Here is a 43,745-nt window from a genome sequence, read left to right as displayed (position 1 = left end):
GAGGTATAAGTAGAAGTTGTGGATCGGGCGTTTGAAAGGCACGCGGTGTACCTTCCCTGTAAGCAATCAGCAAAGACCCGGCGCACGAACGCCGGTGGGAAGGATACACCGCAATGGACACACTACATCAGGACGGCGAGGACCGCGAACAGGGACTCCAAAGTCTGCTCGATCTCGACGAACTGGCTCGCCAGGGAGCACGTAGGATGCTCGCCGAAGCCCTCGAAGCGGAAGTAGCCGACTACATCGAGGCGGCCCGCGGAGAGCGCGACGAGCAGGGACATGCCCTGGTGGTGAGAAACGGCCACGCCAACGAGCGAGAGGTCGTCTGCGGAGCAGGATCGGTTGAGGTCAAGGCTCCCAGGATCAATGACAGGCGGGTGGACGAGAACGGCAATCGCCAGAGATTCAAGAGCGTGATTCTCCCACCCTATATGCGCCGCTCGCCGAAGGTTACCGAGGTACTGCCCTTGCTGTACTTGCATGGGCTTTCGAGCGGGGACTTCGTGCCCGCCCTCGAAGAGTTCTTCGGCACCGAGGCGGGGCTATCCGCCACGACGGTTACCCGATTGACCGAGCAGTGGCAGACTGAGCGCGAACACTTTATGAGACGCGACCTTTCCCCCAGAGACTACGTCTACGTCTGGGTGGACGGCATCCACACCGGCGTAAGACTCGGCGGCGATGATCGGCTGTGTTGCCTGGTTGTGGTCGGCGCTCGCCCGGACGGCTCTAAAGAGCTGGTGGCGCTGGCTGATGGCTACCGCGAGTCTACCGAGAGCTGGGCCGAGTTGCTCAGAGACCTCAAGAAACGCGGGATGAGAGCGCCCGAGCTTGCGGTAGGAGACGGGGCTTTAGGTTTCTGGAACGCCATCCGCGACGTGTTCCCACAGACTCGTCATGGCCGGGACTGGGTCCATAAAACTAGAAATGTTCTCGATGCTATGCCCAAGAGCGTCCACTCACGGGCGAAGGCGGCGATCCGTGAGATCACCGAGGCCGAGGACAAAAAGCACGCCGAGGAGGCCATCAAGGAGTTCTCGATGGAGTTTTCGGCGAAGTGGCCGAAGGCGGTACAGAAGATCGTCTCCGACAAGGAAGCCCTGCTGGCCTTCTACGATTACCCGGCCGAGCATTGGAGGCATCTGCGTACATCCAACCCGATAGAGTCGGTTTTCAGTCCGGTGCGTGCGAGGACCGACATCACAAAGGGGCCGGGCTCACGGCGGGCGGGCTTGGCGATGATCTTCAAGCTGATGGAGGCAGCCGAGGGGAGGTGGCGCAGGCTAAACGGATCTCATCTGGTGGCGCTGGTTAGGGCCGGAGCGAAGTTCAGAAACGGAGAGCTGATAGAAGGAAGCGAGGAGAAGGTCGCCGCGTGACCCGACCTCGATCCACAAGATTTGCAAATATCTCNNCGGCCGCTCCTCAGGGGTCCTCCGGCGCATCAGCTCCTCGCGGAAGCGGCTCACGATGAACAGCGCGTAGTCTATTCCAACGCCCAGCCCGATCATCGGCACCACGGTCGAGAGGAGGCTGTCGATGGTGGTAGCGTAGCTTACCGCTCCGAGCACCCCGAAGGAGAGGACCACGCCGGCCACAGCCAATACGAGCGGTAGGCTAGCCGCGACCACCGCACCCGTGGCTAGCAGAAGAATCCCGAGCGCCACGGGGACGCCGATGCTCTCGGCCCGCGCCGTGCTCGCGTTCTCCTGCTCTATGAGCTCGTCGTACAAAGGCGAGTAGCCGACCAGGTAGGCGCTCACGCGTCCGTCCGCCGCTTCCCCTACGATCTGCTGCAGCCTCGGGGCGCTCTGTTGCAGGCTGGTCTGGTTGCCGGCGAGAGTCACGGAGGCTACCGCGGTTTGCCCGTCCGCACTCACCATCCCGGTGCCATCGCCGCCGGTGGGCGGAACCACCCGTTCCACCTCCGACCGCTGCCGCAGCCTGTCGAGCACGTCCGATATCTCACCCTGGTAGGCAGGATCATCTGCGGCCAGTTCTTCCGACTGGAAGACCACGACGTCCTGCTCGTCACCGAGCTCGGGGAACTGCTCGGCTAGAATCTCCTCGGCGCGGTCGGACTCGCTGCCCGGCACGTCGAAGGTCGCCGCGGTCTGGCGCTCTACGAAATGCGGGTAGACCATCACCGATCCCGCAACCAGAAGCGCCCACACCCCTATGACGGTCCATGGTCGCCGAGCGCATGCTCGTCCCCACCGACCGAGCCACGGCTCCCCGCGACCCTGAGGAGCATCTGCGGAATAGTCCTTACGCCGCACTTTCCGCTTGCCGACTCTGCTGGGCTTCATACCCGCCTCCTTTGCCCGTGGTAGTCCAATCACATGAGCAAATGTTCATTTTATCTATAACATGAACGTACACTCATTTGAAAAGGATGTCAAGCTCCGGGTTCTCGTGGCACGAGGAGCCCGAGGCTCTCTTCGGGTGTTCGGACGTAGGTTTATGTTGTTGCCGGGAGGCAGGAGGCTTTCGGTAGTATAGGCGTCAGGCCCCTGGACGGGTTAGTCGTGGCGGATGTGTTCCACCACGACGCTAAGGAAGTCGCGGACGTGGTGGTCGGCCAGAGAGTAATAGACCGTCTTCCACTCCCTGCGGTACTTGACCAGGTTGGCGTCGCGGAGGGTACGGAGCTGATGGGAGACGGCAGACTGGCCCATCTCGAGGGTCTGTTGGAGTTCGCTTACCGAGAGCTCTTTTTCTAGCAGAGCACAGAGTATGCGCATCCGGGTACGGTCACCTACGACCTTCAGGAGGTCGCTGGCCTCCTGGATCTCGTGCGAGGCGGGCGCGGTATGCGGCTCGGGTTTCGCGTCCTCGGGGTTCCCGGCGGCTTCTATGTCCGGAGAGTCGCCTGTGCGGTCCCGACCTACATTCTCCATGATGATCTATTGTACAGCGGTCAAGTCCGTGCAGTAGTGGGGACTTTGGTCCGAGTTCGCCGCGCACCAGCAAAAAACGTCGAAAAAACTGGGAGTGTTGGTATACACTAATAATATATACCATTAGGAGGTTCGGCGTGGACACAGCCCGGCTCTTCAAGAGTGGCCGCAGCCAGGCGGTAAGGTTGCCAAAGGAGTTCCGCTTCGAGGGGGAGGAGGTCTTCATCAAGAAGGTGGGGGAGGCGGTCGTGCTGCTTCCACGTGAGGACTCGTGGCGTACGCTCTACGATAGCCTGGGAGAGTTCTCGGAAGATTTTATGCAAGAGAGGGGTCAGCCGCCACAGCAGCAGGACCGTGAGCCGCTGTTCGGTTGATGCTGAGTGATGGTCTAGGTTGAATGAGCTGTATAGTAGGGTGGGCCGCCTATCATGCGACTGAGCCACCTCCTGGATACGAATATGTGCATATACTTGATACGCCAGCGCCCGGCGGGTGCTCTGCACAGGTTCGACGAGTTCGAGGTCGGCGAGATCGGGGTTTCGGTCATCACGGTCTCGGAGCTTCGCTACGGCGCCGAGAAGAGCTCGCGCCCCGAACAAAATACGCAAGCGCTGGAACGGTTCCTCCTGCCTATAGAGATTATGGACTTTAGCGCGGAGGTCACTAAAGAATACGGTCTCATCCGGTCGGCTCTGGAGAGAATGGGAACACCGATTGGACCGCTCGATACCTTGATCGCCGCGCACGCCCGGAGCCTCGACGCGACTCTCGTGACCAACAACACCCGCGAGTTTGAGCGTGTGTCCGGACTGAGGCTAGAAGACTGGACGATACCTTAGATGGATAGTCTGGGTGAGAAGAAGGCGTCCCGCTGGGCCAGAGAGCTACTCTCCGGCAAGGAGTTCGTGGTGCTCGACTCCGAGACCACGGGCCTAAAAAGTCCGGTAGGTTTCGTCGAGGTAGCAGTAGCAGACCCTGAAGGCGAGCCTCTAATAAACACCACCATCCGGCCGAAGCCGCCAATAGAGCCCGGCGCCGCAAAGGTCCACGGCTACACCAAAGAGACTCTTGCTGACTCACCAAGCTTCAAAGACATCTACCCTGACATCCTGGACGCGATCAAAGGCAGGCGAGTTGTCGTATATAACGCCCGTTACTACCGCAGGGTGTTCGACACGGAGATAGGCATGCTCGGAGCCCGAGGAATGCTCTCGGGTAGATACCTACCTGCCTGGGAGTGCGCCATGGGTTGGTATAGCCAGTATGTTGGGGAGCCCGGCAAGCGCGGCGGCTATAAAAGTCAGAAACTGCCGGGCGGAGATCACTCGGCACTCGGAGACTGTAGAGCTACACTAAAGGTGCTTGAAGCAATATCTAGCAACCAGTAATAACGGCCGGATAGAGCGCGAAAGAACGCTACGTAGTCACGTGTCTACCCTCGGGCCCTCGGCTCCAGTAAGCTGGGCCAGCTCCGCCCAAGACATGTTCTCCCATTGCGTGGCCAACCATCCAACGCCTTCCAGGAAGGCCATAGCCCGCCCGGTCTCCGGGCATACGCTATGGAGCAGCTCCCAGAAAGCGGGGGAGTGATCGGGGTGGATGGCGTGGGCGAGCTCGTGGGCGACTACCGCTTCCAGCACCCACCGGGGCATCTTGCGCAGGGCAGCGTTCAGGCGGACCGTATTCGTTTTCTGGCTGTAGCTGCCCCAGCGTGTCCGTTGGTTGGTGACGAAGAGAGACCTCTCGATCTGTGGCGGTTGCGGGAAACGGCCAGCCACCTTGGAAGCCAGGGCGAGCGCTTCCTCCTCGTTGTTTGCGCGCCTTGCTTGCTCTCGGCGTAGCAGCTTGCGGGCAAGATCTGCGACTATAGTCTCCATACGCTCCGAAGACATACTCGGCGGGGCGCTGATATAGAGTGTGGAGCCGCGAAGCCGGGCGTTGACGTTCTTCACGCGCTTTCGCTCTACCGCCAGGGTGAGCGTGACGTCATCTACGGTTATCTGCTGCGGTAGGTCAGGCATATGATCGGTCTAGGACTACGGGGTCGAAAAAGGGTTCTCCGTCCTGATGCCATCGTAGGACTGTCCGGTGTTCAGGTCCTCCGTGTAGAGGACGGTGCAACCCAAAGAGGCGGCGCTGCGCAAGATCATGCCGTCCCAGAAAGAGAGCGAGAGACGCTCGTGCAGGTCTATGGCCTCGACCACATCCCGGGCGGATGGGGAATGCATCTTCCAGTGTCCGAGGTCGGAGACTATCTCCTTGGCCTGTGCGGTGGAGAGAGGCTTTGGGATCTTGCGGGTGACATTCACGAAGAACTCCTGCAGGACCTGCACGCTGATGCACCCAGTCCGCGTCCGCCACAGCTCCTCGACCATCTTCCGGGCACGCTCATGCTTCTCCCCGGCGCTCAGGTCGTAGGCGTAGACCAGCACGTTAGTATCCACGAACACCCGCTGCTCGGTTACGGCTGAGGCACCCTCTATATTAGACACCGCGCTCATGCAGCTCCTCACGCGAGACGGATATGTCTCCGATCGTGCCGAGGTCGAATCCTTCAGAAAGCAGCGCCAGGCTCCTTTGCTCGGCCTGCCGGTAGCCGTGCTCGGACTCCACGAGCTCCTCGAGCATGTCAGAGAGCATCGCCGATACCGAGGTGCCGCGCTCGGCCGCGATGATTCGGGCCTGCCGTACCAGCCCCGAAGGCACCGAGACCGTGACGTTCTGTCTCTCCGTCTTCTCCATACGACCAACCTCCCCACGCGTTAATTGGTGCTACACCTCTGAAGTATTCCACAAATGGATATACATCACAAAAAATGTAATGCACTTAAAACAAGTTTACACGTAATTTGGTGTCTTGAAATCGTGCGGAACAGCCGCTTTTTGAATACACGATAAGATACCTTATTGTGCATTCGTAAATCTTGCAGGGTGCAATAACTAATTTACTCCTCAATATTCGTTTTGAGGATCGTTTAGGATTCGCGGACCTCATTATCTCCAGTTAGGACCAGTAGAACAAAAAGTGCACCTTGCTCCTTAAATGTAAAACCGCTAATATAAGGTCATGGATGAGATCAAGACCACTATAGGACGCGGTGGGCGTTTGAATATACCTGCGGAGCACCGGAGGTCTCTGGGACTCTCCGAGGGTGATGAGGTGCTTGTTGGCCTAGAGAGCGGCGCAATCACCATCCAGTCGCGCGAGGCTGCTATAGATCGCGTGCAGCGAATGGTGCGCGAGAAGGTCGGCGAGGGCCGTAATCTGTCTGGGGAGCTTATCACCGAGCGTAGGGAAGAAGAACGACGCGAGAGCGCTGCGGAGACCGGTAAAACCGATAATGGCTGAGGCCGCCGGTGGGTCCCGGAGCGCCGGGAACTCTGTGGTCCTGGATGCATCGGCGGTGCTCGCTCTACTCTACGGCGAGCCGGGTCAGGATGAGATCCGCGAGAGGATACGCGGCGCCGAGGTCAGGATTGGGGCGGTGAACGTCTCTGAGGTCTCAGCGAAGCTCGCTGAGGCCGGGTTTAGCCGGTCGGAGTGCCGGCAGGCCGTGGACGCCCTGGCCCCGACAGTACATCCCTTTGATGAGGAGCTGGCTCACGTGGCTGGAGAGATGAGGCCCGCGACGAAGGACCGGGGGTTGTCTCTTGGAGACAGGGCTTGCCTTGCTCTGGCAAATTCTTTAGGAGTGGCGGCGCTAACCACCGATGGCGTCTGGGATGGACTTGAGGGTGCGGAAGTGATCCGGAGGTAGCTGGATAATGTCGTTGGCAGGAGGCAGGGATCATGAGCGAGCATGACCCGGGGAGAGCACCGGTGCCAGCCTCGTACGAGCCCAGAGGGGCTGTCATCTCCATGCCGGATACGAGAGTTCCAACAGGTCCGTCCGGCGCCCAGACTGACGAACGGCTCGTGGAGCTCTGGCTGCACGGGAAATCCCAGACCACTCGGAAGGCTTACGAGGGTGATCTCGCAAAGCTATTCGACTTTACCGGCGGTAAGCCTCTCGCTTCCGTCACGCTTGCTGATCTCCAAGAGTTCTCCGACCTTCTAGACGAAGCCGTAGCGCCAGCGACCCACGCCAGGACCATCGCCGCTTTGAAGTCCCTGTTCTCGTTCGCCCACGACGTGGGCTACCTTCAGTTCGAGGTCACCAAGCCTCTAAAGGTGCCGCCTCGCAAGGATGATCTCGCAGAGAAGCTCTTATCGGTCTCCGAGGTCCACGACATGATCGCCGCCGCGAAACGGCGCTCTAAAAGAGACGGCGCCATGCTCAAGCTAATGTACGCCGCCGGTCTCAGGAGCGCCGAAGCTACTGGTCTGAAGTGGCGAGACGTCTCTGATCGGGACGAATTGGAGTTCGGCCGGGGCCAGATCACGATCTTCGGCAAGGGCGGAAAGACCCGGAACGTGCTCTTGCCCGTGAGCATCCACCGGGAAGTGTCCGCGCTCCGTCAGGGACGGGCGCCAGAAGATCCCGTGTTCCGTAGCCGCAAGAAGGGCGGACATCTAGACGGATCTCAGGTCCGGAGGATAGTAGCCAGAGCCGGCAAGGATGCGGGACTGGAGGTAGAGGTAAGCCCACACGACCTAAGACACGCCCACGCCTCACACTCCTCAGATAGCGGCGCCCCGCTCCACCTGGTCAGGGCCACACTCGGACACTCCTCAATAGCTACCACAGGCCGCTACCTGCACGCCCGCCCTACCGAGTCCTCGGCAACCTACCTCGGGTTCTCCTGAATGAGAGCGCCAGTAAGCGAGATCGAGGGCGGCTTTTGGCAGGATTTTCGGGGTACTACACCCTTACTCCACCTCTCCGAGGCGCTCACAGGGCAATCTGAGAGGAGCTATTTAGCGTTATATGTCTATTGAGGCACTGTAGAAGTGAGTATGGTATTCCCAAACGTCGAGTGAGTTGGTGCCTCTCGCCGGTTTTGTGACAGTCATGTGTAGATGGGTTAGTCTGTCTGGACCATAGGAGGAGCGTGCCAAGAGAGTCCGCTAGCCACGTGCACGTGCCCTACTTCGAGAGCGAGAGCAGCGGCTCTGGATAGGCGTGAGTCCTGAGAGCCCCGATCGAGATAGCTAGAGCCGCTTGGTGGGTTGGTAGGGCCCATGAATGACTAGGAAGACCTATCGGAGAAGACCATACTAGTGAAGGCGATCAAGCCACTCTGTACAAATGCACCGGAATGGTTTACAGGTCTTGTGACTTGTAAACCATAAAACAAGCCGTGGGGATTGTAAGCAGCCCCAATGCACACTAGACTTACCTGTATGAACGGTAAATACTTCGCACTCGTTGGCGATCTTGTAGGATCAAGGAAGCAACCTAGTCGCTCGAATCTAGCTGAACAAGTTGAGTATGTGCTACACACGGTCAACCATCACTTCAGGCCAGTCTTTATAGCCCCACTAGAGACAACAAGAGGTCTTGATGAAGTGTCGGCTCTCCTACATGAGCCAGATCGTGCGTTCGATATCGTCTACTTTGTAAATTTGTTATTGTGGCCTGCTATGTTCCGTTTCGGCCTAGGTAACGGAACTATCGACGTATGGGGCAGCAGTGGACGAGCCTCAGACATGGACGGCCCTGCTTTTCACTACGCCGCTGATGCTTTAGATCGTGGTTCTCATGAGGATATACTTTTCTCTGTTAACCTCCATCTATCTCGGACTTATACTGAGCACCTGATAGAAGCTTCAGGAATGCTATCTCAGGCTGTCATGCGCGACTGGACTCCAAAGATTGCTCGTGCAATTAGAGAGTACCGTCCACTCAATGGTGCGAGCCCGACTCAGAAGCAAGTTGCTGCCCAAATTGGTCAGAGTCAGCAAGCTCTTTCACAAGCCATAAGATCAGGACACCTCAGTGAGTTGACCATGGCACGGAACGCCATCCAGCACGCGCTAAGTTCATGCGCACATACGTATAGCGGATGACGGAAGTGGCTACAATAATTATCCCTCCACTAGTTGAGTCAACCAAATGCAAAATCTTGATTATTGTAGGTACCTACGTTCTTACGCTCGCCGTCAGTACGCACATAGTCACTAGGTTTGTTTCGCCTTCCGCTTCAGCGCAACCTGCACAAGGGGATGGCAATGAGCATTCAACTGTAGAACGGCGTCATTTAGGAAACATTATAGGGAAGTGCGAAAATATAATAATTGTCACCTTCATCTTCATTCAAGCAGAAACAGGTCTCGCACTTATATTTGCTGCGAAGGCTTTGGTCCGCCGAGAGGAAATTGCGCGAGATCCAGGATATTTTCTCGGGGGTACACTATTGAACTTCGTCTGGTCCCTAAGCGTCGCAACAATTGCGCGCACACTGATTGCCGGCCTACAGTGAGGAACTGTTTAACGCACGTTGAGAGAACCGTTTACACGGGTGGTGGAAATACTCCAAACAGGTACAGGGCGCTCGCCCACGGCAATATGGCGGCTAGCAGGCAGCGGTAAGCTCGCTGCAGTTCTTTGAACTTGCTATCCAATATTTCGGAGTTACGATGCACCTGCTCCAACACGTCATCCAGATGATCATCTGCATCGCATCCCCGGAATCTCTGCCTGAAGTTTGCCAACTCTTCACCGGCGATGGAGCCAAAGTAAATTAGCGATGCCCCTGGTCCCCGCGTGCGAGGGTACGTCCCACGATAGATGAAGATGAGGCTCGCCACTAACAACAATACAGACACAACGGCGAGAATGATGGAGATTACGGGCACCGATGCACTCGCCGGAGCGGATGTTGCAAGGAAACCTAGCATACCGGTGTCCACCCCTAGAATGATAGAAAACTTCGTGTCGGAGCGACCAACCCAATCGAAGAGCCTATCAAGCCTCCTCTCGGCGGCCTCTAGCTGTTCCTGTTTAGTTATCTGGGTCTCGCTCATACTTCTCCTCTACCGCTAAGCGCGAGAAGGAGGACGTTGCGACCGACACGGCTCTCAATCTCTTCAACCCGCGATAGGCAACACTTCTTATACTTCGCGCCGCTTCCGCATGGGCAGTAAACATTGCGGCCCAAGTTGGAGGTGCCGGCTAAAACTGGAGAAAGGGCTGAGAGCAAGCTTTCATCGTCGCCTAGTAGCTCACGTACGTAATCCCTGTAGCCTTGTATCCCGTGGCTTCGCTCTCCTCCGGGCCAGGGCTCGTCAGGATACATCTCGTGGATGAGCTGCCGCTCGAAAAATAGTAATGCCTCGTCCAAAAAAGGTAACAGGCAATCGGGGTCTTCGGTGTTCCACTTGGACTCGGGCCTCAGCCAGAGACAACACAGTCCGTCGGGTAGCATGTGCCGGTCGGGTTCGCGAGGAAACCTGCCCCCGGTCTCGTAAATCCTGGGCTCTCGGTCAGGGTAGTCTTCCGGAAACTTGACGCAAACACGGAATCTCTTCGGTACGCCCGATTCGGTACGGAGCGTCATAGTTCCTTGAAGCTGCACCCGCCCGGAGTAATCGTCTACGTGATAGTTTAACTCCGGGTAGTGCTCGTGGACGAGGGCTCTGTCGCGAGCGAGCCGGAGACCCCCATCACGCTCGTACCAGGGCCTCCTGCGGCTAATCGCGGCCGTAGTAAGAGGGCGAAGGCTTGATCTCCCTGGCATCTTTCTCCTCCCTCCCCTTCTTCTTGGCCCACGCCGCTGTAGCGGCTCCAGCGACCAAGGCCCCTGCTATCCCGGTCGTGACCCGGGCTGTTTTACTACTCTCGTAGTCTCTTTTTCTCTTCGCGAGATCCAGCGTTTCCATGGTCAACCCGTACGCTACGTAGCACCGGGCACCAGAGTCGTACGAGAAGTGCTCGCCGAGATTAGCAGGCAGGGCCTTGTAGGTATTGGAGGTGATGGCGATCCGGCCGCCTTTGATCCGTTCTTCGAGTTCCGAGGCGTTCTCTACGGGCATGCCAACGCAGATCCTGTCCCGATGTCCCCTGGTTCCCAGCTTGGAGACCAGGGTAGTTCCTAGGTCGACACCAACCGCCAGATCAAGGTCACCCGCCTCGGGTAGTAACTCCTTGATTGCGTGCTCCATAGAGGACTGCAGCCCCACGGCCGCCTCGATCGCCTCCGCTGCGACTCCTTCCTGGTCATCTTCAGGGAGGTGGAAGAGCGCCTGTATCCGGTCGCCCTGAAACTGGATCCGAAGCCCTTCATAGTCGCCCTTCACGACAGCCGCGAGCTCCCTACGGATGACGTGGAAGACCCGAAGAGCCTCCCCATGCTCCGCCTCCGTCTCGGCTTCTTCCACGTAAGCGGTGAAGCCTGATACGTCGGCGAATACGGAGGCCGCCAGCACTCTCTTGTTATTGTGGATGCTAAGCGAGTCAAGGTCGATGAGCTTCTTAGCCGACCCGTAGGAGATGTCCGTGAGCGGCAGCTTCTTCTTATCCTCCTTTACCCTGGCCAGGCTCTTCTCCCGGTTCCAACCGAGCTCCCTCGCGCCGAGAAGTTCGTCGAGGAGGTCCTGAGACACCGGCTTGATCCGGTACAGATCGTTCGCCACTTCGGTACAGACTTCCTTGAGGTCTTCCGGCAGGACGTCGTACATATCGCCGGTCAGCCTGTAGCGCCCGGAAGAACTCATGATCTTAGCGGCGCGGTTTGCGGCGGAGCCCAGGAACAACATCTCACGGTCACCCTTGGAGCCGTTCTTGGTACCGATGACGTCCCCGATGTCGGCCCCGCCCGCGATGGAGAATGGTTCGTAGTCTGGAAAGCAGGGGTTGAAGACATTCTCCGAGAAGTCCTTGAGCACCAGCTGCAACAGCACCGCGCGGGAGGCCAGCTCCTGGCCGTCGTCGATGGGCCGATAGAATAGGGCGTGTAGCTTTGGGCCCTGAAAGTGCACCCGGAGGCCGCCGAATAGCTCGTCCCGCTCCACTATCCGCGATACCTCGCGCTGGTATATATGGAGGCTGCGGACGAGGCGCTTGTAGTCGTCCTTGGAATAGGTGTCGTCCGATGCCAGGGCTGCGAAGTTGGAGACCCCGAGGTAGACGTGGGCCCCATAAATCTCCCGGCAAACGGTCTCCGAAAGCAGACTTTCGAGGTCCGCCTCGCGTTTGAGCTTCTGGACCTCTATCTCGCCCATGTTGTCGAGGTGGCGCTGGATCCGCTCTATGCTCTGGTCGTAGTCCCAACCCATCTTCCGTATCCTTCCTGTCTCTGCCGAGAACCTGGCGTTCTCTAGCCTGTATCAGTGCCGGGTTAAAGCGAGACCATGCCCGGTTCGGTACGCAATCGTTGCTAGGGTAGGCCACCCGCAGTGCACGCGGTCGTAATGGCTAGACGGTCCCGTCCCGTTTTCGACATGGCTTGCAGGAAGGAGCGATACCGGTTAGGCTAACGCCTTATCCAAACTGTCCGGGTGCAACCAACCTGCCTGGATTATCCGAGGGGTTTCGAGTTACCGCTCGAAACCCCTTTTTCTTTTGAATATCCTCTGTGCTCACCACCTTTCCGTCGATCTTGTCTGACCACCTTGAGTATCCGAAGTAAGTTAACATGTTCACTCCATATGTACAAGAGAAAGCTAAACTTAAGAGGTAACTAAAAATGCAAAAGCCCTATTTTAATGGCGCATTGAGTGTTTACTTTATACAGGTTTTTGGGTAACATTTCAGTCCAGAGGAGTACATGGGAGAGGTGAGCCGTGGGCGTTGAGGAGCGACTCAGAAAGAGCAGGGAGCGGGTGTCTCTTAACCAGGGACAGGCGGCTCGCGCCGTGGGTGTTCCCAGGGAGCTTGTCTCCATGTGGGAGGGTGGTAGCCGCAACCCGAACGTCAAGCAGGTCGAGAACCTGGCGAGCCTCTATGGGGTGAGTGCGGAGTACCTGCTGGGGCAGGCGGAGCTCGAGGAGGGCCACGAGAAGCAGGTGATTTTCAGGGGCTTGGAGGAGAGCCCGGAGGCCATGGTGAAGATAAGGCGGTGGCTGGACTTCCTCGACGACTGGGCCGAGCTTCTAGAGGACCTCGGCATGGAGGATAGGCTCACCGGCCCCGGCAAGCCGCGTCGCGCGTTGGACGAAGGCTACGTCACCGACGCCCGCAGGGCGCCGAAGTTGGCAGCGAGGGCGCGCGAGGAGTACGGGCTAGGGCGGGACGCGATTCCCAGCCTCTATGCCTTCTTGGACAATGAGGGGATACTGGTGTACCGGGCTTCGCTTGGGCCGTTGGGCTTGGATGGCGGCGGTATCTCTGGGGCATTCTTCAACCATCCGAGGCTCGGCTACTGCATCTTGGTCAACGAGGATACTACCCTGGGCCGCCAGGCCTTTACCCTGGCTCACGAGTTCGCCCACGCCCTGCACCACTATCCTTCGGGCGGGATAGTCTGCCGTCGGGTAGAGTCCGGAGCGCCGGAGGAGAGGTTCGCGAACGCCTTCGCGGCGCATTTCCTGGTTCCCGGGAAGGAGCTCCGTGGGATGGTCGCTCATGGTGGCGGGGAGGTGGACGCCTATGAGGCGCTGCGTCTGGCCTCCTACTTCCGGGTCAGCTATGCGACCCTGCTCAACCGCCTCAGGGAGGAGAGGCTGATCGAACGGGAGAGGTTCGAGGATCTCAGCGGTTACAGCCCCCGGCGAATGGCCCAGCGGCACGGGCTCGATTCGGGGGTCTTCGAGGTGCCCGAGCCGGACGCCTTGCACTTCGAGCGCTACCCGATCTCCGTGGTTGAGGTCGTGGTCGAGGCCTTAGAAGGGGACGAGCTGACCGTGGCGCAGGCGGCGGATGTGCTTGACGTCGGCGTGGACGTGCTGCAGGAGTACGTCCGCTGGATCGTCTCTCCCCCGGAGGCCGACGAGGAGGAGCGCCGCGAGTTCGAAGAGTTGCCCTTCTGAAGTTTCTGTGGTGAGTGCGGAGGGGCACACGGTAGAGGAGGCGCTCGGCCGCAGGTGTATCGCCGACACCAGCCTCCTCAACAACTTCGTCCATAGCGGCAACGCCCTTCTACTGAACCGGCTCCTCCGGAGGCCGGTCTTTCTCTCCCCGGCCGTCCTGCACCGGGACGAGACCCTGCTAGCCGACTTTGCAGGTACCAAGCCCTCCTCCGAGTTCCTGCAGCCCCTGTACCGGGCGACCACTCTAGGGCAGAGTGGCTACCGGGACATAGCGGCTCATGTACAGTCGTTCGCGGTCCGCTCGGGGGATCTGTGGGAGCAGGTGGAGCCGGAGCAGGAGGAGGTGGCCCTGGCGCTGCGCTTCCGCAGCCGGCAGATCCGCGAGGAGGTACGCCAGAGGTGCCCGGACATAAAACGCTCCCGGATCCGGCTCGGCGACGGCGAGGCAGAGGCCGCGGCGATAGCCATTACTAGAGGCTGGACCTTTCTCACCGATGATCAGGCCTCGGTGGACCTGCTGCGGTGCCTGTACCCGGAGGTCCCTACGGCGAGAACCTGTACCCTGTTACGTCACGCCGCCGAGCTGGAGCATATCGCCTGTGAGGAGGCGGCTTGGGCCTTCAACCACCGAATAGTGGACGGATTGGGTTTCTGGGCTCGCCGCGGTCCTAGGACCGGCCGCGAGAGGCTCTGGCTCAGGTGCGACCCACCGCGGTGTGAGTGGGAAGCGGAGAGGCCATGAGGGTCCTCTCCAGTCTACGAGCAGATGTATTCGGCGGCGTTGCTACAATTGGGTGTCATCACGAGTTACAGGGGCCGGACTGTCTCAGGGTCGAGGGGCACGGGAAATTGCGAGGCTTGGGGGAGTAGGATTTCGGTGGATCAACCACGCTTGAACTGGATCGCAAACTTTATCTGGGGTATCGCTGACGATGTCTTGCGGGACGTGTACGTGCGGGGCAAGTACCGGGATATCATCCTCCCCATGACGGTAATCCGGCGTCTGGACGCGGTGTTAGAGCCGAGCAACAAGGAAGTCCTCGCGATGAAGGAGAGGCTCGACGCCGCAGAGATACTCCACCAAGATGCGGCGCTGCGGCAGGCGGCGGGGCAGGCCTTCTACAATATCTCACCTTTCACCCTGCGCGACCTGAGGTCCAAGGGCAAGGCGCAGCAACTCAGAGCGGACTTCGAAGCCTACCTGGACGGTTTCTCGCCCAACGTGCAGGAGATCCTCGAGAAGTTCAACTTCCGGGCCCAGATCCCCACCCTGATCGAGGCGGACATACTCGGCCACCTGATAGAGAAGTTCCTCGACAGCCGCATAAACCTGAGCCCGCACCCCGTGTTGAACGGCGACGGCTCCACGAGGCTCGCCGATCTGGACAATCATGCCATGGGCACAATCTTCGAGGAGCTCATCCGGCGCTTCAACGAGGAGAACAATGAGGAAGCGGGAGAGCACTTCACGCCGCGCGACGTGGTGGAGCTCATGGCCGACCTGATCGTGTTTCCCATCGCAGAGGATCTACAGTCGGGTACCTACTTGCTTTACGACGGGGCGTGCGGCACCGGCGGGATGCTCACCGTGGCCGAGGAGCGGCTGGGAGAGATAGCCAGGGAGCGCGGCAAGGAGGTCTCCGTCCACCTCTTCGGCGAGGAGGTCAACCCCGAGACCTACGCTATAACCAAGGCCGACCTGCTGCTAAAGGGAGAGGGCGAGGACGCCGAGAACTTCGTCAGGGGCTCTACCTTATCCGAAGACGGCTTTCCGGCTCGCGAGTTCGACTTCATGCTCTCGAATCCGCCCTACGGCAAGAGCTGGAAAACGGACCTCGAGAGGATGGGCGGAAAGGGCAACATCCGCGACCTGCGGTTCGTGACCGAGCACGCCGCTGACCCCGTGTTCAGTCTCATGACCCGCTCCAGTGACGGGCAGCTAATGTTCCTGGTCAACAAGCTAGCCAAGATGAAGGACGACACGCCTCTGGGCAGCCGCATCGCCGAGGTGCATAACGGCTCCTCTCTGTTTACCGGCGACGCCGGCAGCGGGGAGAGTAATATCCGCCGCTGGATTCTGGAGAATGATTGGCTAGAGGCGATCATCGCTCTCCCCCTGAGCATCTTCTACAACACCGGCATCGCCACCTACGTCTGGGTGTTGACGAACCGCAAGCCGGACCACCGTAAGGGCAAGGTCCAGCTCATAGACGCCACGGGCTGGTACAGGCCGCTCAGGAAGAACCTGGGCGAGAGAAACCGCGAGCTCACCGGCGAGGAGATCCGGCGCATCCTGGACACTTTCTTGGACTTCGAGGAGAGCGAAGAGTCGAAGATCTTCTCCAACGAGGCCTTCGGGTACAAGAAGATCACCGTAGAGCGTCCCCTGCGCCTCGCCGCTGATCTATCCGGGGCGGCACTGGGGCGATTCGACGAGGCTTGCGGGGAGAAGGAGAAGATCCTCGCGGAGGCGGTTCGGGCAGTGGCGAAGAGGCTGGGAGAGGGTCCGCACCTCGACTGGCAGGCCTTCGAGGCCGACGTCGAGGAGGAAGCCAAACGCCACAACCTGAAGCTGCCCGCTACGCGAAAGAAGCTGCTGCGCTCGGAGCTGGGGGTGAGAGACGAGGAGGCGGCAGCCCTTATCAAGAAGGTACATAAGCTCGGCAAGCTAGAGACGGCCACCAGTTACGGTCGCTACCAGGAGACGCGGGACGGCACGATGTGCGTCGCGGAGTACGAGCCCGACCCCGAGCTGCGCGACACCGAGGAGGTGCCACTGCTCGAGGAGGGAGGCATCGAGGCATTCTTCGAGCGGGAGGTGTTGCCACATGCCCCGGACGCCTGGATAGATGACGCCAAGACCCGGACAGGGTATGAACTCAACTTCAACCGCCACTTCTACAAGCCGAAGCCGATGAGGACCCTGGAGGAGATCCGGGCTGATATAGACGAGATCGAGCGGGAGACCGAAGGCCTCCTGGATCAGATCCTCGTGGAGACGGAAGGCGAGCGATGGGCCTAAAGCTCAACCCCTACCCCGAGTACAAGGATTCCGGGCTGCCGTGGCTCGGGGAGGTACCGGAACACTGGGAAATTAGGCGTAACGGCGGTATGTTCGCTCAGAGGGTCGAGACCGGTTATCCAGAACTGCCGATCCTAGAGGTATCCCTGAATACTGGGGTGCGAGTCCGCAACATGGATGATTTCACCCGTAAGCAGGTGATGAGTGACTACGGACAGTACAAGCGGGCGGTCGAGGGCGACATCGCCTATAATATGATGCGAATGTGGCAAGGCGCAGTGGGACGCGCTCCTACCGATGGCTTGATAAGCCCAGCCTATGTTGTTGCCCGGCCGCACCATGGTGCGGAGAGTCGTTACTATGGCTATCTATTTCGGACAGACGCCTATATGGACGAGGTCAACAAGTATTCGAGGGGGATAGTTAGTGACCGCAACCGACTCTATTGGGAAGAATTCAAGCAAATGCCTTCGGCTTTGCCGCCACCGAATGAGCAGCGGAGGATAGCCGACTTCCTTGATGCTCACGGTCGCATACTACAGCAATGGATCCAGGCCAAGCAGCGGCTTATCGAGCGTCTCAACGAGCAGAAGCAAAGCATTATCCAGCAGGCTGTAACGCGTGGGCTCGATCCCAAGATATCAATGAAGCGAACCGGCCTCGACTGGTTACCGGAAGTACCAGAGCACTGGAAAGTGTCAAAACTCAAGTTTGCAGCGCGACTGATCGTAGGCGGTTCCACGCCTCCAAGCCAACAGCTGGAGTGCTGGAATGGCGATGTTGTCTGGGTCACTCCGGAGGACGTAGCTCAAAAAGAAACTCTAAGCGACTCTTCGCGCAGGATTACGGTACAGGGAGTCGCTAGTTGCTCGACAGTGTTAGTTCCATCAGGCAGCATAGTGATTACATCTAGGGCGCCCGTTGGAAATCTTGCCATAGCGGCACTTGAGTTGTGTACGAACCAAGGATGTAAGGCAATCGTCCCGCATTTGGAGCGACTAGATTCTCAGTATGGATATTATCTTCTGCATGTGCTCAAGCTAGAGATTCAGAGCCTAGCAAAAGGAACAACATTTCCCGAAATTTCTACTTTCGAACTCTCGAACATTCAGATCCCTCTTCCAAGGATTGAGGAGCAGCAAGAAATTAGAGCCTTTATCCTCGAGGAGTCGTGGTCTATAAACCAAGCTATAGAGCGGACGCATCGAGAGATCGATCTCATCCGCGAATACCGTACGCGCCTGGTCTCCGACGTAGTAACCGGCAAGCTCGACGTGCGCGATGCTGAACTGCCGGATATAGAGGAAGAGAATAAAAATCTCTTACCGATCGAGCCGGATGACGACCGTCACGGGGAACTGCTGGCGGCCGAGGGGGTGGATGATGTCAACCTCTGATACCAGCGAGAGGGGACTTGAGACCCTTGTCGTCTCTACCTTGACCGGCTCGCATGGAGGGCAAGGCTCGACAGGCGGAGGCTATTTTCAGGGCGACCCGAAGGACTACGACCCCAATTTCTGCGTGGACCTCGCGAAGCTCCTCTTCTTTCTGCGGGCGACCCAGCCCGAGGTCGTCGAGCAGCTAGGGCTGGACGAAGGAGGCTCCCGGCTCCGGAAGTTCCTGGATCGGCTTGGCGGCGAGGTCGCAAAGCGCGGGGTGGTGGAGGTGCTACGAGGCGGCATAAAGACCGGCCCGGCCTCGGTCGACTTATTCTACGGGAGGCCTTCTACAGGTAACGAAAAGGCCAGGAAGCTCTTCGATGCCAACGTCTTCTCCGTCACCCGACAGGTTCGCTATAGCTCGGATAACAAGTCCTCCGGCATCCTCGACCTTGTCCTCTTCATTAACGGTCTGCCACTTTTAACCTTCGAACTGAAGAACCGCCTGACCCATCAGACGGTCGAGGACGCCGTCGAGCAGTACAAGCGGGACCGGGATCCGAGGGAGTCTCTGTTCCACCTCGGCCGGTGCCTGGCGCACTTCGCTGCCGACGAGGAGGAGGTGCGTTTCTGTACGCACCTGCAAGGCAAGTCCTCTTGGTTCTTGCCGTTCAACAAGGGCCATGATGACGGGGCGGGCAACTCGCCAAACCCGGCAGGCATCAAGACCGACTACCTGTGGCGCGAGATTCTGACTCGCGAGAGCCTCACGGACGTCATCGAGAACTACGCCCAGCTCGTGGAAGAGAGAGAGGCGAAAACCGGAAGGAAGAAGCGCTCGCAGATCTTCCCCCGTTACCACCAGCTCGACGCGGTCAGGAAGCTGCTCTCGAGCGCGAGGGAGCACGGAGCCGGCAGACGCTACCTGATCCAGCACTCGGCGGGCAGCGGCAAGAGCAACTCCATAGCCTGGCTCGCCCACCAGCTCGTCGGGCTCGAGGCCGGCAGCCGCGCGATCTTCGATTCGGTCATAGTGGTCACCGACCGCCTGGTACTCGATAGTCAGCTGCAGGCAACGATAAAGCAGTTCGCCCAGGTCTCGGCCACTGTGGGCCACGCCGACAGCGCCGCTGACCTCCGGCGTCTTCTGGCGGACGGCAAGAAGATCATCATAACCACGGTACAGAAGTTCCCGTTTATCCTGGACGAGCTCGGATCGGAGCATGGCGGGCGCTCATTCGCCATTCTCATCGACGAGGCGCACTCTAGCCAGGGCGGGCGCACGGCCGGGGCTATGAACATAGCCCTCTCCGGAGCGGAAGAGGGTGAGGACGCCCCAGAGGACGCCGTTAACCGCGTTATGGAGGCGCGCAAGATGCTCCCGAACGCGAGCTACTTCGCCTTCACCGCCACCCCGAAGAACAAGACGCTCGAGATCTTCGGTGACTCCCGGAAGGTCGAAGACGGCAGGGTCAAGCACGTTCCCTTCCACTCCTACACCATGAAGCAGGCCACTCAAGAGGGTTTCATCCTCGACGTGCTGGGCAAATACACGCCGGTTCGCAGCTACTATCGCCTCGTGCAGCAAGCCGAGAACGACCCATTATTCGATCTCAAGAGGGCGCAGAAAAAACTCAAGCTCTACGTCGAAGGCCACGAGCAGGCCGTCCGGCACAAGGCCGAGATCATGGTAGATCACTTCCACGAGCAGGTCCTAGCCAAGAACAAGGTCGGCGGTCAGGCGCGGGCGATGGTGGCTACCGGCTCCATAGAACGCGCCATCACCTACTTCCGCGCCATCCAGTCTTACCTCCGCGAGCGCGGCAGCCCCTACAAAGCTGTTGTGGCGTTCTCCGGCGAGTATGAGTACGGAGGTGAGAAGCTGACTGAAGCGTCCTTGAACAGCTTTGCGAGTAACCTGATCCCGGAGAGGTTCCGCGAGGACCCCTACCGCTTCCTGGTGGTAGCGGAGAAATTCCAAACCGGCTACGATGAGCCTCTGCTGCACACGATGTACGTGGACAAGCCTCTCTCCGGCATCAAAGCGGTTCAGACCCTCTCCAGGCTCAATCGCGCCCACCCCAGAAAGCACGACACCTTCATCCTGGACTTCTACAACGATGCAGAGACTATTCGCAAGGCGTTCGAACCCTACTACCGCACTACTATCCTGGGAGAGGAGACCGACCCCGACAAGCTGCACGACCTCAAGTCCGACCTTGACAGCCCTCAGGTATACACCGAAGAAGAGGTGTACAACCTCGTCGCCCTCTACCTCGCCGGCGCCGACAGGGAACGTCTCGACCCGATTCTGGATACATGTGTGGGCCGCTACGTCGATGTTCTCGACGAAGACGGACAGGTGGAGTTCAAGAGCAAGGCAAAGGCTTTCGTCCGTACCTACAGCTTTCTGGGCACGATACTCCCGTACACCAACCCCGACTGGGAGAGGCTCTCAGTGTTCCTGACGCTGCTCACACCCAAGCTGCCGGCACCCAAGGAGGAGGACCTCTCTCGCGGCATACTGGAGGCAATAGACCTGGAGAGCTACCGGGCGGAGGCCCACTCATCGCTATCCATCGCACTCTCCGAGGACGAGGGAGAGATTGGCCCTGTCCCGACCGAACAGGGCGCAGGAAAGCCTGAACCCGAGATGGAACACCTGAGCAGCATCCTGCGGGAATTCAACGACCTCTTCGGCAACATTGAGTGGCAGGACGAAGACAAGATAAAGAAGGTCATAGCCGAAGAGTTACCATCGAAGGTTCTGGCCGACAGGGCCTACCAGAACGCCCTCGCCAGCTCCGGTAAGGAAAATGCTCGCCTCGAGCACGACCGCGCCCTCGAAAGGGCCGTTATGGAGCTACTCTCCGACCACACCGAGCTGTTCAAGCAGTACTCGGACAACGCCTCGTTCCACCGATGGCTCTCTGATGCGGTGTTCGCCATGACCTACCAAGAGCGATGATCATGCCGAAGTGCTTGGAGATTTAGCATATGTCCACGCGGAACGTCTCCCCCTTGTGCCCCCTTGGATGTAGATTTCCTAGAACCCGTGCTCGTAGACAAACTCGGGAACTTGAATGCGGGAAGCGATTCCGGGAATGTGAGGAGCGCCCGTAGGCTACCTATGCGTCTCTCCCCCACCTCTTCCCGCATACCCCCATTTTGGCGAAGCTGTGTTTTGCGCTTCATTCTCAAGGCGGTTGCACATGAGTGAGCTACGCTGGCTACTTTGGTCAGTGACACACTGGTGGCCCCAATCGCTGATGCTTTGTGTGCTGATGCGCGTAAAATTCATCCTATGGATCATTCCACACTGGCGACTGACCCTACTCCCCGATGGCGACGTATAGAGCACGATCTCCCCGAGGCTCATTTGGCTCTACAGTACGCTGCTGGTGCTATTTACGAGCAGGTTGAAGAGCCTATCGAGGTAGATAGCGCAGCTCCGGACATGAGCGCTGCAGAGGAATTTGGCTATTTGGCGAGAGGGAGTGAGGGGATCTCCTTCACCGACCCAAGTGTGAGGCAGGAGTACCTGAGCCAGCATGTGGCTACCGTCATGACATCGGAATGGGACGAGCCTGATCGGTTTGCCGGAGAGCTAGTCGAGGCGCAACATCGAATTTTGGAGTACTTCCGAGGGCGTGAGGCGACAACGATCGTACTGCTCATCTTGGCCCGTGACCACGGCAGAGACATCATCGGGCGCCTCGGAGAGCTGGCGAGGGCAACCACAGATGGAAACCCGCAAAATCGGCTCTTCTGGGACCTCTACAGCCCTTTCTGCGGGGCGCTACCAGAGCTCGCGTTCGAGGCCAACAACCTCGCTGAAACACTGGAGGCGGTATCCGAGGCAACAGCTAACGACGGTGCAGCAGGGATCGTGTATAACGCCGTAGAGAAGTTGGCGTCCCGCTCTCGGGCGGAGGGCAATGAACTCTATGAAACCTTCAAAAAATATCCGAATTTACAGCTCATTACTTTCCTGCCGGCAATTTTGGTCGGCTTTGCGGCATTTGATCTGCACGAGGCCCATCGACGTGCGATCGAGTTGACCGAGAGTGCCGCTCCTGCTGTAAGGAGGGCTGGAATCGCCACACTAGGCCACATCTCTTATTCTGAAGATGATCGTGGTTGTTTGCTGGATACTACATGGAATCGTCTTGAGCGCATAAGGTCGGCTTCAGACGCCGAGGTCGACTACGCGCTAGCCGGAGCATACGGCAACATACTTAGCCGAAAGCCGGAAGCCACAAAGGCGCTGATTGAGCTCTCTACACGGCCAGAGCCAGCCACTCGGGGACACGTGTCCTCGATTCTGTTTCTGAAAGCCGACGAAGCTCATGGGGAGACCTGGTTCAAAGAGGCACTGCTGAATCTGGCCGTGACACCGGCCTCCCAAGTAGGTACATGGGAGAACCTGGATCACTCCATGTACCGCGTTTCAAGAGAAAGCCCGAACCTCGCAGTCGAGTTCATGGAAGCTACGGTGATCAGTCGACACTATGGATCGGGCGACGAAGAAGGCAAACTTACTGAAATGCTACATGGTGCCTTCGCCGAACTAGTGCGGCACTATCCAGAGACTCTTAAGGAGACCATAACGCGCTGGTTTTCGTCCTCTGAGCGGCGGCTACACCGTGCAGCACGTGATGTGGTGCACGCCACCTACGACATCACTAGTGGGACACAGCCGTGGCTGACGCTTAGTAAGTCGGTTCTGGACAAACTCGATGAGCAGGCTACCGTCCACACGCTACAGCGCATCGCGGGACTTGTCGCGACAAGTCGACCTCTTACTGCACTGTTGCTGTCAGCTGCTCGCCGGAACTCAGGCTCGCACGAGCTGCTCAGCTTCATTGCTGGTGCGCTCGCTGATTACGCACTCTATAACTACCCTTATGAAGCAGGCGACTACCTGAGAAGGAGACTTGAGAACAGTGACGTTTCAGAAGAAGAAATCAAGGTTGCCCGGGTTGCTCTTGGTAGCTCAGAGGCCTACCTTAAAGCTCTGAACGAGTTGCCTCAACTCCGAGAATTTCAGCCGCCATCGCACCATCGGTACCTGCTACGTCTGGCGGAACATAAGCAACAAACCGAAATGATGGATAGAGCAAAGCAGTCCTCTGTCTTGCTTAGCATTATACCCGAGCTGCCTCTTAAGTACGGTCGTAGTCATTTTATGGAGCTTGAGGGTGGCTTCACCGAACCCTCCGAGCTCAGCCCGTTCTCCGTCAGTGCAGAAAAGCCGCGCGGAGAAATACTAGACCCTGTCGGGCAAATGTATCGACGGTTGAGGGGTCAGTCTGCCGGACTCAACGAAGATAGCAACTCTGGAGATGAAGACGCCAACAATGCGGGAGACGCGGAAGGAGGTGTCGGCACGTGAGGCTGGTCATTCGCGAGTATCTCAGCATGCTGAAGGAATCGAAGGAACTCGACGCTCTTCTGGCTGACCTCTTGTTCGCCATGGGTATAGAGCCTATTAGCAAAGCACAAGTGGGCGTGCGGCAGTATGGCGTGGACGTGGCCGGAATAGGATGCGATCCAGAGGATGGTACAAAGAAACTCTTCCTTATCACCATCAAACAAGGGGACATCAATCGCCGTGACTGGGATGGCAGTGGACCACAAGCGGTGCGCCCCTCGCTCGATGAGATCCTTGAGATTTACATACCGAAGCACGTCGACGAAGAGCACCGCGAGTTGGTCAAAAAGATAGTGCTCTGTGGCGGCGGGGACATGGAGCAGGCCGTAGAGGACAACTGGAGAGGCTATAAGGAGCGGCACACCGAACCAGGTGCCAGGGAGTACGAATTCTGGGGCGCTGACAAACTCGCCACACTCGTCGAGGAGCACTTCCTGGATGAGTATCTCTTCCCCCAGTCAGCACAGAAGCAAATACGCAAGACTATCGCATTAGCCGATCAAAACGAGGAGGAGCCCCACCACTTTTACTCACTACTTCATGGCACACTCTTTGAACGCGACCTGCCGACGGGGGGCGCACCAGGGGCCATACGGCAACGACAGCGCGCTCTACGCCTACTCAACCTGAGCCTTAATATAGTCTTCCACTGGTGTGAGGAAGCGGACAACCTGCGACCTGCGTTACTCTGCGCAGAGCGTGCCGTGTTGCTTTCCTGGGATTGGATGCGCGAGTTTGATCTTCTCAATTGTGAGACAACACGCGGAGAGTTCGAGAGGATCTTCAGTACCTACATTCAGGTACTTTTTGCTTACGCCGTCAAACTCGCTCCATTGTGCATAGTACCGGATGGCCTCTCCGGGCAGTGGGACGATGAACTAGAGTATCCCCTGCGCACTTTCGATTCTATAAGTATTTTTAGCGTGCTGACCATAGCAATGAAGCGCGTCGCCGCTACCTCTACGAGCGAGCAGGACCAAGCGAACATTGAAGGCAATGCGCAGAGCACCGCTCGGATCCTCGCCGCCCTGATCAACAATAATCCTGCCGCCTCAACGCCGCGATTCGATGGTCATGTTGTCGACGTAGCATTGGGATTGCTCGCGCTCAATGAAGTCGGTCTCCACTCGTTCGCTGCAGACTGGGTCGAAAACACCTGCGGCCGGATTCTGCTCGCGTACAACGTGGGTAAACATTTTCCTATTTACACCGACTCCTACGATGACCTCGTTGCCATGCATGTCGACCAAGGTCCGTCCAAGGAGAACCTGATGCAGCTCTCAACCCTGCTACCTACGCTGGCGCATTGGCATGCGGTTCTGGATATGGACGCTTCCTACGAAGCCTTCAAGGGATCTATAGATGGGACGTTTAGCAATACAACCCTGCAGCTATGGTTCCCAACTGAGGACACCGAAGAGCACCTGTACCGAGATAACGCCGGCTTCACAAGCGGAACCACGCAGGCACCAATCCAGCTACCCCCGACGCTCGATGAACTCAGAGCTCACATCATTAGCCTATATAGAGAGCGCCGTGAGTTTGAGTCCCTCTCTTGCTTCGCACATGGCTGGCATATAATTGGCCTTATTGCGAGCCGTCACTACCGGACGCCGGTAATCCCCGCCTACTGGCAAGAATTAGTAAACGCACCTTTGGAGGAAGAATGATTCAGCAAGTAGCATAGCGGGGAAACGCCGATTACAGACTGCCAGCACTACAAACGAGATGAGAAGGTCGAAGACGAAAACTGCTCTGTAGTGGTGGTTCGCGGGAAACCTAATCCCCGGTATCTATACAGAGTCCTCTCTTTTCCTAAGCGCGCCCAGACGCTCCTGCCAGCGCCCGCCCCACCGGGCAGCGGCCGCCCTCGAAGCCGTCCCTTCGTCCAGTCCGCCTCGCGTCAGCGCATCGCCAAAGCCCGCGAGGTAACCTAGCCGCGCCGCTCTTAGCGCATAGGGAGCTTTCCAGGCCGGCAGGTCCAGATCCCGCCACAGTGACACCATGTCCGCCGCCGAGCGAAACTCACCGAGCGCTGCATCCTCCCCGCCGAGTCCTGCCCCAGCCCGACGGCAGATCTCTTCGAGTTCACTGGGCTCGTACGGTCCGCTAGCCGATGCGTGACGGGCCAGCGTCTCCGGCAGCTCGTAGTGGCCCCTGGCGGACAGTTCGAGCCTAGCGACTCTGCTCGCCCGCAGGCTCCGCCGGACCGACCGGCTCTACGCACGCGGGGTCATCGTTGGCTGGCTTATTGATGTGGGTGCTCACCGGGTAGGCCTCCATCTGCTCCGAAGGGTACGGCGAGAGGAGTGGCATGAGCTCTCCGGGCTCCTGTATAGAGGTATCGAGCCACGTGGCGTAGCTCTCCGGGGCGAGGATGACGGGCATCCTGTGGTGGATCCCGCTCATCAGCTCGTTCGCCTCCGTCGTGATGATAGTGGTGCTATGGATCTTCCGGCCATCTTCGCTTTCCCAGCTCTCCCACAATCCAGCGAAGGCGTAGGGAGTGCCGTCCTCAAGACGCATGTAGTAGGGTTGCTTTGGGCCAGATCCTGCCTCGTTCCTCGCCCACTCGTAGAAGCCGTCGGCGGGGATAAGGCACCGCCTCTTCTTGAACGCGGACTTGAAGGAGTTCTTCTCCGCGACCGTCTCGGCCCGGGCGTTTATCATGCGGGAACCGATCTCCGGGTCCCGTGACCAGCGCGGCACCAGTCCCCACTGGAGTTTCCCGAGCCGCCTTTCGCCTTCCGCGTTGGCGGCCACGGCGGCTATCTTCTGGGCCGGTGCTATGTTGTAGCTTGGGGTAAGCTCCGGCAGCTCTCCGGTTAGCTCGAACTGATCCACCAGCCTTCCCGTCGGGGTGGTGAGTGTGAACCGTCCGCACATGATGGGCTAATTATCCTCGAAACCTTGCGGCTTTCATCCCCCGCTCACTCACGGCCTTCCCCGCCTCTACTGCCTTCTCTGTGTTCTCCGCCTTTGAGGCGCTCTAGCCGGTCCTCGACTCGCTTCTGGCGCGCGTCGGTGGCCTGCCGGTCAAGACAGGCGTCTTTCAGGGCGACGCGCACGGTCTCCTCGTCGCCTTCTCCAAGGGAGCAGGAGAGCAGGATCACGTCCCCCTCCTCCGCTCCCTCCGGTAGCAGCGACCGGTCCACGTCCACCTTGACGCCCGTCCCCGGCCGGGAGCCTTCCGTACCCCCCGTATCCTCTATGAGCACGGCGACCTCTTTCTCGGGTCCCTCGAAGCGGTCTATGGTAGCGGTGGCCTCTGAGCCCGTCACGTCTATGTTTCCTACCGCTCCGGGGCTCCGGGCAGGCTCTCGCAGGCGATGCCATCCCCCTCACCGTCCAGGTAGTTGGGATCCGAGGGCTCCTGCTCGAGCACGGCCTGGGCTTCATCCCAGGTCTCGAAGTCCGAACAGTTGTACTCGTTGGGGCTGCTGGAGCCAGTCGAGCTGCTGGACTCACTGGAGCCGGTAGATGCGCCGGAGCCGCTAACCCCGCCGGAACCTCCGGACTCTCCGGTGGCCGGATCGGAGGCAGGAGCCTGCGTCTGACGGCTCCCGGACCCGGTACTCTGCCCCGATGGCCCTGCGGTCCTGTTCCCGCGTCCCGTACCTACGGCCCTGTAGCTCGACCCGTCGCTTCTGAAGGAGACCTCGCCTCGCAGGTCCGTCCGGTAAACGTTCGCGCCGTACTCCCTGAGCCGCGAAAGAACCTCCGGCGTCGGGTGGCCGTAGGAGTTGTCCGCCCCCACCTGTATAACCGCGGCCTCGGGGGAGGCGGCCTGTAGGAACTCCTCAGAGGTGGCGTCGGAGGAGCCGTGGTGGCCTACCTGCAAAATCTCCACGTCCGGCACCCGCCCGGCGGCCAGGAGCTCCTCCTCCTGCTCTGCCTCGGCGTCGCCCATGAACACGGCGTCGAAATCTCCGTAGGTGAGGTCGAGCACCAGCGAGCTCTCATTGGTCCCCTCCCCGAGCTCGTCGGGATAGATGAACTCGAGCTCAGCCGGAGAGTCCTCCCTGACCGCGTCTCCAGCCCTGGTCTCGACGTACCGCGCCCCCGACTCCTCGACCGCTGCCAGGAAGTCCTCGTAGGCCCCCGTGCCGTGGGGGTAGGCCGAGTCGTACACCGTATCCACCGGCACCGCATCGAGGACGTCCGCCAGTCCACCCACGTGGTCCTCGTCCGCGTGGGAGAGCACTACGGCGTCGAGCTCTCGGACGCCAAGCTCGCCGAGCCTCCGTACCACGAGCGGGCCGGCCTCTGTAGGGCCGCCATCTACGAGGACGTTCTCCCCTCCCGGTAGCTCCAGGAGTGCGGAGTTACCTTGCCCGACGTCGAGGAAGGTCACGGTGAGCTTCCCGCTAGCGCCCCCCGCTGACGAGACCCTCCCTTCGGTATCCGGGGCTTTGGTGGTCTCCGGCCCGGCGGATGCGACAGCGGGCGCGGCCGTGGGCTCCCGGCTCGTAGTCTGCGCTGCCTCCTCCGCGGTCCCGGACACGCTGTCCGGGGAGGTCTGTGCAGCGGTGGTGGAGCCGCCGCTCCCGGCCCCCGAGCACCCGGCTAGGGTAAGTAGCGCACACAGGACCGCGCCGGAGACCAGTGCCCTGGCGCGGCCCTCGTGGAACCACCGGCCTATTCTCCCTGCCATGCCCTGACTACCTCCTTGCCTCCTTGCCGCCCTGCTCGTGAAAGGCGTACGCACCCCTGCTGGTAATCGGCCGCGCGGGCCATGAGCTTTAGTTGCCGCTCCGGGCCTGGTCACCGCTTCGGGCACGCAGAAGTATCATACGGAGAAGCCCCAAAGCGGCTCGAGAGCAGCAGGAGCGCCTCGGGCGACTCCCCCTACCGGGCGGCGTGGATGACGTACACGACCCGGCCCTGGACCTCTACCTCGCCCCACCCCACCTCTATATCCTCGTGCTCGGGGCTCTCGGCAACGAGGAGTACGTGGCTGTTCTTGCGGTACAGTCGCTTTACCGTTACCTCATCACCTTCGAGCAGCGCAACCACTATCGTCCCATCAGGCGGGTCTTCTTCCTGCTCGACTACCACGAGGTCCCCGTCAGAGATCTTGGCGTCGACCATCGAGTCCCCCACTATCCGCAAGAGGTAACGTTGCCTACCGCTACCAGAGAGCAAGAGCTCCCCGGCCAGGGAGTACGCCTCGTCGGTGGCTATGGCCTCAAGCCCCCGCCCGGCGGCCGCCCGGCCCATCAGGGGCATCTCCCCCACCGCCTGCCAGCCGCGCTCCGTGAGCCGGAGCATCTTCGCCCAGCTCCCGTCCCGCTCTATATATCCCTCGCCCTTTAGCTTCCCCAGATGATGGTGGACGGTCTGCGTGCTAGAGAGCCCTACGGCTCCGGCTATCTCCTTCACCGAAGGCGGCGTCTCTCCTCCGGAGCGCCGGCGCGCGACGTACCGGAGGATCTCTAACCTCCTCGGGTGCAACGGGTGTAGCTCCTCGACCATCTTCAGAGAACTATACCCTCCTCTGCCCTAGACATCAAACGTGCATTTGGTGTAGTGTAGAAAAAGAGAAGAAACGAGGAAAAAGAGGAGCGCCCCTACCCCGGTCTCTCCGTGACCTACCGGCTGCCAACCTTGCGGGTCGCGGAGAGGGTGTGATCGGGATAGAGACGCCTGGCCTCTCCGTCCATTATACCGGCGGAGAGCCTGGCTCTCATCCCCCCGACGATCCTTAACCGCTCAACCGGGCTACCGGCCGCTCCCAGGAAGGGAGAGTTTTGGAAGCGTCCGTGGAGGCATCTGTCTCGGAAATTCACGGCTACCCCTTGCGGCCGGAAGGCTATGCGGAGCCACTGTTCCACTCACTGGAGTCCCGCAAGGAGATCCTGGAGCACTTCGCCAGGAGTAGCTGGCTGTGGCGAGCCTCGGAGCAGGCCGCGCCCGCGCCTGGACAAACTGGAGCTCCGTCTGGAGCACGGGCCGGGAGGGTTGTAAGGGTGATGTCCCGCTGGCGGGAGGTTGACCGCTGGTGGGAGCCCGACGGAGGGGTAGACGCGGTTTGGCGCCTGGTCGAATTGGACCGGGGCGGAGAGTGTGTATGGGCGGAGCCCCAGCGGGAGGTGCGGGCAGCCTGATGTCTCTACCCGACTTCAGCGCCCACCTCCACGTCAGGAGCGGCTACAGCTACGGCCAGGGCGTTGCCTACCCGGACGAGCTCGCAGAGGCTGCGGCTGGCATGGGCTATGACTATCTCGCACTCACGGACCGTGATGGGATGTACGGGGTGCCGAAGTTTCTGGCGGCCTGTAAAGAGCACGGCCTCTCCCCTATCGTCGGGGCCGAGGTCACCGTGGAAGCCCGCGGGGTGCGCGGCCATGTGGTCCTCCTCTGCGAGTCCATGGAGGGCTACGCGGCACTGTGCAGGCTCATCACCCGCTACAGAACCAGGCCCGGAGCGGATGGTGCGGCTGGAGGGCATCCCTCGGCGAAGGAGAGGCGGTTCCCGGTCTGCCCTTTAGAGGTGCTACTGGAGGAAGCCGCAAGTTCGCCGGGGCTTATATGCCTTACCGGGGCCATACCCTATGGGCTGATCGCAAGCCTCGTGGAACGAGGGAAATGGGCCGGAGCGAAGCGGCTCCTGTACGAGCTCGGGAAGGCCTTCGGAGAAGATAGCCTCTACGTGGAGCTAACCGACGACCGTACCAGATATTCCAAGAAGGGGCTGCGGCGCATCTCGGGGCTCGCAGACGAGTGCGGCGTACCCACGGTGGCCGCCAACGAGGTCACCTACCTGGAGCCGGCGGATCACAAGCTCAGTGAGACGATGTGGGCCGCCTACAACACCGTGTCTCTACCCGGTCCAGATCACCGGCCCACCGACCAGCTCTACCTCAAGCCCGCCTGGAAGATGGAGCGGCTTTTCGGAGACCTCCCCGAGGCGCTGGCTAACACGGGCCTGCTGGCCGAACACTGCGCTGGAGCCGTCTCTTTAGGAGGCGAGGTACTGGTACCGGCTTATCCCCCATACCGTGCTACTGAGGAAGGAAGTTGCGCGGTCTCCCCCAGGGAGAGGCTGCTGTCACTGGTCTTGCGCGGTGCCCGAGAACGCTACGGCAAGCCCGGTCCCGAGGTGAAGGCGCGTCTCAGGCGCGAGCTATCCTGTATCGGAGAGCTCGGCTTTACGAGCTACTTTCTTTTCGCACATGAAGCGAAGGAGATAGCGAGCGAGTTGGGTACTCCGGTAACGGGCCGGGGATCAGGGGCGAACTCGCTCGTGGCGTACTGCCTGGGCCTCACCCAGCCAGACCCCTTCGAGCACCGCCTCTTGTTCGAGCGCTTCATGCATGAGGGGCGGAAGAAGGACCCGCCGGACATCGACATGGACATGTGCAGTGAATTGAGAGACGAGGTGCGCGACGAGCTGATCTCCCGCTACTCGCAGTACGGCGCCGGGGTGGCGGCCACGGCAGCGACCTTCTCACTTCGCGGTGGTGTACGAGCGGCGGCCAGAGCCCTCGGCTACTCCCCGGCCGAGATAGACGCTCTTGCCAGAGGAGTACCCAGGCGAATCCGCGACAGGGACACGACCATCAACCAGGACGAGTCCTCCACCTGGGGCCACGCGCTGAAGAACCCGGCGATGCGGGAGCACGCCCTCCAGGACCGGAGGCGCTACGGGCTGCTCCTGGAGCTCGCCGAAAAGCTCGCGGGGCGTCTCCATCAGCCCGGCACACATCTCGGAGGCCTCGTAGTCGGCACCGACCATCAGCACCTCTCCGAGATAGTACCAATGGAGCATTCCGGGATGGAGGGCCTCCTCCGGGTCCAGTACGACAAGGACGACCTGGAGTACGTCGGGCTGCCCAAGCTCGATGTGCTCGGCCTCAAGATGCACACCGCTCTAAGGAAGTGCGGGGCGCTGGTCTCGGATCGCACCGGCGAGGAGATAGACCCCCTCTCTCCCCCATCCGGAGACAAAGAGACCTACGCTCTGATCCGGACCGGGGAGAATGCCGGGATGTTCCAGTTGGAGTCGCCGGGCCAGATGGCGCTTTCAAGGAGGCTCAAGCCGCGTCGGCTCTCGGACATCACGGCCTCGATCTCCCTGTTCCGGCCCGGCCCGGTTAGAGGCGACCTCGTCACCCCCTACGTGCGCCGGCGTAACGGTCAGGAACCGTACTCCGTCCCACTCCCGGAGCTCGACGAGGTCCTGCGCCCGACCTACGGGGTCCTTATATACCAGGAGCAGATCCTCGAGGTTGCAAACCGGGTCGCCCACTTCTCACTCGCCGAAGCCGACGGGATTCGCCGGGCCATGACCAAGGATCGGGGTACAGGAGCGATGGACGGGATAAAGCGGGAGTTCCTGGAGAGGACTATATCCAGAGGCGTTCCGGAAGAGACGGCCCGGGAGATAGTGGACTGGATGATTGGCTTCGCCGCCTACGGCTTCTCGGCCGCCCATGCCGCCTCCTTCGCCGAGCTCTCCTACGCCTCGGCCTACATGCGGTGCGAGTATCCCGCCCCCTACTTCACGGCACTTCTCAATTCACAGCCCATGGGATTCTACTCCCCGAGGGTGCTCCTCAACGAGGCCCGGAGGATAGAGATCTCCATACTCCCGCCCGACATACATCTATCCGGGGAGGGGTGTACCGTGGAGCACTCTGCGGAAAACGGAACCGCCGTTCGCGTCGGGCTCTCCTACTGCAAGGGGCTCTCACAGCGGAGTATCGACGGGATACTCGCGGAGCGGGAGGAGCGCCCTTTCTCCTCAGCAGCCGATCTCTACCATCGCACCCCGGTAGACAGCCGGGCGCTGGCGAACCTTATAAGAGGCGGCTTCCTCGACGCGCTGAGTCGTGAGAAGACTGGCGGCCGCAGGGAGCTTCTTGAGGAAGCTGAAAGACTCCCCAGGAAACGGTGCGGAGATAATCAGAGAGAGCTATCCGCAGCCGTGATCACCGGGCTCGGAAGCTCCGTGGAAGATGGCTGGTGGTACGAACGTCCGGGTGCCGGACGAATAGCGAGCCTACCATTCCCGCCCAGCGAGGAGGCGAGGATGCAGCGCGAGGTACTCTCGCTGGACGTCGTGGAACACCCTCTACGAAGGTACCGCCAGGCTCTGAAGGAGCTCCGGGTAACGCCGGCGAGGAAGGTACGGGAGATGCCCCACGGCTCCCGCGTCCGGGCCGCCGGGATCTTGGAGTGTCTACAGAGCCCGCCCACCAAGAGCGGCAAGCCCGTCTACTTCCTGCTTATAGAAGACGAGACGGGGCTCTTGCAGGCCACCATATTCAGTGATACCTACCAGAGGTACGGTCACAATCTCTACGGTGCCGCCTCTTTTCTCCTCGAAGGAGTCGTCGAGCAGGATGAGAGGCGCGGCTTCTCATTCGTGGTCGAGCGGATAGACGAGCTCGGCCGGCTGCTACCCGATACGCGCCAGACAGCCCCCGCCAGGGTGGACTCGGGCGCCGGGCTCGAAGTCTCAAAGCCTTCCACCAATGCCGGCAGAATCACCGCTGAAGATAGAGGCGAGCGTACCCGGGCAGGCTAGCTAGTTGCATACAGCTGCATACAGTTACATAAAGTCACGTAAGAGAGTAGCTGATCTCCACCAGGCCAGCCTACGTAAGATATGCCGCCTTCTGCTGCTTTCAGGGGTGCAAGCAGCAGAAGGCTACCCGGAGGAGAGTGCGGTGCCCGCCAATCAGACCAAGATCACCATCTACAACCCGAAGGTAGAGCCGGACCCCAGGGACCTCGTAGCCTCCTCCCGGCGCGAGTTCAGAGACGAGGAAGAGGCTACAGAGCTAGCCATGAGAGTGGCCCTCGAAGACCCTTCGGAGGTGGACCACCTCGCAAAGACCACCGCCCGTGCCCGAGCGCGCCTGAAGGCCGCCGCTACGGAGCTGCTCCGCTCCCTGATCGCCCTACTCTTCGCCTGGCTGGCGCGGGTGTTCTTGAACCAAGCCCGAAAAAAAGTTACCGAGCAGCGGGGCGTGATAGGCCGGGCCGAAAGCAGCGTGCTCGCTCTACAGCGTCTCCTAAGTCGTTTCTGGGTGAGATGGCTGCTCGGCAGGCGGAACCTGCTTAGGATGCTCGGAGCTACCGTAAGGGAAGACGACGAAGGCAATCCGGTGTGTAGCTTGAAGCTTGCCGAGCGCCGTTACCGCGCTAATGAAGGTCTATGCGGCCAGGGTTACGCGAGCGCGGCCGACTCACCCACTACCAGGGTGGTTATCGGTGTCCGCTCTGCAGCCGGTGAGGTAAGTCAGACCACGTGGTGCTTGAAGCGGTTCGTGAGCACCGGTACCGGGGGCTGGAGACCAGTCAACGCCTCTTATGAGGCAGACGCCAAGAGCCTCGTACTCGCCTTCTACTCCGAACCCGCCGTCCGGGGACAGCTGGCCAGCGCTGGCGAGCCGTCCGAGGAGGCAGCGGAGGAAGCTCCACGACATCAGAGCCCGGAGCAGGCCGGGGCAGAGCCAGGTCTGTGTGAGGCGGCCTGATAACGAGAAACCAAGGAGATCATCATGCAAGAACTCACGCCAGAGCTCGATAACAAAGAGGCAGAAAGATCTCGGGAAAGGAGGTAGTGATGAGCGATACGGTACGACTCTACGGCTGCGGCTGCTTCGAAGGTTCCGAAGGATTCGAGACATGCCGCAAGGCCCGCAGGCTGGAGGACAGGATGCACGACGCCGAGCTCACGGTACAGGGCTGCGCCTCAAACGCCTCCTGGCTCGCCCAGTATCCGCTGACCTACGACGATCCCGAGTACTTCGAGCACGGGCGCTCCGTGATGGATCATGCGGATAAGCTCTCCCGGGTGGCGGTGGAGCTCGAGCACCTTTATTACCGGGAGGTCGCCGCGCGCAAGCGGGCGAGCAGGGCACACCGGTCGATCTCGCACCACATCAGCGTCCAGACCGCTCGCGGTGAGTACCGCGACGAGCTACTGGAGGACCCGCCGGAGCCCGACTTCGACCAGGCGGACCTCTAGAACCTCTAGAACTGCATTACCATCTCTCCTTGTATACCCGGCCCGGTCAGCCCTCGCCAGGGGTCGAGAGGGCTGACCGGCTCCGGGCTCCTTTCTCCTTTCCCTTCCTTTCCCCACCTTCCGGAGCCGGTCTACCTCTCCTGTACATCAATCCTTAAAAACCCTTATATACCCTCTAGAAAGGATGCGACATGCAGACCGCGGAGCCCCGTGCCCGAAAGCGTGCCGATGCGATCCGAGGCACTGAGACAAAGGGTACAGCCGGTACCGAGAAGACCTCGAAGGCGATGGAGCTCCTCAAAGAGGGCATCACCCGGATCACCACGAGCGAGGAATTCAAGCGATACCTCTCGTTCACCCGGTCATTTCGGAAGTATTCACCGAACAACACCATGCTTATCTTCCTCCAGCGCCCCGACGCGACGATGGTGGCCGGGTACCGGAAGTGGCAGGAGCACGGCCGGCAGGTCAAAAAGGGCGAGAAAGCGATCAAGGTCCTTGCCCCGGTACTCCGCAAGGTAGAGGATGAGGAGACCGGCGAGATGGTCAAGAAAATGGTCGGATTCCGCGACGCCAACGTCTTCGCCTACGAATCGACTGAAGGAGAACCTCTACCTGCGCCGCCAATGACCGGGAGGGTAGAGGCTGACGCAAGCTCCGCCGAACGCCTGTACTCGGCGCTCTCTCGCGTCTGCGAGGCCGAGGGCGTACCCGTTACCGAGGCTGAGCTCGGACCCGGACACTACGGCTATCACGACCCGAGGAGCGGGCGGATCGTGATCTCCAGTGCCATACCGGAGGTGAGTAAGGCTACCACCCTGGCTCACGAGCTCTGCCACTACTTCCTGCACCCGCTGCACGTCAGCCTTACCGAGGACACGGGAACCAAGGAGACCGAGGCCGAAGGCGCCTCCTACGCGATCTGCGGGCACTTCGGCATAGACACGGAGGCGTTTAGCTTCCCGTACATCGCCCGTCACGCCGAGGATCCGAAGACTCTGCAGGGCGTTATAGGTCGAATCCACGAGGTGGTCGGCAAGGTCCTCGACTACGGAGTTCACGAAGCGGCCGAAATCCCGGACTCCGGAGAGAGCTCGGTAGCCGCCTAGAGAACCTAGAGAACCCCGCTCCTCCGAGAGCCGGCAGGCGGTCCCGCAAAAGATGCGGACCGCCTACCGGCTTTCACAACTTGCCCACCGGTGCTTCCACAATCGTAGGAACCGTCCATGCAGCACCCTACAGAGGAGACAAGCATGCCCGAGAAGCTACCCGTTACCGTCAGCTTTGGCGGCTACACCTGCAACGCCTACCGCGACCGCTATCCCGAAGGCGGGGCTACGGCCATCTACCTTACGGACATCCGCGACGATAAACCGGTTGCAACGGCTACCGTGAACGTCCCCGAGGCAAATCCCCAGCTAGGTATAGGCGCCGTGCTTATCAAGGATTACAGCGAGGGCGAGGGGATGATGGCCGCTCTCGAAGAAGCCGGAGTAGCGGCCGACACCGGCAAGACGATACCTATCGGCTTCACCGAGGCCAAGATAGCCCGGATGCTGTTCTAACTACCCTGGCGGTCCCCAACCGCCTCTCGCCCGGACGCCTCGTGCGGCCCCGAATGGATGCGGGCCGCACGAGGCGGCTCTGCGTGTATAGGGAGTTATCAAACCGAACCATAGAAGGAGGTGTCGTGGCCGTGGATCACCTCAGTAGAACGTCCACCCCGGCGACCGGGACCCTGACCACGCCCCCGATCCTCGATGCTCCGGCTATCCCGGACGAGGACGGAGATGAGGTTGGTACACCCGTGCCACAGTCAAGAACCGCTAGCCGTAGCGACGCCAAGCGCGGGAAGCTGCGCGGCGGCGCGGCCACCGATGAGGCGCTCTCTTCGAGCCGCCGGGTGCTCACCAATGCCCGCGGCAACAAGGCCGCCTTCATAGGTCTTCAGCAGTATTTTGCGCCGATACAGGCCTCACGGCTAATAGCCGAGGTCCTTGGCGAGAGGACTCCCGTGCTCGATCCCACGGCCGGATCCGGCTCTCTTTTGGCCGCCTTTAACGAAGCGGCCCGCTACGGCATAGAGATAGACGGCGACCATGCTGGCGCTCCCGAGTATCCGTACACCGCGATCCAAGGCGACTCCCAGAAGGTCGTGCCCATGCTCCGGGCAGGTGGCACCCGCTTCCCGGCACTCGCTCTGAACCCGCCCTTTGGACTGGACTGGCGCGACGCTGGCAAGAGCAAGTCGAACATCAACTCCACCGTGCTCGCCTTTCTGTGGTCGCTGGACCTGATGGAGCGTTTCGGGCAGGGGGCGATGGTCTGCGGCACCGACCGGCTCGCAACAGCTGTCCTCTCCCGCGAGGTGGCGGCGGGCGTCTACGCCGTGGTCGATGTCGAAGGCCCGCTGTTTGAGGGAGTGCAGCTTCCCTCCTCCATCGCCTTCTACGTGAGCCCGGCCAACACTAACCGCGCCCCCGGCGAGAGGCCGGCGCGGCTCTCGGCCCGACGTGAGGAGCTGCCGGAGCTAGCCGAAGAGGTCGTGGCCGCGCGCCGGCGGCACACACCGCACGTCATGCCCTACTCCCCGAATGAGGAGGCGCTTGCGTCCGGCTTTAGGGCGGTGCGCCGCGAGTACCAGAGCCGGGAGAAAACGGCACGGAGCAAAGCCCGTGCCAACCGTTACGACCTTACCCTGAAGGGCTCGAAGGTCTCGGTTGGCATCTCGGCGTTCTCAAAGCTCGCCCTGGCGAACACGAAAGGCTCGCGCACCGTGCGCGAGATCGAGCTCCTCGGAGGCCAGCACGTCTCCTACTTCGGCCAGAACCCGAGGACCCTCCGCCAACTGCGCGAGCTACGGGACGAGGAGGCGCTTACCCTGGACCCGGCTCTGGAAGAGGCCGCGGATAAGGCGCTCGCCGAGGCTGAAAAGGTCTCCACGCCGCTTTTCACCTTAAAGCCCCAGATGCGCCTTGGCTGGCTTACCGACCTCGACTTCATCCGCTGCAAGAAGACCGACCCCGAGCGCGGCTTCGAGGCCGGCGAGAACTACGCGCTCTCCACCAACTCCAAGATCGACCAGCAGACCGAGAGCCGTGTGGTCGAGGACAAGGACGGCGTGCCGGAGCTCAGGCAGTTCCAGACCGAGCGTCGGCTTCTGGAGGTGAAGATCGGCAGGGGCTCAGAGCAGCAGTCCTTCGACGAGGGGCCGGAGAACATCGCCTACCTCATCGAGCACTTCGAGATCCCCGACCCCGGCTCGGTCGCCGAGAAGTTCCCCGAGGAGGTCGGTGAGTACCGCCGCCTACTCGAAGAGATAGCCGACGAGAACGGCTTCACGCTCAAAGAGTTCCAGATAGACCACCTCTCCCGGCTACTCACCAAGCGCCGGGGAGTCCTGGCACATGAGCAGGGACTCGGAAAGTCCTTGCAGCTCATGGTGCTCGCCGAGGCCACGGTCAGGCTCGGCGCGAAGAACCAGGTGCTCTTTGTCGCCCCGCAGGATCTTCTCAGGCAGTGGGGCCGGGAGTACAAGAAGTTCTTCGGCTCCAGGGTCCACACCCCGGAAGAGGTGCGGGAGAACGTCCTGGCCCGCTACAAGGCCGACGCCGAGCGGTATGCCGGGGGCGAGCTAGAGGAGATCCGCACCCCGGCCAAGGCCCGCGAAGTGGCGAAGCGGATGGAGGCCGGCGAGGAGGGCTGGTTCATAACCTACTACGAATGCCTGTCAATCGTGGGCCGCAAGAAGGAGGTACTCCCGGAGGAGTACGTGGACCACCGGGCGGCCCTGGGGGGCCGCCTGTACCGCTACAAGCTCTCCAAGGGCAGTCCTACTACCATCCCGGGGCTCCTTGGTGGAGCGAACACCGCGACGACCGCCGACGCTTGCCCCTCTTGCGGCGCGGACACGGATTCCGGCTGGGACGGTGAGGTGTGCAGGGGTGACAGCTACGGCTATAACCCCGGCTGCGGCTACGTCCACCGCTCCGTCTATCGGAAGGCTGCCTACACTCACCTGACGACCGCCTTCAAGCAGGGTGTCAGGTGCATAGACGAGATCTCCGAGGTCCGCGGCGACGACTCGCTGAGGAGCAAGTCACTGCGCGCTCTGGCTCGTGGCCCCCACATCTATGGCGCAACCGGCACCCCGCTATCAAACTTTCTGGCCGACGCATTTTGGGGGCTCTACATATGCCTCGGTAATGCAACCCCTGCATTCCCGTACGACTACCACGGCGGTAAGGCAAAGTTCGAGGACGACTTCTGCGTCACCGAGCACATGATGGGCCGCGCCGAAGACGGCGAGGCGAACCAGCGCAAGCGGCGCAAGATACTGCCCCAGGTTGCCAACGTCTCCCAGTTCTGGCGCCTGGCACAGCCCGCCATAAGCCGGTGCCGCAAGGAGCAGACCGGCGAGCCCCTGGTCGAGCGGACCTACCATCCCGTCAGGGTGCCGATGGGCGCGGCCCAGAAGCGGGCTAATCGGTTCTGGCTCTCCCGGTTCGGTTCTTACTTCGAGTGGAAGTTCCCGAATCATCCGATGGTCGAGAAGGGCCTGGTGGATAAGTGGGCCGCCGCTCTCGGCCAGCTCTGGCGCCTCGAGACCGCGGCCACACTTCCGGCTTCGGACGAACCCTCCAGAGAGTGGCCCGAGGCGCGAGAGGAGCTCGGTGAGCTCTCGAACTTTACCCCGGCCACCCTGAAGGTCCTCGAGCTAGTAATGGAGCACGTCGAGCGCGGCGAGAAGGTGCTTGTGGGCTCAGACCTGATCATGACCGGCAAGTGGATCGCCGACCGCTTGCAGGAGAAGGGTATAAAGGCCGTACATATCACCGAGGAAGCCGCAAACGGCGCGATCTCGACCAAGAACCCCCGTAAGCGTAGCCGTGAGATCGAGCAGTTCGTAGAGGGCGACGCCCAGGTGTTGTGCGCCGGCGTGGCGGCCGTCAAGCTCGGCCACAACCTCGACGTATCCTCGACCGTCATAGTCCACGGCCTTCCCTACTCCTTCTCGGTGATGGACCAGTTCATAGCCCGCGTACACCGGCTGACCTCGAAAAAGCCGGTCTCGGTGTACTCGGTGATCCCGAAAGGGTCTCTTGCCGAGCGTAAGTACGAGCTCCTGTCGAACAAAGGGGCAGCCTCGGACCTCGCGTTCGACGGCGAGCTCCAGGTCCAGCCCGAGCAGGCCACGGACTGGTCGAAGGTCCTAAAGGAGATGCAAGAGCGCGGCATCCGGGCTCTCGGCGAGGACGGCGAGGCCGATCCAGAGGGAGAGACCGTGGCAGAAGAGGACGTCGAGGCCGCGTGGCGGGCTATAGCCCCACTCGCTCCTCAACCATCCGCGACCCCGGGGACTACGGAGACACCGGAGCCCGAGAGAAAACGGCGAACTCCCGAGCTGGTCGGGTTCTCACACGCCGGGCACATAGAGAACCCCCACTCCTACGAGCAGCCGGCGCTGTTCTAAGGTCTTCTAACACGACACTTCCCAGGCCCGCCTCCAGAGCACCGGGAGGCGGGCCTGGCTAGCAGGCTCCGGCCCGGATCAATGCCCGTCCACACCACCGCGCACAAGAGAAAGGAAGGCTACAAATGACTCCACTGAACTCAGTAAGCTCACCATCCCGAGCGATGCTGGAGCACGTGCCACGCGGGCTAGGAACGCTGTTCACGCTCGCGGCGAACCGTGTCCTTGCCCCGCTGCTCAGTGAAGGGCTTGTCTACTGGAGAGCCGAGCGGCTCTACTGGGAAGGGGTGACCCATCCCGACGGCGGCGACCGTGACGAGCAGGAAGAGATCAGCACCGCCGAGGGCGCGGAGATCGCCCTGAGAAGGCTCGCCGACATCCTCGGCATAGACCCGGCCAGGATGCCGGGTGAAACGGCTACGCACGAGGCCGGGCTACGCTCGCTCCGCAAGCGGCTGGAGGCAGATGAGAGATCGGCGCTCGTGGTCCTGGACCGACTCGGACCCAGCCACCGCATACCGGTAGCGGACAGGATGCCGGAGTACGTTGAGAGGTTCATAGAGGCCAATGACGCCGAGAGCAGGCTGGCTCGCGCCGACCGGATCTGGGAGTACCTGGAGTGGCTGGCCGAAGCCGATAGGGCTAACACGGTACGAAAGGCCGGGACGGACCCCGAAGCCGGAGTCTGAGAAGTCTCCGGCATGCGACGGCCATGAAGGAGAGCAACATGACAGAACAACCAGAGGAGCCAAAGAAGAGTGGCTACTGGATCGACCCGAAAGGCAACAAGGTACCGGGCTCGGAGATGCAGAATATAGAAGACCTCATGGAGCTCAGGGAGACTCTGAGGGACCATCCCGAGGGCCTGGTGCTCGGGGAACTGATCGTATCCATGATCGAACTCGTGGGCGACCCAGGCACTACCTTTAAGGATGTGCGCAACGTACAGACCGGCGATGGGTACGCCTCGTTTCTGCTCACCGATTACGAGTCCGGACCAGCGCGGGTCACCCTGACCTACGAGAGTAGGTAGTGGTGAATAGATAAACGATTTCCGCCCGGCGTTCAGACCTCATCATTAGATGCCCGGCGTATAGCGGGAGCGCCAGTTATGGAGAGTCTGTTACCATCTCTTCTGGTTATTCCCATTTATGTAACGCTATGTAATGATTGGCGGCGCGGAGGCCTCTTCGACACCTTCTCTGGCGAGGCGCTCGCAGAGCTCCCCAACCTTTTGCGTATCGAGGTAAGCGCGGATGCCGACCACCCGGCCCCATGAAAAGCGTAGGACGTGCATACCTTCGTTCTCATAGGGGCTCCCATCGGCTGGACGTGCCCGATCCACCCACTCAACCGTCGCCACCGTCTGCCACGGTCCGCCGCGTACCAGCACCCTCTGAACCTCGAAGTCCAGTCCTGGAAACAGTCTGTACAGACGCTCAAACCAACGCCCAAGCCCCTCTTTGGTGTTGCGGGTACCTCCTAGTGGGTGCTCTCCAGGGAAGACATGCTCTACATTAGGAGCGCAAGCTTTTAGCAGGGTCTCATAGTCACCCGCGCTCAAGCGATCGAAGCTGAACCGTACCATTCTCTCTATCGCGTACCGATTAGGCGACAGGCGTTACGATACCGCTGAGCGCTACTGCGAAGGCACTTCGTCCCAGTGTGTTGGCTTTCAGAGCTTCCTCCTTAGCGATTGCTCGTCATCCGGACTCTTACTATACGCCGGATAATTGGTGATGAGGTCTCCGGCGTTCCCTCTGATTCCCTCTGAACAGCGTCCCCGGTGGGACTGCCCCCAGAGGTGAGCAGTCCCACCGAGGCCTGCTCCGATCTTCCGATCGTCTCTGAGTATTTCCGATTATCGAAGGCAACCCGTAAGGAGGAGACTTGAGCGCCGAACAGACGGCCTCGCAGGCTACCCACGTTGTCGACGAGGCCGAAGCATACAGGCTTGCCGAGGCCCACAATATGCCGCCTCTGGAGGTGGACGCCGCACTTTACGGCGAGAGCGTCGAACATGCCGAGTCGGTCCTATCATGGATCGACGCCGAGGAAGGCAAGTTGGTGAAGGCTTACGGTCTGCTCGAGGGCAGAGCCCGCTATAAGCCCGTGAAGATGCTAAAGGACTATTCCCGGAAGTATGTAACCGGGAGACGCCGCACGTCCTAGGAGCACGCACTAAGAACCCCACACGAACGAAAGCCCCGAAGATAGAGCCTCCGGGGCTTTCTTACCACTATAGAAAAGGGAAGAGTGGTGACTGCGAATATAACCGAAAACCCGGCCGCCGGCAACACCGAATCCCGGACGGCGGACACCCGGGACTCTGAGCGAGCATCGCGCCGCCCGGAGACGAACACCGTGAGCACGGCGAACTTCCGCTGCAAGCGCGGAATCGCCCTCTACAAGAGGTACGCCGAAAAGATCCGGCGCAGCGCGCCCCACACCTACCTCGTACCCTCCCAGTCCGGCAAGGGCATCTACCTCGTCTACATGAAAGAGGGCGAGGAATGCTGCTCGTGCCCCGACTACGCCAAGCACCATGAGAAGGACGAGGAGGGCAACGAGACCTTCTTTTGCAAACATTACTTCGCCGCCCGGCTTTGGAAGGCAAGGAGCGCCGAGTGCGCCGCGTGCAAGGGCCGATACCTCACCCGCCACCTGAAGGAGGCCGGGGAGGGACACCTTACCTTCTACGCCGACGACTACCTGTGCGGGGTGTGCGTCCCAAAGCATGGACTAGGGGAGGTGGCGTAGAAGATGGCTAAGGCAACCCAGTCCCGGTCCCCCGGCTACGAGATGCGCTACTGCACCGGCTGCGGCGGCGCCGGGATCACGACCGAGTGTGGCAACGGCCCTCACGACCGTCCGGAGACCGTTACCTGCTCTCGCTGCGAAGGCGTTGGAGAGGCGAGCATATTCGTGTACGGAACTCCAGCCAAGAGGAAGCCGTGAATGGCCGCGGGCATTTCGAGAAAGGCGAGCGGATCCAGGTACGGATGAAGTGCGGCATCGTCCGCGACGGCTACGTAAAACGTGCCTTCAGCTCGGGCAACTACACCGTGATCCTGGACAAGCCGCTATCCACGGGACGGCAGACCCACTGCCAGCCGGATGAAGTGTTCGCCCCGGCCCAGGACGGCCTGTTCACGAGATCCTCGCCGGGAGAAGACGTCTCAAGGGGAGGCCCATGATCCGCGGGCATAGACAAGAGCAGTACTTCTATGGCGGTAAGGACGACTCGGAACTGAGGGCCAGGATCAGTCCGGTCCGCCTCTACACCTTCGATCGCCTTGGCGACGGCGAGTGTGAGCTATCGGAGATAGTCGCCATTACCGAAGCGCCGTTGATCGGCGGCCGCGCGCTGGTAGCGGCACAGGTACCGGGCATGGAGCGCAGCCCCGCGGCCCGTTTCGAGCACCCGGACGAGGCGCGGAGGTTCAGCCGCAGGCTTACCGAAGCCCTCGAGAGAGTCTATATGGAGGAGGCAGGTATGCAGGCGAATCGAATGAATGGAGTGAGCGAGTTTTTCGGGGATCCGATCCACGTCTACACCCGCGAAGAGGCGAAGCAAGACGGCGTGCTCGTCGACGTCACCGGCACCGCGAGAGAAGCCGGTTTCAAGGTGGACACCGCGATCACCGCCGCCCTCGACGCCGACATCTCGGACCTATCTAGCCCTCTACTTGATGGCGGGGAAT

Annotated in this window: 43 protein-coding genes (1 of these 43 cut by a window edge); 29 read left to right on the top strand and 14 right to left on the bottom strand. The window is 60.6% G+C overall.

Annotation, left to right across the window (positions count from 1 at the left end):
* The first annotated feature begins 113 nt into the window (after positions 1-113).
* Positions 114-1,382 (top strand): IS256 family transposase, encoded by a 1,269-nt coding sequence (locus ABD53_RS09330; protein WP_084709474.1) that lies wholly within the window; start codon positions 114-116, stop codon positions 1,380-1,382.
* A gap of 36 nt (positions 1,383-1,418) precedes the next feature.
* Here ABD53_RS09330 and ABD53_RS09325 read toward each other — a convergent pair.
* Both ABD53_RS09325 and ABD53_RS17695 read right to left on the bottom strand, forming a co-directional pair.
* A partial coding sequence (locus ABD53_RS09325) for an MMPL family transporter (RefSeq protein WP_235401489.1) occupies positions 1,419-2,312 on the bottom strand: 894 nt, incomplete at its 3' end.
* A gap of 213 nt (positions 2,313-2,525) precedes the next feature.
* Positions 2,526-2,903, bottom strand: a complete 378-nt coding sequence (locus tag ABD53_RS17695; RefSeq protein ID WP_084709472.1) for an ArsR/SmtB family transcription factor — start codon at positions 2,901-2,903, stop codon at positions 2,526-2,528.
* 137 nt (positions 2,904-3,040) lie between these two features.
* Between ABD53_RS17695 and vapB the strand changes: the two genes are divergently transcribed.
* From vapB to ABD53_RS09305, 3 genes are read left to right on the top strand one after another with little or no spacing between them, the layout of a single operon-like run.
* Entirely contained in the window at positions 3,041-3,277 is a 237-nt protein-coding gene (gene vapB, locus ABD53_RS09315; protein WP_047865498.1) for a type II toxin-antitoxin system antitoxin VapB, read from the top strand.
* Positions 3,278-3,331: 54 nt separating this feature from the next.
* Positions 3,332-3,742, top strand: a complete 411-nt coding sequence (vapC, locus tag ABD53_RS09310) for a type II toxin-antitoxin system tRNA(fMet)-specific endonuclease VapC (protein ID WP_047865497.1) — start codon at positions 3,332-3,334, stop codon at positions 3,740-3,742.
* The gene (locus ABD53_RS09305) at positions 3,743-4,291 is read left to right on the top strand and encodes a 3'-5' exonuclease (protein WP_047865496.1); all 549 of its coding nucleotides are present in this window, start codon (positions 3,743-3,745) and stop codon (positions 4,289-4,291) included. It begins immediately after the preceding gene.
* Between the two features lie 36 nt (positions 4,292-4,327).
* Here ABD53_RS09305 and ABD53_RS09300 read toward each other — a convergent pair whose 3' ends face one another.
* From ABD53_RS09300 to ABD53_RS09290, 3 genes are read right to left on the bottom strand one after another with little or no spacing between them, the layout of a single operon-like run.
* Entirely contained in the window at positions 4,328-4,924 is a 597-nt protein-coding gene (locus tag ABD53_RS09300) for a M48 family metallopeptidase (protein ID WP_047865495.1), read from the bottom strand.
* Positions 4,925-4,939: 15 nt separating this feature from the next.
* Complete coding sequence (locus ABD53_RS09295; protein WP_047865494.1) at positions 4,940-5,404, bottom strand: PIN domain-containing protein; 465 nt, start codon at positions 5,402-5,404, stop codon at positions 4,940-4,942.
* A complete protein-coding gene (locus ABD53_RS09290) occupies positions 5,388-5,645 on the bottom strand; it encodes a hypothetical protein (RefSeq protein WP_047865493.1) in 258 nt (85 codons plus the stop codon). The genes ABD53_RS09295 and ABD53_RS09290 overlap by 17 nt, the downstream gene beginning before the upstream one ends.
* A gap of 325 nt (positions 5,646-5,970) precedes the next feature.
* On the opposite strand from ABD53_RS09290, the gene ABD53_RS09285 reads away from it, so the two are divergent.
* The 4 genes from ABD53_RS09285 to ABD53_RS18000 all read left to right on the top strand — a co-directional run bounded on the left by ABD53_RS09285 (position 5,971) and on the right by ABD53_RS18000 (position 8,853).
* Entirely contained in the window at positions 5,971-6,252 is a 282-nt protein-coding gene (locus ABD53_RS09285; RefSeq protein WP_047865492.1) for an AbrB/MazE/SpoVT family DNA-binding domain-containing protein, read from the top strand.
* Positions 6,245-6,661 (top strand): type II toxin-antitoxin system VapC family toxin, encoded by a 417-nt coding sequence (locus ABD53_RS09280; protein ID WP_047865491.1) that lies wholly within the window; start codon positions 6,245-6,247, stop codon positions 6,659-6,661. Before ABD53_RS09285 ends, ABD53_RS09280 begins: the two co-directional genes overlap by 8 nt.
* 32 nt (positions 6,662-6,693) lie before the next feature.
* Positions 6,694-7,650 carry a tyrosine-type recombinase/integrase gene (locus ABD53_RS09275; protein ID WP_200900349.1) on the top strand — a complete coding sequence of 319 codons (957 nt, stop codon included), beginning with the start codon at positions 6,694-6,696 and terminating at the stop codon, positions 7,648-7,650.
* Between the two features lie 516 nt (positions 7,651-8,166).
* Positions 8,167-8,853 carry a SatD family protein gene (locus ABD53_RS18000; RefSeq protein WP_084709471.1) on the top strand — a complete coding sequence of 229 codons (687 nt, stop codon included), beginning with the start codon at positions 8,167-8,169 and terminating at the stop codon, positions 8,851-8,853.
* A gap of 444 nt (positions 8,854-9,297) precedes the next feature.
* Here ABD53_RS18000 and ABD53_RS09270 read toward each other — a convergent pair whose 3' ends face one another.
* The 3 genes from ABD53_RS09270 to ABD53_RS09265 all read right to left on the bottom strand — a co-directional run bounded on the left by ABD53_RS09270 (position 9,298) and on the right by ABD53_RS09265 (position 12,060).
* On the bottom strand, positions 9,298-9,810 hold the full coding sequence (locus ABD53_RS09270) for a Pycsar system effector family protein (RefSeq protein ID WP_047865489.1): 513 nt from the start codon (positions 9,808-9,810) through the stop codon (positions 9,298-9,300).
* Positions 9,807-10,082: an SEC-C metal-binding domain-containing protein gene (locus tag ABD53_RS17995; RefSeq protein ID WP_084709478.1), complete on the bottom strand. Its 276-nt coding sequence runs from the start codon at positions 10,080-10,082 to the stop codon at positions 9,807-9,809. The genes ABD53_RS09270 and ABD53_RS17995 overlap by 4 nt, the downstream gene beginning before the upstream one ends.
* 394 nt (positions 10,083-10,476) lie before the next feature.
* Positions 10,477-12,060, bottom strand: coding sequence for an adenylate/guanylate cyclase domain-containing protein (locus ABD53_RS09265; protein WP_047865488.1), 1,584 nt, complete (start codon positions 12,058-12,060; stop codon positions 10,477-10,479).
* Positions 12,061-12,567: 507 nt separating this feature from the next.
* Between ABD53_RS09265 and ABD53_RS09260 the strand changes: the two genes are divergently transcribed.
* The 7 genes from ABD53_RS09260 (at position 12,568) to ABD53_RS09230 (ending at position 25,257) form a co-directional block, all read left to right on the top strand.
* Positions 12,568-13,752 (top strand): XRE family transcriptional regulator, encoded by a 1,185-nt coding sequence (locus ABD53_RS09260; RefSeq protein ID WP_084709470.1) that lies wholly within the window; start codon positions 12,568-12,570, stop codon positions 13,750-13,752.
* A 10-nt stretch (positions 13,753-13,762) separates the two neighbouring features.
* Positions 13,763-14,494 (top strand): hypothetical protein, encoded by a 732-nt coding sequence (locus ABD53_RS09255; protein ID WP_152670705.1) that lies wholly within the window; start codon positions 13,763-13,765, stop codon positions 14,492-14,494.
* A 135-nt stretch (positions 14,495-14,629) separates the two neighbouring features.
* On the top strand, positions 14,630-16,774 hold the full coding sequence (locus ABD53_RS09250; RefSeq protein WP_047865485.1) for a type I restriction-modification system subunit M: 2,145 nt from the start codon (positions 14,630-14,632) through the stop codon (positions 16,772-16,774).
* Positions 16,765-18,171, top strand: coding sequence for a restriction endonuclease subunit S (locus ABD53_RS09245; RefSeq protein ID WP_047865484.1), 1,407 nt, complete (start codon positions 16,765-16,767; stop codon positions 18,169-18,171). The genes ABD53_RS09250 and ABD53_RS09245 overlap by 10 nt, the downstream gene beginning before the upstream one ends.
* Positions 18,158-21,121, top strand: coding sequence for a type I restriction endonuclease subunit R (locus ABD53_RS09240; RefSeq protein ID WP_047865483.1), 2,964 nt, complete (start codon positions 18,158-18,160; stop codon positions 21,119-21,121). Before ABD53_RS09245 ends, ABD53_RS09240 begins: the two co-directional genes overlap by 14 nt.
* Before the next feature lie 411 nt (positions 21,122-21,532).
* Positions 21,533-23,548 (top strand): hypothetical protein, encoded by a 2,016-nt coding sequence (locus tag ABD53_RS09235; RefSeq protein ID WP_047865482.1) that lies wholly within the window; start codon positions 21,533-21,535, stop codon positions 23,546-23,548.
* Positions 23,545-25,257 (top strand): hypothetical protein, encoded by a 1,713-nt coding sequence (locus ABD53_RS09230; RefSeq protein WP_047865481.1) that lies wholly within the window; start codon positions 23,545-23,547, stop codon positions 25,255-25,257. The genes ABD53_RS09235 and ABD53_RS09230 overlap by 4 nt, the downstream gene beginning before the upstream one ends.
* A 123-nt stretch (positions 25,258-25,380) precedes the next feature.
* Here the strand turns inward: ABD53_RS09230 and ABD53_RS16970 are convergent, their stop codons facing one another.
* From ABD53_RS16970 to lexA, 5 genes are all read right to left on the bottom strand, one after another.
* Positions 25,381-25,593 (bottom strand): hypothetical protein, encoded by a 213-nt coding sequence (locus ABD53_RS16970; protein ID WP_152670704.1) that lies wholly within the window; start codon positions 25,591-25,593, stop codon positions 25,381-25,383.
* A 169-nt stretch (positions 25,594-25,762) separates the two neighbouring features.
* Positions 25,763-26,473: an SOS response-associated peptidase gene (locus tag ABD53_RS09225; protein ID WP_047865480.1), complete on the bottom strand. Its 711-nt coding sequence runs from the start codon at positions 26,471-26,473 to the stop codon at positions 25,763-25,765.
* Positions 26,474-26,517: 44 nt separating this feature from the next.
* Positions 26,518-26,868 carry a DUF3006 domain-containing protein gene (locus ABD53_RS09220; RefSeq protein WP_047865479.1) on the bottom strand — a complete coding sequence of 117 codons (351 nt, stop codon included), beginning with the start codon at positions 26,866-26,868 and terminating at the stop codon, positions 26,518-26,520.
* Positions 26,869-26,879: 11 nt separating this feature from the next.
* Complete coding sequence (locus ABD53_RS09215; RefSeq protein ID WP_053057876.1) at positions 26,880-28,241, bottom strand: MBL fold metallo-hydrolase; 1,362 nt, start codon at positions 28,239-28,241, stop codon at positions 26,880-26,882.
* A 194-nt stretch (positions 28,242-28,435) separates the two neighbouring features.
* A complete protein-coding gene (gene lexA / locus ABD53_RS09210; RefSeq protein ID WP_047865478.1) occupies positions 28,436-29,062 on the bottom strand; it encodes a transcriptional repressor LexA in 627 nt (208 codons plus the stop codon).
* Positions 29,063-29,337: 275 nt separating this feature from the next.
* On the opposite strand from lexA, the gene ABD53_RS17275 reads away from it, so the two are divergent.
* The 9 genes from ABD53_RS17275 (at position 29,338) to ABD53_RS09165 (ending at position 41,074) form a co-directional block, all read left to right on the top strand.
* Complete coding sequence (locus ABD53_RS17275) at positions 29,338-29,694, top strand: hypothetical protein (RefSeq protein WP_047865477.1); 357 nt, start codon at positions 29,338-29,340, stop codon at positions 29,692-29,694.
* Positions 29,658-33,119: a DNA polymerase III subunit alpha gene (locus ABD53_RS09200; RefSeq protein WP_084709467.1), complete on the top strand. Its 3,462-nt coding sequence runs from the start codon at positions 29,658-29,660 to the stop codon at positions 33,117-33,119. The genes ABD53_RS17275 and ABD53_RS09200 overlap by 37 nt, the downstream gene beginning before the upstream one ends.
* A 142-nt stretch (positions 33,120-33,261) precedes the next feature.
* On the top strand, positions 33,262-34,074 hold the full coding sequence (locus tag ABD53_RS09195) for a hypothetical protein (RefSeq protein WP_047865475.1): 813 nt from the start codon (positions 33,262-33,264) through the stop codon (positions 34,072-34,074).
* Between the two features lie 89 nt (positions 34,075-34,163).
* On the top strand, positions 34,164-34,568 hold the full coding sequence (locus tag ABD53_RS09190) for a hypothetical protein (protein ID WP_047865474.1): 405 nt from the start codon (positions 34,164-34,166) through the stop codon (positions 34,566-34,568).
* A gap of 191 nt (positions 34,569-34,759) precedes the next feature.
* Positions 34,760-35,677, top strand: a complete 918-nt coding sequence (locus tag ABD53_RS09185) for an ArdC-like ssDNA-binding domain-containing protein (RefSeq protein WP_053057875.1) — start codon at positions 34,760-34,762, stop codon at positions 35,675-35,677.
* Positions 35,678-35,821: 144 nt separating this feature from the next.
* Positions 35,822-36,133, top strand: coding sequence for a hypothetical protein (locus ABD53_RS09180; RefSeq protein ID WP_047865473.1), 312 nt, complete (start codon positions 35,822-35,824; stop codon positions 36,131-36,133).
* Between the two features lie 131 nt (positions 36,134-36,264).
* Positions 36,265-40,041: an SNF2-related protein gene (locus tag ABD53_RS09175; RefSeq protein ID WP_160309661.1), complete on the top strand. Its 3,777-nt coding sequence runs from the start codon at positions 36,265-36,267 to the stop codon at positions 40,039-40,041.
* 176 nt (positions 40,042-40,217) lie between these two features.
* Entirely contained in the window at positions 40,218-40,730 is a 513-nt protein-coding gene (locus ABD53_RS09170; RefSeq protein ID WP_152670702.1) for a hypothetical protein, read from the top strand.
* A gap of 38 nt (positions 40,731-40,768) precedes the next feature.
* Positions 40,769-41,074 carry a hypothetical protein gene (locus tag ABD53_RS09165; protein ID WP_152670701.1) on the top strand — a complete coding sequence of 102 codons (306 nt, stop codon included), beginning with the start codon at positions 40,769-40,771 and terminating at the stop codon, positions 41,072-41,074.
* 126 nt (positions 41,075-41,200) lie between these two features.
* On the opposite strand, the gene ABD53_RS17990 is transcribed toward ABD53_RS09165, so the two are convergent.
* A complete protein-coding gene (locus ABD53_RS17990; protein WP_047865469.1) occupies positions 41,201-41,629 on the bottom strand; it encodes a nuclear transport factor 2 family protein in 429 nt (142 codons plus the stop codon).
* 302 nt (positions 41,630-41,931) lie between these two features.
* Here ABD53_RS17990 and ABD53_RS09155 point away from each other — a divergent pair, with 302 nt between their 5' ends.
* From ABD53_RS09155 to ABD53_RS15945, 5 genes are all read left to right on the top strand, one after another.
* Positions 41,932-42,213, top strand: a complete 282-nt coding sequence (locus tag ABD53_RS09155) for a hypothetical protein (RefSeq protein WP_047865468.1) — start codon at positions 41,932-41,934, stop codon at positions 42,211-42,213.
* An 84-nt stretch (positions 42,214-42,297) separates the two neighbouring features.
* Positions 42,298-42,801, top strand: coding sequence for a hypothetical protein (locus ABD53_RS09150; RefSeq protein WP_152670700.1), 504 nt, complete (start codon positions 42,298-42,300; stop codon positions 42,799-42,801).
* A 3-nt stretch (positions 42,802-42,804) separates the two neighbouring features.
* Entirely contained in the window at positions 42,805-42,999 is a 195-nt protein-coding gene (locus ABD53_RS09145) for a hypothetical protein (protein WP_047865466.1), read from the top strand.
* Positions 42,996-43,238: a hypothetical protein gene (locus tag ABD53_RS09140; protein WP_047865465.1), complete on the top strand. Its 243-nt coding sequence runs from the start codon at positions 42,996-42,998 to the stop codon at positions 43,236-43,238. The genes ABD53_RS09145 and ABD53_RS09140 overlap by 4 nt, the downstream gene beginning before the upstream one ends.
* Positions 43,235-43,745: the 5' portion of a DUF6573 family protein gene (locus ABD53_RS15945; protein ID WP_053057874.1), read on the top strand. The gene runs 191 nt beyond the window's last position; only the first 511 of its 702 coding nucleotides appear in the window; its start codon is at positions 43,235-43,237; the stop codon falls past the right edge of the window. The genes ABD53_RS09140 and ABD53_RS15945 overlap by 4 nt, the downstream gene beginning before the upstream one ends.

The sequence above is a fragment of the Rubrobacter aplysinae genome (assembly GCF_001029505.1).
GTDB classification, from domain to species: domain Bacteria; phylum Actinomycetota; class Rubrobacteria; order Rubrobacterales; family Rubrobacteraceae; genus Rubrobacter_A; species Rubrobacter_A aplysinae.
Note: the sequence above shows the minus strand (reverse complement) of the source record. Positions and strands in the feature narration are given on the sequence as shown.

Coding starts and splice junctions, on each gene's coding strand:
- ABD53_RS09180 (WP_047865473.1), top strand. CDS start 35,822: ATGCCCGAGAAGCTACCCGTTACCGTCAGCTTTGGCGGCTACACCTGC.
- ABD53_RS09265 (WP_047865488.1), bottom strand. CDS start 12,060: ATGGGTTGGGACTACGACCAGAGCATAGAGCGGATCCAGCGCCACCTC.
- ABD53_RS09305 (WP_047865496.1), top strand. CDS start 3,743: ATGGATAGTCTGGGTGAGAAGAAGGCGTCCCGCTGGGCCAGAGAGCTA.
- ABD53_RS09165 (WP_152670701.1), top strand. CDS start 40,769: ATGACAGAACAACCAGAGGAGCCAAAGAAGAGTGGCTACTGGATCGAC.
- ABD53_RS09280 (WP_047865491.1), top strand. CDS start 6,245: ATGGCTGAGGCCGCCGGTGGGTCCCGGAGCGCCGGGAACTCTGTGGTC.
- ABD53_RS09145 (WP_047865466.1), top strand. CDS start 42,805: ATGGCTAAGGCAACCCAGTCCCGGTCCCCCGGCTACGAGATGCGCTAC.
- ABD53_RS09330 (WP_084709474.1), top strand. CDS start 114: ATGGACACACTACATCAGGACGGCGAGGACCGCGAACAGGGACTCCAA.
- ABD53_RS17990 (WP_047865469.1), bottom strand. CDS start 41,629: ATGGTACGGTTCAGCTTCGATCGCTTGAGCGCGGGTGACTATGAGACC.
- ABD53_RS09190 (WP_047865474.1), top strand. CDS start 34,164: ATGAGCGATACGGTACGACTCTACGGCTGCGGCTGCTTCGAAGGTTCC.
- ABD53_RS09275 (WP_200900349.1), top strand. CDS start 6,694: ATGAGCGAGCATGACCCGGGGAGAGCACCGGTGCCAGCCTCGTACGAG.
- ABD53_RS09285 (WP_047865492.1), top strand. CDS start 5,971: ATGGATGAGATCAAGACCACTATAGGACGCGGTGGGCGTTTGAATATA.
- ABD53_RS17695 (WP_084709472.1), bottom strand. CDS start 2,903: ATGGAGAATGTAGGTCGGGACCGCACAGGCGACTCTCCGGACATAGAA.
- ABD53_RS09300 (WP_047865495.1), bottom strand. CDS start 4,924: ATGCCTGACCTACCGCAGCAGATAACCGTAGATGACGTCACGCTCACC.
- ABD53_RS09225 (WP_047865480.1), bottom strand. CDS start 26,473: ATGTGCGGACGGTTCACACTCACCACCCCGACGGGAAGGCTGGTGGAT.
- ABD53_RS09290 (WP_047865493.1), bottom strand. CDS start 5,645: ATGGAGAAGACGGAGAGACAGAACGTCACGGTCTCGGTGCCTTCGGGG.
- ABD53_RS09240 (WP_047865483.1), top strand. CDS start 18,158: ATGTCAACCTCTGATACCAGCGAGAGGGGACTTGAGACCCTTGTCGTC.
- ABD53_RS09215 (WP_053057876.1), bottom strand. CDS start 28,241: ATGGCAGGGAGAATAGGCCGGTGGTTCCACGAGGGCCGCGCCAGGGCA.
- ABD53_RS09270 (WP_047865489.1), bottom strand. CDS start 9,810: ATGAGCGAGACCCAGATAACTAAACAGGAACAGCTAGAGGCCGCCGAG.
- ABD53_RS09200 (WP_084709467.1), top strand. CDS start 29,658: ATGGGCGGAGCCCCAGCGGGAGGTGCGGGCAGCCTGATGTCTCTACCC.
- ABD53_RS18000 (WP_084709471.1), top strand. CDS start 8,167: ATGCACACTAGACTTACCTGTATGAACGGTAAATACTTCGCACTCGTT.
- lexA (WP_047865478.1), bottom strand. CDS start 29,062: ATGGTCGAGGAGCTACACCCGTTGCACCCGAGGAGGTTAGAGATCCTC.
- ABD53_RS09295 (WP_047865494.1), bottom strand. CDS start 5,404: ATGAGCGCGGTGTCTAATATAGAGGGTGCCTCAGCCGTAACCGAGCAG.
- ABD53_RS09185 (WP_053057875.1), top strand. CDS start 34,760: ATGCAGACCGCGGAGCCCCGTGCCCGAAAGCGTGCCGATGCGATCCGA.
- ABD53_RS16970 (WP_152670704.1), bottom strand. CDS start 25,593: ATGGTGTCACTGTGGCGGGATCTGGACCTGCCGGCCTGGAAAGCTCCC.
- vapC (WP_047865497.1), top strand. CDS start 3,332: ATGCGACTGAGCCACCTCCTGGATACGAATATGTGCATATACTTGATA.
- ABD53_RS09245 (WP_047865484.1), top strand. CDS start 16,765: ATGGGCCTAAAGCTCAACCCCTACCCCGAGTACAAGGATTCCGGGCTG.
- ABD53_RS17995 (WP_084709478.1), bottom strand. CDS start 10,082: ATGTATCCTGACGAGCCCTGGCCCGGAGGAGAGCGAAGCCACGGGATA.